Raw genomic sequence first — 54403 nt, 5'->3', positions numbered from 1 at the left:
AAGTTGCACTAGATGCAAACAAGCTTGAAATCAAAAAAGCTGTTGAGCAACTATTTGGTGTTCAAGTTGTTAAAGTTAACACAACGATCACTAAAGGTAAGACTAAACGCTTTGGTAAAACATTAGGACGTCGTTCTGATGTTAAAAAAGCATACGTCACCCTGAAAGCTGGCCAAGATGTTGAAATGGCTGACTTGGGCGATACCGCTGAAAACGCAGCGGAATAAGGACGAAAATTATGCCGATTCAAAAATGTAAGCCAACGTCTCCAGGACGTCGCTTTGTAGAGAAAGTGGTTCATAACCACCTTCACAAAGGCGCGCCATATGCTCCGTTGGTTGAAGCTAAAAAACGTACTGGCGGTCGTAATAACAACGGTCACATTACAACTCGTCACGTTGGTGGTGGTCATAAACAGCACTACCGTATCGTAGACTTCAAACGTAACAAAGACAGCATCCCTGCTGTAGTTGAGCGTATTGAATACGATCCAAACCGTACAGCTCATATTGCTTTATTGAAATATGCTGACGGTGAACGTCGCTATATTATTGCACCTAAAGGCCTTCGCGCTGGTGATCAAGTTCAATCTGGTAACGATGCTCCAATCCGTCCAGGTAACTGCTTGCCACTTCGCAACATGCCTATCGGTTCTACTCTTCACAACATCGAGCTTAAAATCGGTAAAGGCGCACAATTAGTACGTTCTGCTGGTACATCTGCTCAATTGTTGGGTCGTGACGGTTCTTACGCTATCATTCGTCTTCGTTCAGGCGAAATGCGTAAAGTACACGTTGAATGCCGTGCTGTGTTAGGTGAAGTTTCTAACTCAGAAAGCAACCTTCGTTCACTTGGTAAAGCAGGTGCATCACGCTGGCGTGGCGTTCGTCCTACCGTACGTGGTATGGCGATGAACCCAGTAGACCATCCACATGGTGGTGGTGAAGGACGTAACAAAGGTATTCAACCTGTAAGTCCATGGGGTCAAAAAGCTAAAGGGTACAAAACACGTACCAACAAGCGTACGACTAAGATGATCATTCGCGACCGTCGCGTTAAGTAACAAGTAAAGGAATCTGACAATGCCTCGTTCTCTGAAAAAAGGCCCATTCGTCGATGCGCACTTGTTCGCTAAGGTTGAAGCGGCTATCGCGGCTAATAACCGTAAGCCGATCAAAACTTGGTCGCGTCGTTCGATGATCTTACCGGATTTTGTTGGTCTAACAATTTCTGTACACAATGGCCGTAACCATGTTCCAGTGATTGTATCTGAGCATATGGTTGGTCATAAATTAGGTGAATTCGCGCCAACTCGTACCTATCGTGGTCACGGTGTTGACAAGAAGTCTAAACGTTAATAGGTGCTATGATGGAAGTAACTGCTAAATTACGCGGTGCCGCTATCTCGGCACAAAAAGCACGTTTGGTTGCAGACCTAATTCGCGGCAAATCTGTTGCGCATGCTTTAAATATCTTAAACTTCAGCAACAAAAAAGCTGCAGTTTTAGTTAAAAAAGCATTGGAATCTGCGATTGCAAACGCTGAACACAATAACAGTTTAGATGTAGACGACCTTAAAGTTTCTACGATCTACGTTGATGAAGGCATGAGCCTGAAACGTATTTTGCCACGTGCTAAAGGCCGTGCAGATCGTATTACTAAGCGTACTTGTCACATTACCGTTAAGGTAGGGGTTTGATATGGGTCAGAAGGTTCATCCAATCGGTATCCGCCTAGGTGTTGTGAAACGTCATAACGCTAACTGGTATGCGAATCCGAAACAATATGCTGAATATTTGCTAAAAGATCTTCAAGTTCGTGAGTTTTTAACTAAAAAACTTAAGAATGCGATGGTAAGCAATATTCTTATCGAACGCCCTACAGGCGCAGCTAAAGTAACTATTAGCACTGCACGTCCTGGTATCGTGATCGGTAAAAAAGGCGAAGACATTGAGAAACTACAACGCGAATTAACAGCCATTATGGGTGTTCCTGCGCAAGTAAGTATCAATGAAATCGATCGCCCAGATTTAGACGCTCGTTTAGTTGCTGAAGCAATCGCTTCTCAATTAGAAAAACGTGTAATGTTCCGTCGTGCTATGAAGCGTGCGGTTCAAAACTCTATGCGTGCTGGTGCTAAAGGTATCAAAGTAGAAGTTTCAGGCCGTCTAGGTGGTGCTGAGATTGCTCGTACTGAATGGTATCGTGAAGGTCGTGTACCTCTTCATACTCTTCGTGCTGACATCGACTATGCTACTATGCGTGCTGAGACTACTTACGGTACGATCGGCGTTAAAGTATGGATCTTCCGTGGTGAGATCTTGGGCGGCATGAAACAAGTCATGAACCCAGCTCCAGCTGAAGAACGTCCAGCTAAACGTGGTCGTGGTCGTGGTGAAGGTCAAGAGCGTCGTGGTCGTCGCAATGATCGTTCTGCTGAAAAAGGAGAATAATCCATGTTACAACCTAAACGTACTAAATTCCGTAAGGTGCAAAAAGGCCGTAACACTGGTCTAGCACATCGCGGTAGCTCAGTATCTTTTGGTACTATTGCGCTTAAATCAATTGAACGTGGTCAAATGACTGCACGTCAAATTGAAGCAGCGCGTCGTACAATCAGCCGTCGTATTAAACGTGGTGGTAAGATCTTTATCCGTGTTTTCCCGGACAAACCAATTACTGAAAAACCATTAGAAGTTCGTATGGGTAAAGGTAAAGGTTCTGTGGAATACTGGGTTTGCCAAATCAAACCAGGTAAAGTCTTGTACGAAATTGATGGTGTTAACGAAGAACTTGCTCGCGAAGCGTTTACGCTTGCTGCTGCAAAACTTCCGTTTAAAACCACTATCGTGACTCGGACGGTAATGTAATGAAAACTAATGATCTACGTGAAAAGTCGGTAGAAGAGTTGACAGCTTTGCTTGATGAGCAACAGCTTAACCAATTCCGTCTTCGTATGGCGAAAGCAACTGGTCAATTGGGTAAATCGCACGAAGTTGCGCTTACTCGTAAAACTATTGCTCGTATTAAGACACTCCTAACCGAAAAACAGGGGAACGGACAATGAGTGAACAAACAGTTCGCACGTTAACCGGTAAAGTAGTTAGCGACAAGATGGACAAGTCTATCGTTGTTCTTATCGAACGCCGCGTTCAACACCCGTTGTATGGCAAATCAATCCGCCGTTCAACTAAATTACACGCTCATGATGAAAACAATGTTGCTAAAGTTGGTGACGTAGTAAGCATCAAAGAAAGCCGCCCAATTTCTAAAACTAAGTCTTGGACTTTAGTTGAAGTTGTTGAAGCTGCTGCTGAGTAATTAAACGTTCTTGCATCATCGGTCAATTTCGAGTACTCTTTGAGCCTTTCGAAATTGCGACCGGTGATGCTCGGTTTTGGAGTAGGGCAATGATTCAAACCGAAAGTATGCTAGACGTAGCAGACAACAGTGGTGCTCGCCGCGTACAATGTATTAAAGTACTTGGTGGTTCACATCGTCGTTATGCTTCTGTTGGCGACATTATTAAAGTTACTGTAAAAGAAGCTATTCCACGCGCACGTGTTAAAAAAGGTGACGTGATGAATGCTGTAGTTGTACGTACAAAATTCGGCATCCGTCGTGCAGATGGTTCAGTTATTCGTTTCGACGATAACGCAGCTGTTATTTTGAACAACAACAAAGCGCCGATTGCAACTCGTATTTTCGGACCAGTGACTCGTGAACTTCGTACTGAACAGTTCATGAAAATTATTTCATTGGCTCCTGAAGTTCTATAAGAGGCACTCATGGCTAAGATTAAAAAGGGCGATCAAGTAATTGTGATCGCAGGTAAAGAAAAAGGCAAACAAGGTACTGTTTTGTCTGTTTCAAATGACCGTGTTAAGGTTGAAGGCCTTAACTTGGTAACGAAGCATCAAAAGCCTAACCGAGCTACTGGCGCTGAAGGCGGCATCGTAACTCAAGAAGCTGAGCTTCATATCTCTAACGTGGCAATTTTTAATGCTACAACCCAAAAGGCTGACCGTGTTGGTTACCAAGTGATTGAAGGCGTGAAAACTCGCGTATTCAAATCTAATGGTGAATCAGTGGCGGTAGCGAAGTAATAGGTTGACTAGGCAATGGCCAGACTTAAAACGCGTTACAACGACGAACTTAAGGCTCAATTAAAAGAAACATTGGGCGTTAAGAATGTGATGGATATTCCTCGCATTACAAAAATCACCATCAACATGGGTGTTGGTGCTGCATCAGCTGACAAGAAATTGTTAGATGGCGCTCTTTCTGATATGCAAGCAATTGCTGGTCAAAAACCAGTACTTACTTTAGCTCGTAAATCTATCGCTGGTTTCAAAATCCGTGATGGTTGGCCGATCGGCTGTAAAGTTACTTTACGCGGCGAACGTATGTACGAATTCTTAGACCGTTTGATCTCTATCGCGATCCCTCGTATCCGTGACTTCCGTGGTTTCTCTGCGAAATCATTCGATGGTCGTGGTAACTACTCAATGGGTCTTAAGGAACAAATCATGTTCCCTGAAATCGATTTTGATAAGATTGATCGTATTCGTGGTATGGACATTACCATCACTACGACTGCTCGCACCGATGACGAAGGCCGTGCGCTTATGCGTGCATTCGGCTTCCCGTTCAAATAAGAGGTCGATATGGCTAAGAAAGGTATGATTAATCGCGAATTGAAACGCGAAGCTACTGTTGCTAAATACGCTGCGAAACGTGCTGAATTAAAAGCAATTATCGCAAACGTTAATGCATCAGACGAAGAACGTTTCGAAGCGATGATGAAATTTCAAGCATTACCACGTAATGCGTCTCCAGTACGTCTACGTAACCGTTGTGGTTTAACTGGTCGTCCTCATGGTTACTTCCGTAAGTTCGGCTTAAGCCGTAACAAATTACGTGAAACAGTAATGCAAGGTGATGTACCGGGCGTTGTTAAGGCAAGCTGGTAAGGAGCACTATAAATGAGTATGCAAGATACCGTTGCCGACATGCTAACACGTGTTCGTAACGCACAAATGGCAAAGAAACAAACTGTTTCTATGCCAAACTCAAAGTTGAAAGTTGCGATTGCTAACGTACTTCAACAAGAAGGTTATATCGCTGATGTAGCTGTTGCTGACAATGAAGGCAAAGCGACTTTAACGATTACTTTAAAATATTTCGAAGGCAAACCAGTTATCGATACTGTGAAACGCGTAAGCCGTCCTGGTCTACGTCAATATCGCGGTAAAGATGCACTTCCTAGCGTTAAGCAAGGTTTAGGTATTGCAATTGTTTCTACAAGCAAAGGCATCATGACTGATCGCGCTGCACGTGCTGCAGGTATCGGTGGTGAAGTTATTGCTTTTGTTTCTTAATAGGTGATTCCTCATGTCTCGTGTGGCTAAAGCCCCAGTAACTGTACCTAACGGTGTTACAGTTACTCAGAACGGCCGGCAGGTCGAAGTGAAAGGCAGCAAAGGTACATTGTCTTTCAACCTGCATGCGCTGGTCGAGCTAAAACAGGAAGACGGTACTCTAGTTATTGCTCCTAAAGCTGAATCTAAAGATGCTTGGATGCAAGCTGGTACTGCTCGCGCTGTGCTTAACAACCTTGTAAAAGGTGTTAACGAAGGTTTCGAACGTAAGTTACAGCTTATCGGTGTTGGTTATAAAGCTGCGGTTAAAGGTAACATTGTTAACCTTAACCTTGGTTTCTCTCACCCGATCGACTACAACCTTCCTGAAGGTGTAACTGCAGAAACTCCTACTGCAACTGAAATTGTACTTAAATCTGCTGATAAAGCTAAATTAGGTCAAGTTGCTGCAGAAATCCGTGGTTACCGTCCGCCAGAGCCTTATAAAGGTAAAGGTGTTCGTTATTCTGACGAAGTTGTACTTCGTAAAGAAGCTAAGAAGAAATAAGGCGCGAGGTTCTTATGAACGAAAAGAAACAATCCCGTTTGCGTCGTGCGAAAAGCACACGCTTGCACATCCGTGCATTGGGTGCGACTCGTTTGTGTGTAAACCGCACTCCGCGTCACATCTATGCTCAAGTTATCTCTGCAGATGGTGGCAAAGTATTAGCGCAAGCTTCTACTTTAGACGCTACTCTACGTGCTGGTACTACTGGTAACGTTGAATCGGCTCAGAAAGTTGGTGCTTTAATTGCAGAACGTGCTAAAGCGGCTGGTGTAACTAAAGTTGCATTTGACCGTTCTGGTTTCAAATATCATGGTCGTATCAAAGCCTTGGCTGATGCTGCTCGTGAAAACGGCTTGGAGTTCTAATCATGGCTAAAGTTGAACAAAACGAAGGTCTTGTTGAAAAGCTGGTTGCCGTTGATCGTGTAGCCAAAGTTGTTAAGGGTGGTCGTATCTTCTCTTTCACAGCATTAACTGTTGTGGGTGATGGTAATGGTCGCGTAGGTTTTGGTCGTGGTAAAGCACGTGAAGTTCCAGCTGCTATTTCTAAAGCACTTGAAGCTGCTCGTCGCAACATGATTACTGTTGACCTTGTTGACGGTACTGTTCAGCACCCTATCAATGCTCGTCACGGTGCAAGCCGCGTTTACATGCAACCTGCTTCTGAAGGTACTGGTGTAATTGCTGGTGGCGCTATGCGTGCAGTTTTAGAAGCTGTAGGTGTACGTAACGTATTAACTAAGTGTTATGGTTCTACTAACGCTGCTAACGTAGTAAACGCAACTTTTAACGGTTTGCGTGATATGACTTCTCCTGAGAAAGTTGCTGCGAAACGTGGTTTATCAGTAGCACAAATTCAAGGGTAATCAATCATGAAAACGATTAAAGTTACCCAGACTAAATCTTCATCGCACCGCTTGAAAAATCACAAGCTTAGCCTTAAAGGTTTAGGTCTGCGTCGTATTGGTCATACAGTTGAAGTGCAAGATACGCCTTCTAACCGTGGTATGATCAACCAAGTTTACTATATGGTTAGTGTAGAGGAATAAGCCATGACTCTGCGTTTAAATACAATTGCACCTGCAGAAGGTGCTAAGCGTGACAACCTTCGTTTAGGCCGTGGTATCGGTTCTGGCGTTGGTAAGACTGGTGGCCGTGGTGTCAAAGGTCAAAACTCACGTAAGAGCGGTGGTACACGTCCTGGTTTCGAAGGTGGTCAAACTGCGTTATACCGTCGTTTACCTAAATTCGGTTTCACTAGCCAAATGGCTTTGAAAACTGCTGAAGTACGTTTATCAGAACTTGCTAAAGTTGAAGGCGACATCGTGTCTCTTGAAACTTTAAAAGCTGCTAACGTTGTACGTAAAGATATGTTGCGTGCACGCATCGTACTTTCTGGTGAAATTACTCGTGCATTCACTGTTCAAGGTGTTGCATTGACTAAAGGCGCTAAAGCTGCTGTTGAAGCTGCTGGCGGTAAAGTCGAGGAGTAATCCCCAGTGTCTATGACTCCTAGTTCGACAGGTCATGTTAACATGATGAAAGGCCAACCTTTTCATGTGAAATATCGTGAAATTATTCGCCGTATGATGTTCCTCATCGGGGCGTTGTTGGTTTTTCGACTGGGAGCACATATTCCAGTACCGGGCATTAACAATGCCGCACTAGAGAATCTGTTTAATGCAAACCAAGGTACGATCCTTGGTTTGTTTAACATGTTCTCAGGTGGTGCATTAGAGCGTATGTCAATTCTTGCTCTTGGGATTATGCCGTATATCTCTGCATCGATTATCGTGCAGTTAATGTCTACGGTTGTTCCTTCGCTGGAAGCTTTAAAGAAAGAAGGCGAACAAGGTAAGCGTAAGATCAATCAATATACGCGACAAGGCACATTGTTTCTTGCACTTGTGCAAGCCGTTGGGATGTGTGCAGGTCTGATTAGTCAAAATATTACTTTGACTAGTGGACTTGCTTTTTACGTTCCTGCTGTAACTTCTTTGGTTGCAGGTACAATGTTCCTGATGTGGTTAGGTGAGCAAATTACTGAGCGTGGAGTAGGGAATGGTATTTCCATGATCATCTTCGCTGGTATCGTTGCTGGTTTGCCGAACTTGGTTCTGCAATCTTTAACCTCAGTAGATAATGGCCAATCAAGTTTAATTGGTCTTGCAATCTTTGCATTGCTATCTGTTGCAGTGTTAGCAGCAATTGTGTTTATTGAGAAGGCGCAGCGTCGCATTCCAGTAAACTATGCTCAAAAACAGCAAGGTCGTCGTGTATTTACTGCTCAGCAAACACATTTGCCATTAAAAATTAATATGGCGGGTGTGATTCCTGCAATTTTTGCGAGTTCATTGCTATTGTTCCCAGCGAGCTTAGGGCAATGGGTTGGCAGTGCAGACCCAAATGCTGGCGTGATTAAACGTGGCCTACAAGATTTGGCACTCGTATTGTCGCCGGGTCAACCGATGTATTTGGTGCTATTTGGTGCATTAATTATCTTCTTCTGTTACTTCTATACTGCGCTAGTATTTAGTCCGAAAGAAGTGTCAGAGAATTTAAAACGTAGTGGTGCTTATGTGCCGGGTATTCGTCCTGGTGAGCAAACTGCACGCTATTTAGATCATATTTTGAATCGTTTGACTTTTATTGGCGCGGTTTATATCACAATCATCTGTTTAATGCCGATGATTCTACAAAGCTCATTTGGTATTCCATTTAGCTTAGGTGGTACGTCTTTACTGATCGTAGTGGTGGTGGTGATGGACTTTATGGCTCAGCTCCAAGCTCATCTCACATCGCATCAATATGACAATCAATCGTTAATGCGTAAAACGACTGCTCATCCGAAAGGATAAGCGCACTTAGAGGTTTCATTATGAAAGTTCAAGCTTCTGTAAAGAAAATTTGTGGTAGCTGTAAAGTTATCCGTCGTAATGGGGTTATTCGCGTAATTTGCAGCGCAGAACCTCGTCATAAGCAGCGTCAAGGTTAATCTGATCAAGACCTGTTGATTTCAGTAGGCTAATTAGGTTATTATCCGCCCCTCAAAGATTTTGTCGGGCGGTTGATTATCTTAACTGCCTTTTTGGAGAAAATTGAATGGCTCGTATTGCCGGTGTAAACATTCCGGATAACAAGCATGCTGTTATCTCTCTAACGTACATTTTTGGTATTGGTCGCCACACTGCAAAAGCTATCTTAGCTGCTGCTGGTATTGCACCAACAACTAAAATTCGTGAATTAGATGACGCTCAGCTTGATGCGATTCGTGCAGAAGTTACTAAGGTTCCTACCGAAGGTGATTTACGTCGCGAAATTTCCATGAACATTAAACGTTTAATGGATTTAGGCTGCTACCGCGGTCTTCGTCATCGTCGCAGCTTGCCTGTCCGTGGTCAACGCACCAAAACTAACGCACGTACCCGTAAAGGTCCGCGCAAACCTATTAAGAAATAAGATTTCTGGAAGCTAAAAGATGGCTAAAGATACTCGCACACGCAAGAAGGTCACTCGTACCGTCTCTGAAGGTGTTGCACACATTCACGCTTCTTTTAATAACACCATTGTGACTATTACCGATCGTCAAGGTAATGCACTGGCTTGGGCTACCTCTGGTGGACAAGGCTTCCGTGGATCACGTAAATCAACTCCGTTTGCTGCTCAGGTAGCTGCTGAAGTTGCTGGTAAAGCTGCTTTAGATTACGGTTTGAAAAACTTGGACGTCCTTGTAAAAGGTCCTGGTCCAGGTCGTGAATCTGCGGTTCGTGCTTTAGGTGCAGTGGGTTATAAAATTAACAGCATTACCGATGTGACGCCAATCCCGCACAACGGTTGCCGTCCACCTAAAAAACGTCGCGTGTAAGGAGAAACATTCATGGCTCGTTATATTGGTCCAAAATGCAAACTCTCTCGCCGCGAAGGGACAGACCTGCAATTAAAATCTGGCGTTAAACCATTTGACGTCAAAACAAAAAAAGCTGCTAAAGCACCTGGCCAACATGGTGGCGCTCGTGGCGGCAAACAATCTGAGTACTCACTACAATTACGTGAAAAACAAAAAGTACGTCGTATGTACGGTGTTTTAGAGCGTCAATTTAGTAACTACTACAAAGAAGCTGCTCGTGTTAAAGGCGCAACAGGTGAAAACTTGTTGAAACTTCTTGAAAGCCGTCTAGATAACGTTGTTTATCGCATGGGTTTTGGTTCTACACGTGCAGAAGCTCGTCAGCTTGTATCTCACCGTTCAATCACTTTAAATGGTCGTCGTGTTAATATCGCGTCTATCCAAGTTAAAGCTGGTGACGTTGTTGCAGTTCACGAAGGTGCTAAACAACAATTGCGTATCAAAAACGCAGTTGAGTTAGCGACTCAACGTGGCATTCCATCTTGGATTGAAATTGATCATTCTAAATTGGAAGGTACGTTCAAAGCTGCACCAGATCGCTCTGATTTACCTGCTGAAATCAACGAAAGCTTGATTGTAGAATTGTATTCTAAATAATCCTTGAGGTAGCAATAATGACGCGTACTGCAAATGAGTTTCTAACTCCGCAAGCGATCAAGGTCGAAGCGGCAAGCGGGACCTCGGCAAAAGTTATTCTAGAACCATTAGAGCGTGGCTTTGGTCATACTCTTGGTAATGCTTTACGTCGTATCCTTTTGTCTTCTTTACCTGGCGCAGCCGTGGTTGAAGTAGAGATTGAAGGTGTCGAGCACGAGTACAGTACTTTGGAAGGCTTGCAGCAGGACATCGTCGAGCTCTTGCTGAACCTAAAAGGATTGTCTATTAAGCTGTTCGATCAAAATGAAGCTTATCTGACATTGGAAAAACAAGGTCCTGGCGACGTTACAGCCGCTGACCTTCGTTTACCACACAATGTTGAAGTGGTTAACCCTGAACATTTGATCGGTACTTTAAGTGCTTCTGGCTCATTAAAAATGCGCCTGAAAGTTTCTCAAGGTCGTGGTTATGAGACTTCTGATTCACGCTTCCCTGAGGGCGAAACTCGCCCAGTGGGTCGTTTGCAATTAGATGCTTCTTACAGCCCAATCAAACGTGTGTCTTACACAGTGGAAAACGCTCGTGTAGAACAACGTACTGACCTTGATAAATTGATCATTGATCTTGAAACCAACGGTACTGTTGATCCTGAAGAAGCTATCCGCAAAGCGGCAACAATCTTGCAACAACAAATTGCAATTTTTGTTGATCTTCAGAAAGATCAAGCACCAGTTGCTCAAGAGCCTCGTGAAGAAGTTGATCCGATTTTGCTTCGTCCAGTAGATGATCTAGAGCTTACTGTTCGTTCTGCTAACTGTTTGAAAGCAGAAAATATTTACTACATTGGCGATCTTGTTCAACGTACTGAAGTTGAGTTGCTTAAAACTCCTAACTTAGGTAAAAAATCGTTGACTGAGATTAAAGATGTTCTGGCATCGAAAGGCTTGCAATTGGGCATGCGTTTAGAGAACTGGCCACCGGCTAGCCTCCGCATGGACGATCGCTTTGCTTATCGTAGCCGTTAATTAAGTAGGACTATCACCATGCGTCATCGTAATAGTGGTGTGAAATTAGGCCGTACAAGCAGTCATCGTAAAGCGATGTTCCAAAACATGGCTAATTCTTTGTTCGAACACGAGTTAATTAAAACTACTGTTCCTAAAGCAAAAGAATTACGTCGTGTTGCTGAGCCTTTAATCACTTTAGCTAAAGTCGATTCTGTAGCAAACCGTCGTTTAGCGTTTGCTCGTACTCGTTCAGCTGCAACTGTTGGTAAATTATTTACCGTTCTTGGCCCTCGTTACAAAGAACGTAACGGCGGTTATCTACGTGTTCTTAAAGCGGGCTTCCGTGCAGGTGATGCTGCACCGATGGCTTACGTTGAGCTAGTAGATCGCGAAGTTAACTAATTTCGTGAAGAGCAGCGTACGTTGTTCTAAAAAAGGTCGGTTTTTAACCGACCTTTTTTAATGCCTGCAATTTTGTATTGGCTGTATATTGTTAGACAATAATTCAATTTGTCCTTAAAAGATAAAAATAAATCGCCTTTTGCTTAAACTTGACATTGTGCATTGTCAAAAATGTGATTTAATAAATATAAATCTAAGATAGGTTAAAAGAACAACATGGAAAAACAAGTTGATATTCTCATTGTAGGTGCAGGGATCTCTGGTGTAGGTTTGGCTGCTCATCTTTCAAAAAATTGTCCAAATCGTTCATTTGAAATTATTGAACGTCGTGAAAGTTTCGGTGGTACATGGGATCTTTTTAAATATCCGGGTATTCGTTCTGATTCGGACATGTCAACTTTTGGCTTCAATTTTAAGCCGTGGAAAAAATCTAGTGTGCTTGCTGATGGGTCTTCGATTAAAGGCTACCTTTCTGAAGTGATTGACGAATATAAGATCAAAGAAAAAATTCATTTTCAGCACCGTGTTATGAGTGCGAACTACGATTCACAAACTCGTAAATGGTCTGTTGTTATTGAAGATGCGAAGAAGAAACAACAAACCTGGGTTGCAAATTTCGTCTTTGGCTGTACGGGTTATTATAATTATGACCAAGGTTTCCAACCTGAGTTTAAAGGGCAGGAAAACTTTAAAGGTACCTTCATTCATCCACAACATTGGCCTGAAAATTTTAATTATGCAGGCAAAAAAGTTGTGATTATTGGTAGTGGCGCAACAGCAATTACCCTTGTGCCAGCAATGGCAAAAGGCGGTGCAGGGCATGTGACTATGCTACAGCGCTCTCCGACCTATATTGCCTCAGTACCTTCTATTGACATCATTTACGACAAAATGCGTAAAGTATTACCTGAAGATGTTGCTTATAAACTTACCCGTGCACGAAATATCGGTGTCCAACGGGCTGTTTATGCTGTTGCACAAAAGCAACCTAAATTACTCCGTAAATTTTTATTAAAATCAATTGAGTTGCAGTTGAAAGGTAAAGTGGATATGAAGCACTTTACCCCAGATTACAATCCTTGGGATCAGCGCCTTTGTGTGGTGCCAGATGGTGATTTGTTTAAAATTTTACGCGAAGGCCGTGCATCTGTTGAAACCGATCAAATTGAAAGTTTTACTGAAAATGGCATTCAATTAAAATCAGGTAAACATTTAGAAGCGGACGTGGTGATTTCAGCTACAGGACTCAACATTCAAATTCTAGGCGGGATCAGTGCCACAATCGATGGACAGCCACTGAATACCTCTAAGCATATGTTGTACCGTGGTGTTATGGTCAGTGATGTACCCAATATGGCGTTGATTATTGGCTATATTAATGCTTCATGGACATTAAAAGTTGATATCGCTTCTGAATACATCTGTAAATTGATTAACTATATGGATCAAAATGGTTACAACCAAGTGATTCCTCAAGGTGATGCGACCGAGTTGTTAGAAGATACGGTGATGGGCAGTTTGACCTCAGGCTATATTGCACGTGCAGCAGATGTGATGCCAAAACAGGGTAAACATGCACCGTGGAAAGTCAGCAATAACTATTTGGCAGATCGTAAAGAATTAAAGCATGCTTCATTTGAAGATGGAGTGCTGAAATTTGAAAAAAAGTCAGATCAAGTGGCGGCTAAACCCAGATTAGTTTCTTAAGTCAGTTATAGAAAAAGGAGCATCATGCTCCTTTTTTTTGCTTTAGATGAGTGACTTTAGGGTTTTATTTGATGCGCTTTATTTGTTGAAAAATATATCATGTTGAAATAAGGAAAAGCACACAGGGTTAATGTGAATATTCAAGAACATTCAGAATTTATAAAATTAAATGCTTATGAGCTATATACCAAAGCTTGGCAGCCTGAAACTACAGATAAAGATGCAACTTTGGCTCCGATTATATTGATGCATGATTCACTAGGCAGTGTTGATTTGTGGCGTGATTTTCCTGCGCAATTGGCTGCTGAGTCTTGCAGAACGGTGATTGCCTATGATCGGTTGGGCTTCGGGAAATCATCAGCGAACCCTGATCCATTAAGTACTGATTTTGTCTATGCCGAAGCACAGCGGAGCTTTAGGGCGCTTCTTCAACATTATTCCATTCAACAGTTTATTGTTATGGGGCATAGTGTCGGCGGGGGAATGGCAGTCGTCATTGCCACTACATACCCTGAACAATGTCGAGCTCTGATCTCCATAGCTGCGCAGTATGAAGTGGAAGAACTGACATTATCGGGTATACGTGAAGCCAAAACAGGTTTTGCGCAGCCGGGACAGCTTGAACGCTTGGCTAAATACCATGGGGATAAAGCCCAATGGGTTTTGGATGCTTGGACTGAAACTTGGCTCTCACCGAGTTTTCGTCAATGGAACCTCGAGCAATATGTTGGAAAAGTACAGTGTCCAAGCTTGATCATCCATGGAGAACTGGATGAATACGGGACGACAGCACAAGCTCAGAAACTTTTTTCGGGTATACAAGGTGATGCTGAGCTAGAGATTTTGGAAGGGCTTCATCACATGCCGCACAAAGAGCAACCCGCATTGGTCGCTGCACTCATCTGTGATTTTGTGAATGATTTAAGTTGATATCGAAAGAATATAAAAGCCCATCCGATGATGGGCTTTGTTGTTATAAAGAGCGGGAAATCAGCTCTTTCATAATTTCATTGGTACCGGCATAGATACGGTTGGCACGGTTGTCGATATAAGCCCGTGCAATTGGATATTCAAGCATATAGCCATAGCCGCCATGCAACTGCAGACATTCATCCACGACTTTGGAGAACATTTCTGAAATTTTGTATTTAGCAGCTGCGGCTGCGTCAATACCGAGCTGTTCCTCAAGTTGCAGCTCCATACATCGGTCTAGATAAGTTCGACAAAAATCGATTTCAGTGCGTAGCTCTGCCAATTTAAAACGGGTGTTTTGGAAACTAGATACGGTCTTGCCAAATGCCTTACGCTCTTTGGTGTATTGAACAGTGTGCGCAAAGGCTGCTTCTGCACCGGCTTGGCAAATAATCGCGACCAACATACGTTCCCAAGCCAATTCCTTCATCAGCATCATAAAGCCCATACCTTGCATGCCAAGTAAGTTGCTTTTAGGGACGCGGACATTGTCAAAGAACAGTTCACAGGTATCCTGACCTTTCATGCCAATTTTATTTAAAGGTTTGCCTTTGCTAAAACCGACGCGATCTGCCTCGACGATAATTAGCGATAAATTAGCTGAACCTTTTTCACTATTACCTGTCTTGCAGACCACAATTGCCATGTCACATAAATAGCCATTGGTGATAAAGATTTTTGACCCATTAATAATATAGTCATCGCCATCTTCTGTAGCGGTTGTGCGTACCGCTTGTAGGTCTGAACCTGTGCCCGGTTCGGTCATTGCAATGGCAGTCACGGTTTCGCCAGAAGCCATTTTCGGCAGCCAATGCAGCTTTTGTTCTTCATTGCCAAAGTTATGAATATAATTGGCCACAATGTCGGAATGCAGTGAAAAGCCAGTAGAGGAGTCCATAGCATAGGCCTGCTCTTCAATCAGAATCATGCTATAGAGTCGGTCTACACCATAGCCACCGTAAGCTTCGGGCATGGTCGGGCAAAGTAAGCCCATGGCACCGGCTTTATTCCATAAGTCACGGTCAACGTGTTGCTGATTTTCGTATTTTTCGATATTAGGTATGACTTCTTTTTCATAAAATTTTCGTACTGTTTCACGAAATGCATCATGTTCTGCATTAAATAATTGACGTGGCAGCATGTTGTTGAGTGGGCGAATCGCTCCAGATTGCATTTTGAATATCCTATTCATTTTTATGGCTTTGTCTTCAACTTATAAGATGCAGCGTGTGACTGCAATGTGCAGAACATTCAAAAGCAAGAATTGCGATGAAGCATTCGGTCAATCTTTGAAAACACTCCACTTCAATGGGGTGGATGAGTTACACTAGACGGGTTCAACGATTGGGGAAGACAATGACTGATGAAATCAGCTTAGAAGAGCGTAAAGTAATCTACCGCGCACGTCGTGGTTTAAAAGAGATTGATGTTTATTTTGATCCCTACGTCAAAAATTACTATTTACAAGCCGATGCAGCTGAAAAAGACATGTTTGCAGAACTCGTTGCTGCAGAAGATCCAGATTTGTTGGATTGGTTTATGGAAGTTAGTGAACCGCCACGTCCTGAATTAAAAACGTTTATTCAAAAATTAAAACATTACGTTCATGGATAATCGGCAATTCAAACTGAAACGCAGTTTTTTATCGCATGCGTTTCAGTTTTTTATTTTTGCGGTATTGATGACGCTGCTTTATCAGTTACTAACACCTATGCTTTGGGGGGTATTTTTCCTCATTGGACTAGTGGTTTATGTACTGTTTTTCCGTAAGCATTTACACGTCGCCAGTCTAGATTATTTGGATGGAACTGATTGGTCTTTGCAACGGCTCAACCGTCCAGTGCAACGCGTTCAAATTAGCCATATTTTGGATCATCAAATGTATATCGTGGTGTATTTTATGCATGCGCGTGCAAAACCAGTGATTATTTGGCGCGATCAATTGTCATTGAAACAGTGGAAATCACTCAAAGTATTGGCCAAAATGATCTAATTGTTAGACAGCCTTAATTTTTAAAATTCAATAAAATGAAAATATTTCATTATCTTATATTGCAGGTAAAATAATCTTGTCTGACAGGATTGGATTTTATTGGCAAAATATTTAAATTGTCTGACAATTTTAAGCTGTGCGGTGATTCTCTGCCTATATATTAGCCTTACCAACAGCCGTTAAAGGAAATCATCATGATGATGCCAACTTGGATGTTTCTGGTAATAGCGATTGTGTTAGCAATTGTTATAGGACGACTAGGAACAGTGCTGAAGGAACAGTTAACTCAAAAATAAGCAGTCAAACGCTTTCACAGTTAATAAGTAGCATGTGCCGAACCGTCGCTATGCTACTTTTTTTTTGCCTAAAATTTAGTCTTTCTAAAAAATCAGTCAATTGCATTCAGCGTGATTCATGGCACAGTGTGTCGTTCAAATTAGAGCAAATACTCTTTTATTCATTTTTTGCTTCTGATATGTTTGTCGTGATGGACATAAACACAATTATAGAGGACAGGAAAATGTCGAGCGTCCAAAAAATATGCCAGGGTGTGGCAGTTGTAGCAATAACAAGTACATTATTCGCGGGTTGTTCACAGGTTGTAAAAACCGGTGCTAATGTTGCACTCGGATTTACCGAAAAACATATTGTGCCACCAATTTTAGCCATGGAAGATGCTGAAATGGTGTGTAATTCAGGTAATTCATTAACCCCAGCCATTATGGCCACCAAAGATATGGGCGCAGACCCAACACGTGTGGCTGTGTTGATGTATTCAGCAGCAGGGATTTGTGCAGAACAAAAAGCCTTGGATGCAGAGTTACGTTATTTACGTGCATCTAAAGCTAACCAAGTAACCGAAGCACAGGATGCCCGTGTTGAGCAAAAGCGTTGGGCGGCACTTGCGGCACAGCGTCAATATACCGGCTATCAATTATTTCAAGATCGTTTTGAAAAGAAGTATAAGAAAAGTCTAGGTGAAGGCTGTCCAAAAATGAACAGCGACATTGACCAAACAGTGTATATGTTGGGAATGTTAAGTGGCTTACAGGCCATGACCAATGATATTAACTCAGGTGGGGCGGTAAACGTTCCGAAAGACATTGCTGCGATTGTTGAACGCGGTATGGTGTGTCTGAATAATGAAAAATTCTGGGGCGCACCAAATGCAACCCGCGCTGTGATCTGGACTTTACTGCCGGGTGCTGGAGATGGAAAACCTGATCCATACCAAACCTTAAAACAATCCGCGCAAATTGGTGAGCAAAAAGGCGTGAGACTATCTCATGCGTTATATGCCGTTGCTGCACAGGCCAGTGGCGATGATGCGAAAATCCGTGATGCCTTACGTACCTTTGCACAAGCGCGTAGTGATGAAAAACCTGTTAACCCACAATTTAAACTCATCGATAGTATGGCTGAAAGCATGGTGAAAGGGATTTCAGATCGTTATTGGACTGAACATACAGGCGTTCGTACGGCTGATGATGGTATGGAACATTTCTGGGATGAAAGTGCCAATAGTTCTGAACTCGATGATTTGTTTAGTGGTGATATTGAAACCAGTGGCACAGCTGCAAATTAATCTTTGCAATAGCGTTTAAAAGTGAGGTACAGGAGGAGCGAAAATGAAACTACAATTTTTAATACCGAAAATTGTCTTTCTTGCCGTATTCGTTTCGATCTGTGCCTCGCTACAGGTATTTAAAGATTATTTTATCTATTGGCAAGATGACTTATTTCATGATTTTTGGCGCTTATGGACCGCACATTGGGTTCACGTCGGTTGGATTCATTTTGTTTTAAATATATTGGCCTTTATTTGCTTACCGTTTATTTTCCCACGAGTTTCGACATGGCATTTTGTTGCCATTTTATTGATTTTATCTCCTTTAATCAGTCTAAGTTTCTATTTTTTCTTACCCGATATTGAAGCCTATGCCGGATTATCTGGTGTCTTACATGGTGCCTATGTCGCGGTCGCTTGTGTGCATTTGATGTATCGACGGGAGCGAAATTTTGCAGCCTTTGTATTGTTGCTGATTTTGGCAAAATTGGTGTGGGAAAATACCGTGGGCAATACGGGAACGGCTGAATTAATTGGAAGCCCCATTTTAGTCGAAGCACATTTATTGGGGGTGATTTGGGGCATTATCATCGCCTTATTCTATCTTGTTGGCAATTATTTCTGGGATCGTTAGCTCACTTTAGGTGATTGGGTTGACAAAAAAAACCGAAAAGAAAATACATATTGTCATTTTAATGTTTTGAATATTGATGCAAATTTAAACGTAATAATAAAACAGTTAGGTCAGGGAAAGGATCTTCTCGAGCCGCTAAGGAAAAGGATGCTTGGCTCCGCTAGGCTCCAAAATAAAAAATAGGAAGACTCATGCAAAATGATGCACAAAACAGATCCGGCATCGTCGGGCTGTTAAGGTATGTCTGGACAGAATGGATTTCGACTCTAGTCGTGTTGATCTTGCTTCTGCTTACATTGATTATCGGTACAGGGGAGATGATTCATGGTCAGCTTCTGCGTACTGGTGAGCGTTTGTATGGTAATGAAAGCATTGGGATGCAGTATTCATTTTTACGTGCAGAACCGACCAAGCCTGAATGTGACCGTAACCCGAATGTCGATGCGTTGGTGAAAACTCAAATGCAAGCCAATGCAGCAGATGAGTTTGCTGATTTTTTTGGTACGGCATCTGAGAATGACGTTCGTTCGTCTATTTTAGCGAGTGTGCAGCAGTGTGAAGAAAAGTATCAATTTTATGATAAAGCCATGCAACATATGGAGAAGCATCCGAGTATTCGCGCCTATCGTAATTTTGAAACAAGCTTCTTCGGTATCTTTAAATTTGGTACTGAAAATCGCGCCATTTTGTTGATTTTTATGGTGGTTATAGCTGCGATTAGTGCGACATTGAAAATTCATCATATTGGTCTACGCGGTCCTGCAACCAAGAAGGATTATCGTGTTTATAGCCTGATGATGAGCTTCGGTAATGGACTGTTAACCTACTCAAGTATCAGCCAATTCAATTCAGTGAAAAATTCGGGAGTTCCAATGACCACCGAAACTGAACTGATTTATTGGATGTGGATGACGCTGTTCTCAATCCTGACATTGATCAGTGTTTTGCAATTGTTTAGTCCGCCAAAAGATGCCAAAGAGGGCGGTAGTCTTAGTTTCGCGTTCCTAAGCGTGCCTTTATATGCGTATATGGCGTTGATTACAGGTATCGCCTTTATCTTCTTTATGGACTACCCGATGGGGCAAGGCATCTATTTAGGGCAATTGGTCGAGTTTTCAAGTATTTTCCTGAATCTAGCGTTATTCATTTGGGCGGGTATGTTGTTGAAGCAAACCCGTGTCGTAGATTTATTCTTGAATATTTTACGCCCATGGAACTTAGCTCCTGAGACTTTAACATGGCTGATTTTAATCGCAGCAGCATTGCCTACAGCCTATACTGGAGCATCGGGGATCTTTGTCATTGCGGCAGGCGCGATTATTTATAAGGAAGTGTGGAACGCTGGCGGACGCCGTCAATTTGCCTTGGCTGCAACAGCAATGTCCGGTTCGCTTGGGGTGGTTTTACGTCCATGCTTATTGATTGTGGTTGTTGCATCGCTAAATAAAGAAGTGACCACGGATCTGCTTTATCAATATGGTATTTATACGTTCTTGCTGACATCTACGATGTTTTTAATTGTGTCGTTATTTTTTGCAGAACATAAGTTCCGTATTGCTCAAGCCAATGTGGCAGCGCCGCAGTCAGGACGTGCCTTCTTAGCCGTTATTCCTTATATTGTGATTTTCGTGCTGATTTGGATGTTCTATAAATATTTATTGAATACAGATTTAAATGAATTTACTGCACCAGTCATGATGCCTGTTATTCTGCTGATGATCGTTTTAGTGGATAAATTACGTCATCAGCCAGCACCATTGTCAGCAGTTGGGCATTGGGATGAAACACTAACAGCAAATTATAGTGCGAATGCTGAACCTGCTTTAGCCGGCGCACAGGTTGCACATGCAGAATACCGTGAAGGATTACATGGTAATAGCACAGATGATGGGCAGGCTGCGAATCATACAGTGGCTCAATCCAGCTCTATGCAGATTCTACGTCAAGTTGGTTTTTGGAAGTCGATGCATATTTCGACCAGTGAAACCGTTGGACATATCGGTGCTTTGGTTATTTTGATGGCGCTTTCGGTAAGCGTTGGTGGATTGCTAGAGCGTACTGAAGTCATGAGTTTATTCCCAACTGATATCAGCAGTACTTTTTTGGTTATCACATTGATTGTCGGATTGATGGTCTTTGTGGGTATGATTATGGATCCGTTTGGCGCAGTCATTTTAATTTCTGCAACTATTGCTCCTGTAGCCTATCAATACGGTATTCATCCTGTGCATTTTTGGATGATTACACTCATTGGTTTTGAGCTAGGTTATGTTACGCCTCCAGTTGCATTGAACCACCTCTTGGCCCGACAGTCGATAGGGGATGCTGAAGTCAATGAAGCGGATGCTGAAGTTCGTCACTTGTCGTTTTATTACCGTTATGAACGTTGGATTTTGCCGCTGATTGTGCTGTTCCCTGCAATGTTGATTATTGCGTATCTGCCGTATTTCTTTAAGCTGTTTGGTTGGTATCAATAAATTAATTTTGAAGCATTAAAAAAGCACCTTCGGGTGCTTTTTTATTGAATAAGGGGCTGTGCATTTGATGGTAAATGGTTTGAATCTTTATGACTTTTTAAACTTATTTTGTAGGATTGGACTACAGAGCAAAATCGCTAAAAATATAAAAGCAAAGCCGAATAGGCTGTAAATGTCTGGCAGTTCCTGCCAAAGAACAAAGCCCCAAATACCGGCAAAAATAATCGTGATATAGTTCACGGGGCCAATTTGACCTGCGGGTGCGAGCTTATAGGCATTGGACATAAAAATTTGACTGATATTGGCCAAAAGTCCCGCTGTAATCAGAAAAGCTAACTCTTTTAAACTATAGGGACGCCAGAGCCAAAACATTGGGATCATGGAAATAAGTGTGCCAAAAAAGCAGAAATAAAACACAATGCGTTCAGGCGGTTCTGTTGCTGTAAGCGCACGGACAGTGACAAATGCCATGGCTGTCAAGAAGCTTGCGCTCAGTCCGATGAGTGATAACTGATTGAACATTCCTGCATCGGGCTTTGCGACGAAGAGCACGCCGATTAAACCAATGACTGCGGCAATGAGCATACTCAGGGTCATTTTTTCTTTTAAAAATAACCATGCAATTAAGGGGATAAAGATCGGTGAGGAATAGGTGAAGACCATGGCATTGGAGAGTTTTAAGTGTGCGATGGCATAAAAAAAGCCATACATTGCCACCAAGCCTACGATTGAACGCCATGTATGCATCCACAGTTTTTCAGTTCTAAAAAATGTGCTCCCTTTTTGCAGGATCAAAGGGAGAAAGATCAATAAGCCAACCGCATTTCGAAAAAATACGATGGTGGCATTATCTACCGTGTGAGATGCGTAGCGTATACAAACCCCCATGATGGAAAAAAGCAGCGCTGACAGCATGAGAAAGCCAATTGCTTTGGGGATATTCTGTGGTGTAGTAGTGGACATAACAAAAAGGCTAAAAAATCTGATGATATTCTAGCCTATAAGTACGCATGGTGTAGCAGAAGTCGGTTATTTTGCTTGTTGTGCTAACTGTGCTTCGAGTAATTTAATTTGTTCTTCTTTCAGTTTAATCAGCTCATCTGCATCTGAATGTTGCTGTTTTAAGCTTTGCTCCTGATCATTCAATTGTTGTTGAATGTCATCTAATTTGGCAATTTCCTCTTTGGCTAAAGAGGCATTTTCAGGCACAGCTGCATCTAAAATGTCTTCTTCGACCAATTTAATGGTGTCAGTCTCTGCGGTAGGGACTGATGCTTCAGTCTCAGATTGGACAGGGGTTGCAACAGGCGGTTTAGCCGGTGCAGCGACCAGTTCTTCTTGAAGTGCAGATTTATCTGCTGTACTGCTGCTTAACCATTGATATGCAAAAAAGATAGCAAACAATAACGTTAAGCCCCCAATGATTCCAACTAACAATTTTGGATTATGTCTTTGATCTTCTGTCATTGCTTGACCTTAATTTTTATTTAGGCTGACGTGGCTTAAATTGGATCACACCGATATCATCTGGCACGGCTGGTTGTTCAGGTTGATCGACATGAGTCGGTCGATTTTCACTGTAACCACAATCAATGCATTCGATCCATTCGTCTTCGCCAGAGGTCAGCATGACAACCCGGTCCATCGCTTGGCATTTTGGACATTTTGCACCTGCAATGAAGCGTCGTTTAATGGTCATCATACTTACCTTGAATCTAACTAAGGTCACTAGTTTAAGCGTTTTTAGATGCGTTCGTCCAACCTTGATGACGCAGCAAAGCATCTATTTTTGGCTCGCGTCCGCGGAAATTGATAAATGCGTCAAGTGCCGTATCTTTTCCGCCAACTGCTAGAATAAATTGTCTAAACGACTTGCCAGTCGAAGTATTAAAAATTCCTTCATTTTCGAATCGGTCGAAGGCATCACTCGCCAAAACCTCTGCCCATTTGTATGAATAATAACCGGCAGCGTAGCCACCTGCGAAGATATGACTGAAACCATGTTGGAAACGGTTGTACGAAGTGGTAGGTGCAACCGCATATTTTTGACGAATAGCATCTAAGGTTTGTTGGATGCCTGCAGCGTCCAAAGCAGGGTTGGCCTTATGGATATTTAAGTCAAACATGGCAAATTCAATTTGACGTAACGTTTGCATCCCTGATTGGAAGAAACGTGCATCTTGCAGTGCTTTTAGCAGATCGGCTGGTAAGGTTTGTTTTGATTCAACATGTTCACTGAGTAAATCTAAACTTTCTTTATCCCATGCCCAGAATTCCATGAATTGACTTGGTAATTCAACAGCATCCCAAGCCACACCATGGGTACCTGCGACAGAAATGTTATCTACTTCAGTGAGCATGTGATGTAAGCCATGACCAAACTCATGGAATAGGGTGATTACTTCATCATGCGTTAACAGAGCTGGTTGCTCGCCAATCGACGGAGTGAAATTACCAACCATGTAGCAGATTGGTTTTTGCAGACCCGTATTGGTTTGCATACGTGAACGGAAGCCACTCATCCATGCACCACCACGTTTGCCTTGGCGTGCATAAAGGTCAAAGTAGAAACCACCAATGACTTGACCTTGATCTTCAAGTTCATAATAACGTGCGTCTTTATGCCAAACAGGCGCTTCACGCTCGATTACATTGATGCCATAGAGACGATTTACAATGCTGAACAAGCCTTGAATAATTTTTGGCGCAGGGAAGTAAGGTTTTAATGCTTCTTGCGATAAATTAAATTGTTGCACTTTCAGCTTTTCAGAATAATAAGTGCTATCCCATGGCTGTAGTTCAGTGATGCCATCTTCGCTTGCAATCGCTTTTAGCTCTGCAATCTCTTGGGTTGCAGGTGCACGTGCATGTTCAGCCAAATCACGTAAGAACGTATCGACAGCTTCAACACTTGGCGCCATTTTACTTGCCAAAGATAAATCGGCATACGAGTCGAAACCTAGCAAACTTGCCATTTCATGGCGTAGGCTGAGGATTTCTTCGATGACAGGCGTGTTATCAAACTCAGGTTTATCAGATTGATCTGAAGCACGTGTTGTATAAGCTTTATAGAGTTCTTCACGTAGTTCGCGATTTTGCGCATAGGTCATAATCGCTAAATAGGATGGGAAATCTAAAGTTGCAACGGGTTGTTCTAGCTCACGTTGTTGACCATATTGTTTTAACAGTTCAATACTGCTTTCTGGTAACCCTAGGAGTTGTTCTTCAGTAAGTGGCTTGAAGTAGGCTTGTGTAGCATCGAGCACGTGATTTGAGAAGTCAGAAGAAAGCTGTGACAGACGTGAAGAAATTTCTGCATAACGTGTTTTTGCTTCACCTTCTAAAGCGACACCTGAAAGCTTGAAATCACGCAGTGCAAGTTTAATCGCACTTTGCTGTGCTGTAGGTAGGTCACTAAAAATAGGAGCATCGTGTAGATGCTGATAGGTTTGATATAACGGTGTATGTTGACCAAGTTGTGTGTAGTATTCACTTAAACTTGGTAATAAAGCCTGATGAACTTCACGTGTTTCGGCATTATTCATGACAGCATTGAGGTGCGAAAGCACGCCCCATGCTTCACTCATGTTATTTTCAAGGGTATCGACGTGTTCGAGTACTTGTAGTTGTGCTTGTACGGATTCGGGTACATCCGTTAATTCTTTTAAAAATGCCTGACCTTGGGCAATGCTCTGTTCAATCTTTTGTTTTAAGTCTGCAAGGGTAATTTGGTCAAATTGTGGAACAGGCAAAGTTGCCTTTTCTAATGTCATGTCGGTCTGCCGATTTATTTCCTGTGTTATTTGTAGAAGTAAGGCTTCTAGAAGGATAAATCAAGCCTTGGGTGCTATTTATTCGCTCTTGTTTCACCGTGGATAGATTGAATATCTTGGATGTAGGTGCCAAAGCGCCCCTCAATGACCGATAATTTTATGAATAGATTTTGATTTTTGTAGTGTTCATATTCATCTGCATTGATTCGAAACATACCAGTAGAGTCATACGGTGTTTCAATAGAATAGTAGACACTTCCTTTTTTACCATGTTTTTTAACAGCGCTTGCTTCCCATGTCACCACAGTAGGTGTACCTAAAACTAGGGTATGAAGCAGAGGAGGATAGACAACTAGATTTAAGTAAAGAAACAGAATTACAAAAATAGGGAAGAGGAGTAAAAAATAGAATTTTGGCTTTTTTTGTACATTTGTCCATGTACGTGGAATGATCCATTGCCCGTATCTATGCAGAACATAAAAGTAGATCAAAACAGCCAAATAAATCAACGTTGCAACAGTGAAGGCTGTGATTTTGACTTGATCTGTTGGGGTAAAGTCTATAAAAAAGAGGGCAATCAGTGCTGAAATACTAAGTACAAAGACTAAGCATATTACATATTCATGGTAATAGTATTTAGTAATTTTCTGTGATGTCATGATTTTTAAGTGTTTTATTTTTATAGAGATATATTAAATGAAAAAGAGCGCCGTAGCGCTCTTTTTATTTAGCAAAATTTACTCACCCTTTGCTTTGGCATTGGATTTTTTCTTTTTCGCTTTTAACTTTTTCTTCACTTTATCTTTAGCCTTAGCTTCAGACTTTGTTGCTGACTTTTTAGCAGGGTTCTTGCTGTATGCGCTGGGCTTTCCTTTGCCTTTCTTTCGTCTGGGCTGTTCCCCTTTGTCGTCAGTAGATTGCCGGGGACGGTCTTTAAACACTTCTTCTTTCGATTCAGTGCATGGGCTATTTTTCGCAGCAACACGTGGCGCACGCTCACGTATAGCACGACCTGCATGGCTGAGCTGTTGAATCAATTCGAAATCAATTTTGCGGTCTTCAAGGTTAACACCAGCAACTTTAATTTTGACTTCATCGCCCAAACCGAAGCTTTGACCACGGTTTTGACCGACTAAGTTTTGACTTGCTTGATCGTAGACAAAGAAGTCATCGCCCAATTGGCTCACGTGGATCATGCCATCTACATACAGATCTTTAAGGGTGACAAACAGACCAAATTCAGCTGTGGCACTGATTGTACCGACAAACTCTTCACCCAGATGCTGTTGCATGTAGTGACATTTGAGCCAAGTGGTTACAGAGCGTGATGCTTCATCAGCACGGCGTTCAGTGGCAGAGAAATGCTCACCAGCATCATCTAGCGATGCACCTGAAATTGGGTATTTTTTGGTGGTGAGGCTTGCTTTGATTGCACGGTGCAATAACAAGTCGGGGTAACGACGAATTGGCGAAGTGAAATGCGTGTAGGCATCATAAGCCAAGCCGAAGTGACCTGCATTTTTAGCGCCGTAGTAGGCTTGCATCATTGAACGTAATAACACTGCATGAATGCTTGGCGCATCAATACGGTCTTTAGTCGCTTCAATCACAGCTTGGTAATCGGCTTGAGTGGGCTGTTCAGGGAACTTCAGACCCAATAATTTCACGAAGTCACGCACTTTTTGAATGCGTGAGAATTCAGGTGGCTCATGCACACGGTACAACATTGGCACTTCATTTTTCAGTGCATATTCCGCTGCTGCGACGTTTGCCAATAACATACATTCTTCAATGAGTTTATGTGCATCATTACGTGTACGCGGCAGAATTTCATTAATACCGCCTAACTCATCAAATGTCATGTAAGTTTCGACGGTTTCGAATTCCATCGCATGACGTTCAGCACGCAAGCCTTTTAGCACTTGGTACAATTGGAACAACGTATTCAGTGATTTACGTACATCACGATCTTCAGTAATGGCTTTGCTGTCACCTTCAAAATATTGTGCAACTTGATCATAAGTCAGACGTGCTTTTGAATGCATCACGGAAGGGTAGAACTCGTAGCCTGTCACACGACCAGCGCGAGACAACTTCAGATCACACACCATACATAAGCGGTCGACGTTTGGATTCAGAGAACATAATCCATTTGAAAGTGCTTCAGGAAGCATGGGCAACACAAAATGCGGGAAGTACACCGATGTACCACGTTCTTGCGCCTCGTCATCGAGTGGTTTACCTGTGCGGACATAATGGCTTACATCGGCAATTGCCACCACAACACGGTAGCCACCACCTGGACGTTTTTCCGCATACACGGCATCATCGAAGTCGCGGGCATCTTCACCATCAATGGTGACAAGCGCTAAATCACGTAAATCGACACGACCTTCACGGTCTTGTTCTGAGGGTTCTTTAAAGCTGTCAGCTTCTTGTTGTACCGCTTCAGGGAATTCGTAAGGTAAACCAAACTCTAAAATGGTTTGCGGAATAATAATTTCAGTGTCTGCTTTATCAGCCATCGACTGAACAATATGACCTGTCGCAAATTCTTCTTTGGTTGGGTAGCTGTCAATCGCAATACGCACAGAGTCGCCGAGTTTGACTTTGGCATGCTCGATTAATTCTTTTTCTAACGTAATCGGTTGGTGTGCATTGGGATTTGCCGGTTGAATAAAATATTCACCTTCATATTCAGACACTTTACCAATAATTTCTTTGACACGATGCTGTAGAACTTCAGTAATAAAGCCCCATGCCTTGCCTTTACGGTCTACCGATGTTTGGCGGACTTTAACACGGTCACCATTAAACACCTGACGTAACTCACGCTCAGGAAGTAAAAGGTCATCTTCACCGCTAATATTGGCTGTGCCTAAACCTTTTGAGTTGATATAAACCGTTGCTTCATGAGTCGGTTGCTCAGCTGCAAGCTGGAACTTAAATCCATCTTTCATCAACTGACCATCTCGAACCATCGCAATCAGACGATGACTCAGTGCATCAATACTTTTTTGATCGGCAATTTCAAAATGTTCTACAAGATCGGCATGCGACATTGCAGTTTTCAGTTGTTCAATCGTCTCTTGAATCAGAGTACGGCTTGGAATTGGATTGTCATAACGTTCGGCTTCAGCTTTTGCTTCAGGATCGACCCAGTTTTTCATATGTATTTGGCTTCAAATCAGAAGATTAGGATTAGCATAAGTCATGCAAGCAGATACTGCACGCAATTGATTGCAATAAAGTGTTTTATGCCGATATTTTATAAGGTTTAAAGCTGAAAAGTAGAGGACAGCAGTGCGTGCTGAACTAATTTTGCACTAATTTTTTGAAAATCGTTTAAAAAATATCTAATTGAGTAAAAAAATGAAAAAAATATAACGACTGTGCTTGCAGTCGTATCATGATCTTTGTATTATGGCGGCACGTTACGGTGAGATGGGTGAGTGGCTGAAACCACATCCCTGCTAAGGATGCATACGGGCAACTGTATCGAGGGTTCGAATCCCTCTCTCACCGCCACGATTTACTTATGTCGCGCTCATAGCTCAGCTGGATAGAGCACTTGGCTACGAACTAAGGGGTCGGGAGTTCGAATCTCTCTGAGCGCACCAATAAGTAAATCTGAAAACGTAGTCTTTTAAGACGACACAAGTTACGCGCTCATAGCTCAGCTGGATAGAGCACTTGGCTACGAACTAAGGGGTCGGGAGTTCGAATCTCTCTGAGCGCACCAACTTGAACAAATTACCGCACATGTTGCGGTTTTTTTTGTGCCTGTGATTTATCGTTTTGATGCAGCCTGTCTTTTGTCTTTTGTCTTTTGTCTTTTGTCTTTTGTCTTTTGTCTTTTGTCTTTTGTCTTTTGTCTTTTGTCTTTTGCTTTTATAAAGCGTTCTATTCCATTTGCTTTCTTCAACAGATTAACGCTTATTTCAGATGTTCATGGTGATGCATTTTTTTAAAGCTAAGATAAAGAAAAGTTGGGTGAGTTAAAGCCGTGATTCAATGAGGGCAATATATTTGTTATCCATTTTGAGCATTTATACGTGAGTATTGCTAAGTTTAAATTCCAAACTTGTGATGCAAAAGCCATTAAAAAAGTAAATCTAGCTGATTTTTAGCGTGTTTAAAGGGTAATTGTTTATTTGCTGTGCGTTTGGTTAAATTTATATGAAAAAGCTCTTAACAAAAAATAAAAATCACGTATAATGAGCCTCATCAAGACGTCGCGCTCATAGCTCAGCTGGATAGAGCACTTGGCTACGAACTAAGGGGTCGGGAGTTCGAATCTCTCTGAGCGCACCAACTTGATCAAGATTGAAAAACCGCACATGTTGCGGTTTTTTTGTGTCTGAAATATAGCTAAAAACAATAAATTCAGCTCATCAATCAAGATTCTAACTTAACTTCTGTTTAACTTTGAGTGCAAAGACCGTATTTCCGCCTAAAGCCGGCAACATGTCGTGATACGGCATACTGCGCATAGCACGAAGTAAAAACGGTGCTTTGTCATCAATCTTCACCGCACTGGTCAATTGTAATAACGACCCTTGTTGTAAGGGGCGAATATGCATAGCACCTCGGACAAACTTTAAGTCCCCACCTGTCGCGGTGTATTGATTTTGCAATAAATCGGGATAGTTAAAACGCATTTTAAAATCGAAGGGAATATTGATCACGCCTAAACCCACCGAAATTTTATAGTCGGCATCCATGAGGTGCGGATTAATTTTCTGCACTTGCATGTGTTTGACTTGTCTTGGAAATAAGTGCTTGAACGAAGACACATTAATCCAGCGCTGTAAGCTCGAAGGCTCTTGTGCATAATATTGAAAACTGGTGCTAAAGCGCATCAATTCATAATTTTGCCCAAAGGGAACGCGCTGCGCTGTCAAAATAAAGGACACAGGTTCTTTTGAGCTTTGACTTAATTGGGTGACTTTGTCGAGTTGAGAGGCATTTAATTTGAGTTCAGGCAATTGATTTGCAGCGAGAGTTTCACTACTAAAGGCTTTAAATCGGCGCTGTAATGATTCGAGTAAAAAACCATTGGTTCCCGCAGGAATCCCTAATTTGGCATCGGGTAAGGCATTTAATATTTTGCTAAACAAAAAACCTTTGGGCTGATTTAAATCGCCCCATTGGGTCACACTAATCAAGGTGTGTTGTGCATCAATCTCAAACCATTCAATTTTCCCTGCACCAAAGGGCACTGGTGCTTCTAGAACCAAACTATTAATGCTGTTGTGCTGAATTTGGTGCTGCATCACCACAGTTTCTTTAAAGTTTAAAACCGGAATCGGCGTCGGGATGTGGATGCGATATTCAACTTGGCTGGTTGAACCTTGCTGTTGCAAAACCTCAGCAGATTTTAGCGTGGGAAATAAGCCGGCGTAGTTTGGATAATTACTGAGTAATCTGGCGACATTTTTACTGTTGGTTGGGACAACCACCGCGGCACTTTGAAATTTACCAACGACTTTTTGTCCTGCTTTCATCGTGGGTAGACTAATTTGCTGTGAAGGATGTGCAAAAATCACGATGTGATCACCGGCAAGATTTGCCAAGGCTTTGGCATTGCCATTAAATAAGTCCAAACTACTAGGAATCTGGGGTTGCCATTGAACGAATTTGGCCCAACTGGTCGATATACTCAGTCCACTCAGAAACACCAGCACCATGATTATTTTTGTTATCTGCATGTCACATCCTGCGTATGCAATCTTTTATTTGTTGCTGTTTTTAACGTATTTCTAGAGGGAAGGGAAGTAGTGATGTGTTACAACCGACCATTAAAAAGCATGAAGCAAGTTTGAATTGTGGTGTAGTATTTAGCGCAATTCATTTTTAAATATTCATACGCTTATGTCTGAAAATCTACCTGCATTATCGCTGCGCTATTTTTTAAATCTAGAAGAATCACAGGATGGTTTTGCACTAGCTACTTTTGGCAAAAAGCAATTTACGCGTTTTTTAACGCCAGCCATTAGCCTTGGGATTATCATCTGGGGTTTTTACTTAGGTGTAAATGGTGTCGGTGCCTACTATGTTGGGCTGGGTACTTTCTTTTTACTTCTTCAAGGTATCATGCGTTATTGGTTTTTACCGATGATGTTTAAACGCCAGTTTGTAAAATACCAATTAGGAAAAAGTGAACAAGGTATTGATTTATTTCAAGACTATGCAGAAATTCATGCCAATGGTCGTAAGAATATCTTCCATTATGCTGAAGTGGCCAATTTTGCTGAAGGCAAATTGACCTATATGCTTGAGCTGAAAAATAAAACCGTGATTATTGTGCCGAAAAGTGCATTTAAAGATACTGCGGACCAAGCGATTTTTAGCAATACTTTTCAGCACTAAGACAATCTATTCATAACAAAAGAGGGAGTAGTATGCAGTCACGTCCATCTAAAATTGTTTGCGTCGGTCGTAGTTATGCAGATCATGCCAAAGAATTAGGCAATGCAATTCCTGACCGTCCTGTGCTTTTTATGAAGCCGCCAAGTGCATTAACCGCATTAGAGCAAGGCATCTCATGGAATCCTGCATGGGGCAGTTGCCACTATGAATGCGAATTAAGTTTACGTATTGATCGTCCTTTATCGGCTGAAACTGATCCTCTCAAAGCCTTAGAAGCAGTTGGAGCTGTGACTTTGGGCCTAGATCTGACTTTGCGTGATCTACAAGATGACTTAAAGAAAAAAGGTCAGCCGTGGGAACGTGCCAAAGCTTATGATGGTTCTTGCATCCTTGCGGATTGGGTCGATGTCCAAGAGGTGGTTCAAGATTGGAAAGATGTACATTATACCTTGCATGTCAATGATGAACTGCGTCAGAACGGTGATACTGCTTTGCTGATTTTTGATGTGGGTACATTACTGGCCGATATTAGCCAAGTGTTTAGTCTTGAAGCGGGTGATGTGGTCATGACAGGTACGCCTGCAGGTGTCGCGGCACTACAGTCAGGTGAGCAGTTGAAAATGACGCTGAAAGGAAAAAATCAGGATTATATCTGGACAACCTTTGTCAAATAATCTGTGGGCTAAATATAAATAAAAGGCTGCTTAATGCAGCCTTTTTTGATTGATCTATTCAGTACTGCTTGATGGTGGTGGCTCATTGGGTTGTAAAGGACCAGTGTCTTTCCATGTTTCATAGGTATCGGCCATATGCTGTGAGTCGGTGTCTCCCAATGCACCAGCTTTGGCATACCATTGTCGCGCTTTTTCACCATCTCGAATGTCATAATGATAATAATGTGCCATTTTCATCGCGGCGTCAGCGTCTTGTCCTTGTTCTGCAGCATAGCTTAAATATTCGGCAGCTTTGTCGGGTGTAGACGAAGGATGTTCAGAAAAATAGTGTTGATTTCCCAAGACTTTGATTGCTTCGACATTCTTTTGTTTGGCAGCTTTTTCATACCAAATTTGCGCTTGGTGCTTATCTTGAATTAAGCCTTTTCCAGTGTCGTACATCCAACCAACGGTATATTCAGCAGCAGGATCATGAGTTTTTTTTTGCAAGGTCTAGCACCCAGTGTGCAAGGAAAATATTGCCATCTTGCTGCATCTTTCGAATCACTTGATCTGCATGAGAGTTTCCTTGGTAGGCTTGAGTCATTAACCATGCAAATGCGACCGTAGTGCCTTGATCCGCAGCAGCTTTGTACCAATGTACACTTTGTTTGATATTTTGTTCTGTGCCCGTTCCACTGATGTATAAATCACCCACTTTCATTTGTGCGGTCGCATCACCACTTTGAGCTATTTTGAGCGCGGATTTAAATTCACGCTGTTCTTTGGAACTACAAGCCATTAAAAATACGGCAGATAAACACAGCGCTAAAATGGTTTTTTTATTCATTCGAAATGGAGTCTTTATCATTTTTCGTAGATTTTTTGATCTTAACGGATTGTTGAATCACTTTATAGAGACCCTTATAGCTAAATTTAAACACATTTAGGGCTTTAAGGTAGATTTCCTAAACTGATCTGGGGTGCAAAGCATCCATTTTTTAAACATATTTATAAACGCTGAGGCATTGGCATAGCCAAGTTCTAAGGCAATATTTTCGACGGTTTGGCCTGCGTTGAGCATGGACATGGCTTTCATGACTTTGAGACGTTGTCGCCATTCATGCAGTGACATCCCAAGTTCTTTTTGACAATAACGCGCAAGAGTACGTTCCGTCATATTTATCCGCTGTGCCAATTGCTCAAGCGCGCTCTGATCTGCAGGATGTTGATGTAAATAATCAAGCAGCTGTTTGAGGGCAGGGTGATCCGAATGCGGTAAATAACTACTGACCAGTTTGGCTTGATGCAGTTGATCTAAGATCACATGGAGTAAGCGTTGATACTCGGCCGTATTTTCCATGAGATCGGCTTGTTGATGCAACAGACGCAAATGGCTGAATATCGCTGTAACTAAAGGTGAGCTGAGTAAAATCCCCGGTTGTTTCGGTAAGTGAGTACATAGCGATTCATGTACATATAAGGTTCCATGTGAAACCGCTGTACGATTTAAACCACTATGTTCTAAATGTGGGGGAAGCCAGATACCATAAGGTGGAGGGGTAATATAGTCTATTTGATTGATGTTCACTTCCATTACGCCATTAAAGGCATAGACAAACTCGCCCCAAGCATGTCCATGAACGGGATAAACAGACAGTGCAGGATCGTCACGAAAACTGATCCACAGTGCTGCTTGAATTTCATCGTTGGTGGGAAGTTGTTGCAACTGCGTATGATCTGCACGAGCTTTATGACGCATGAGAAATTTTGCCTGAATAAGAAGATCACTTGTCTATTTTGAAGTATATATTTTATTTCTGACAGTTCTATAGTGTTGCGTGTCGTATTGTCGAGTAAATAGTGTGGAACAGCGTAAGGCGCTAGATGCAAAAGCTTCTGGTTTGATGATTATTTTGTGCATGATTTTAGGGATTCAACAGGTCATTTTGAAATTGGCCGCGGTTGATATTGCGCCGATCATGCAAATTGCCATCCGATCGGGTTTGGCTGCGCTGTTGGTCTTTCCACTGATTCGTCTTAAGCCGGGAACACATTTATATACACGCGAATACTTGCTGCCGGGTATCTGGGTGTCGTTTTTATTTTCAGCCGAATTTATTTTAGTGGCAGAATCCCTGCGCTATACCTCTGCATCACATACCGTTGTCTTGCTCTATACCGCACCGATTTTTGTGGCATTAGGTTTACATTGGAAGTTGCCTGAAGAAAAACTCACAGCGATCCAATGGGTCGGTATTTTTATTGCCTTTTCAGGTATTGTTCTATCGTTTATGGGACGTGAAAGTAGCACTACAGTCAACACTCAAGCACTGTTGGGTGATGCGATGGCGCTACTTGCAGGGGTGATGTGGGCCTTGACCACTATTTCATTAAGACTCACCAAACTCTCTAATGCACCTCCGACTCAGACCTTGTTTTATCAGTTGGTTGGTGGTTGTGTATTTTTATTACCCGTGGCGTGGCTGACAGGACAAATGACTGTACATTGGACGGTGTTGTCCATCAGCAGTATGATTTTTCATGTGCTCATTATTTCATTTTTTAGCCTGATGCTTTGGTTTTGGCTGTTAAGTAAATATCTGGCCAATGGTCTGGGCGTTTTTTCATTCCTTACCCCAATCTTTGGACTGGTCTTTGGCGTATTGATCTTAAACGAAACGATTGAACTGAACTTTATTTTGGGAACGGCCTTAGTAATGGTTGGAGTGATGACGGTAACCTTGCATCGGTGGTTGTCTAAATTGATGGGACATCAGTGCACAGCGATCTAATATCATGTATAAATTAAAAGGGAGAGCTACGGCTCTCCTTTTTTATTTACGCTTATTTTTCTTCAAAAATAGTCGCAAGCGGTATCGAGAGTTTGGCCGCAAGATAATCATCCGATTCGACCAATTGCGGCCCAATTTTTTCCATCCAAAAATCATCTGGATCGACGCGACCTAAATCTTGCCGTTTAGGGAGCGGATAGGGCAGCTTACTGTAAAAACTCCAAAAGTCCACTTGGGTTAAATTACGAACTAAAACATAATGATCATCATCTGTACGTTTAATCAGGTGTTGCTCTTCAAAGAATAAAATATAGCTTGGCAGGCGGCCGATTTCATCACGCCCTAAAACCTCAAGTGCTTCTTTTTCTGTCACGCTCTGACCGAGTTTTTGCTTTTTATAAAATAATTCAAGCAAATCCATCAACATAATCACAGGATGGCGTTTTTGATCTTTGCCTGAATTAAAGGCGGTCAGTGCATAACTAATTTCTACCCCAATCAGCACGATATTCCATGAAAGGAATATCCAAAGTAGGAAAATTGGCACCGCAGCAAAAGCACCGTAAACGATTTGATAACTGGTGAAATTTGACATGACAAAACCAAAAAGGTTTTTGAGTAATTCAAATACCACGGCACTAAAGACACCCGCGATCAGCGCCGCCTTGATCGGCACACTACGGTTGGGAATCGTCCAATACAGAATGAAAAAACCTAAAATGGTCAATGAAAAAGACAAGATCCACAGCAGAAAAGCCCCATCCAGTTCATAGCCGGCAAAATTATTGCTGAGGACATTCATTGAGGCCAAGGTAGATGACACAACAAATGCGCTACCCAGTAAGATCGGGCCTAATGAGATAATAGTCCAATAGCGCATGAAGCCAATTATGCCGCCACGTGTCTCACGCACCCGCCAAATTCGGTTAAATACCGTCTCAATACTGGTCAGCATCATGACTGTGGTAATGAATAAAAACAGCACACCTATCACGGTCAAGTTACTGGATTTATCGGTGAAGGCATTCAGTGCTTTATCAAAAGCAATTGTCGTTTTCGGTAGGAAATTACTATAAATCAATTGTTGAAGCTGTTGACGAGCAGGTTCTAAAGCTTTAATTGAGGAGATGATGACCAAGAATACGGTCAACATGGGTACCACTGCAAACAAGGTGGTATAGGTTAATGATCCTGCTTGTTCACGGCAGCGATCGGCTTCAAAACGTCGAATGACAAATAAAACAAACTGAAACCATTTCTTGTCGTAAAAGGGAAGTTTTTTTAAAAATGCTTCGATCATTCGTTCAAGTCTCGAGTTATTTTAGTCATGTTTATGCAATTTTCATCACTTAGCTTAACCAAAAAATAGGAAAAATACCGTATAGTTTTCTTTTTTCATTGAATTTATAAAAATGACGCAAGCTTATGTACTAGTGCTGTATTACAGCAAATATGGTTCAACACGTGAGATGGCACATTTGATTGCCAATGGAATTGAAGCGTCTGGAATAGCGGTAAAAATACGAACCGTTCCAAATTTATCCGCTGTGGTGACTGACGTGCAGCCCAGTATTCCTGCCGAAGGCGATATTTACTGTAGCTTAGATGACTTAGCGCATTGCTCAGGTTTAGCCCTTGGTTCGCCAACACGTTTTGGTAATATGGCGTCGGAAATGAAATATTTCTGGGATCAAACCACAGCGCTTTGGCTCAATGGCGCATTACATGGCAAACCTGCCTGTGTGTTTACCAGTTCAGGTTCAATGCATGGCGGACAGGAAAGTACTTTGCTGACCATGCTGCCACCTTTGTTTCATCACGGAATGATGGTTATGGGTTTAAGTAATGCCCATCCTGCATTATCGAATACCAAAACGGGTGGTACGCCTTATGGTGCAAGTCATGTCAGTGGTCCACGCCATGATCAGTCATTGAGTCAAGATGAGCGAAACTTATGTGAAGAGCAGGGTAAACGCCTGGGCGAAGTGGTCAAAAAGTTGATTTGATACTTACTTGTTCTAGGAAGTTACACAGACTTTGTAGCGAACGAGCAAGAAAAGGCTTAAATATTGCACTTTTCTTGCTTTTTTACGTGTGATTTCTTTTTATTAACGATGTCGTATTTGCGCCCAAAAATATAAAAATAAATCTGTCGAACTATTCTTAAAATACCCAAAATAAGTGATATCAATAACATATTGAAAGTTTTTAAATACAGCCTGCTCAGTGATGGCCTTGAATCGATTTTTGCTGTCTTTTTGGGCGCGTTATTTTTATTTTTTGATTACATGATTTGTATTTAAATTTCTTCTTTGGGGTGTGTGATGTCTATTATTAATTTTCGAATGATTTTCCTGTGTTCCGCATTTGCTGCATCCTCCTTGTGTACGGCAATGCCAGTTTTGCACAGTATGGATTTCCGGCAAGAGAAAAAAGCTGAAGAAAAAGAATTTTTGGCGAAACAAGATCAAGTCAAAGCAGAATCAAAATCTTTAACTGATGCTTCAAAATAATTGATTCGCCATGGTTTCGAATAGCATTTCAATAGGCTAGAAATACATGTTAGAAAAACAATAACCCATTAAAAAGAGCGCTGATGCGCTCTTTTTTTACATCGAATTTAGTCTTGATCCGAAGTCTTTGCAGCGTCTTCAGGCTGTTGCTCAACTTCAAAGCGCTGTTTGCAGTCTAAACATTGGTAGTCGAGAAAAATATTTTGATCGACGATCACGCCGGCTTTTTTACCAAAACGGTGTCCTAGAAAACCACCAGTAATACCGACACTAATCGCACCGACAAATGTCCCGATGGTTCCGCCCATAATCACGCCAAGTGGGCCTGCAGTCACACCACCAATCGCAGCACCAATAGATGCGCCAGATGCCGCACCACCGACAGTCCCTGCAGCAGTTCCTGCACCACTGAGTAAGACCCCACCAATTTTTTGTAAGTTTTGTTCATGGTTACGCTTTTCAATATGGGTTGATCCACATTTTGGACATTTAACGGTCGGTTCCATGTTTTGATCTTCTGTATTCATAACTTTCCGTAGCCTTAAAAAAATAAAGTGGCCGAATTTATGGTGCAGCATAATGTAATTTGACAGATGAGTAGTTGACCCATTCGATCAAATGCAACGATTTTCCTGAATTTTATCGATTTTTGCGCACAGATGTTTTGTCTGCTTGTAACCAAGGCGTTAAAAAGTGCGCTCTATGTCACCTTAATTGCAAATTTTTAGCAAAAAAAAAGAACACCTGATGTGTTCTTTTTTTCTTTTGAACGCAAACTTAGTCGCGAACAAATTCAACCGTACCATTCGCCAGTGATTTCACACGTGCCAATGATTCAACGCGATAGCCTTTTTCAAGCAAAATATCACGACCAGGTTGGAATGATTTTTCAATCACGATACCGATACCCAATACTTCAGCACTTGCTTGATGAATAAGATCTGCAAGACCTAAAGCCGCTTGACCATTGGCCAAGAAGTCATCAATCACTAAAACTTTATCTTCAGCATTGATGTGCTTTTTAGAAATCGCGATAGTGCTTTCAGTTTGTTTCGTGAAAGAAAACACTTTTGAGCGATACAAATCATCTTTTAAGGTCAAAGATTGATATTTACGTGCAAAAATCACAGGAACACCAAGTTCAAGACCAGCCATTACCGCAGGTGCAATACCTGATGCTTCAATCGTAATGATTTTTGTGATGCCAGCATCTTTAAAAAGACGGGCAAATTCTTGACCAATTTGTTGCATCATCACAGGGTCAATTTGGTGGTTCAGGAAAGAATCGACTTTCAGAACTTCTTCAGAGAGAACGATACCTTCAGCTAAGATTTTCTGTTCCAGAGCGTGCACGGGAGAATCCTCGAGGGGGCAGGTGCTTTTTAAAGCAAAAGCGTATTTTAAAAAGCACCGTGAAAAATGCAAGCGAAATTGATCAAATCAATTAATTTGTTGCACCTTTATAGCCCGTTAACAATAAACCGTAAGAGGTTTTATTGTCTTGGTGGGAAACTTTGACAGGTAGATAATCTAGTTTTGGTGCTAACCAGAAAGTCGTTTGACGGCCTGGTTTGTCATGACGCATCACGACTTTAACGGTGTCAAAAGTTCCATAAGTGGTTTTCACTTTTTCAGTGCCCTGTTTCACGAACTTACGAGCTTCAACCTCTTTGGCATCGGCAATGTAGTAATTCGATTTCAAACCACCATTTTTTAAATCTTCACGAATTTGCAATTCGGCATTCAGTTCATCTAACACACCTGATTTCCACGCAAATGAACGAGCTTTATCATCTTTTTTGGTATTAATGGTTTTTGCGCCAGCATTAAAATTAATATTCATGGTGTTGTTGTGCACCAAAATTTTGCTGCTGCGGCTAAAGCTGTTCGAGTGAATTTGGCTGCCATTTAAACTAAAACGACTGGTTTCAGTTGCAGAGGCCATCGCACCAGCTTTTGCTGCGAAAACATACGTCCAGTTATTCCCAGATTGTTTTAGGGTACGTGTTGCAGAACCCAAGTTTTTGCCGTTGTAGTTAAATTGGTAGTTGGCTTGGAATGGACTCATGGCAAATGACTGACTTGAGAAACCAGTCAAAAGCAGTGTAGTCGATACCCCAGCAACAAGACCTAAATTTTTCAAAACTGAATGTGCCATAAGTATGGTTTTCCTATTCAATAGAAGTGCGGTGGGCTAAACCACCTGATATGTTTATTATGCGGCTGGATTGTGGAGAATCTCGTCGCAAATCCGTGCCTAATGTATATGTTGTGTAGCGTTTTATAGGCTCAAGATATCTAAGTACAGGATAAGTCTAGCTTTCCTTTTGCTTAATTGGCGTGACTTCATCGTCTTTTAAATTTGAGTCATCCCAGTCTTCTATCCGTTCTTGCGACATCTTGGTGAACAATGCGGTTAAATTAACATTACCAATCACCACCAATTCGGCCTCACGTAAAACAGCATGGTTGACATGGACTTTGCCCAATGTGTCGATAATCGATCGACTTTTACCGAGCCAGCGATTCAGGTCTAAATACAGTAAATCATCTTTAACTTTGATCACATTGAGCTTTTCCAAAATCATACCCAATGGATCTTGGTTGAGTACTTTTTGATAGAACCATAACGCCATGCGCACGCCCATCTTATACAGAACATTTGGATATTTGGCTTCAATGACTTGAGTATCACTAATTTGTTCAAACACGATCAATTGGGTATTTTTATTCAGCTCCATTTGCACCAATTTAAGGTCCACGGAAAGTGTAATAAGGAGTCCATTATAATCGAGTGTGGCATACAGTCTGAGCCAGTCGTCATGAAGGTCAGCATGCAAGTCTTTGAGCATTTTCACATTATCGGTCACAAAGCGCTGAAACGTCGCATTTAAAAACACTTGAGACATTGGGAATTCACGCTCATCTTCAATAAATCCTTCAGCTTTTTGGTACACTTGGCGTATACGTTTAGCGATATTGGAAACTAGCGTTTGCATAAGAAGTGCATCCTGACAAATTATGTTTTTGACGATGTGTATCTTGTCGATTTCTATAAAAACACAAGGTTTTGATCTTGCAGTTTAGCAAAATAAATTGCACCATTTTCATGATTTTAATTGTGCATTATCGATGTGTTGATGGATTTCTCGTTTTCATCAAAAAATGAATACGAGTTTTATTTTATACTGTTTTAAGCAGTTTGGGGAATGCGGCAAATTGTCGGTTTAATGAGATGCTGAAAAAAATAACGTTCATGCCCTTGATGAAAGAGTGGTGGAAAGATCCCATATTTGCAACTGCGTTGGCGTTTGCTGCTGCGTTGCATTTGGCATTTTTAACCATGCAATTTACCATGCCCCAAGAGGCTGACTATGACACCAAAGAAATTGCAGTTTCTTTACGTCCTACGACGGAAAAAATTGAACATGCAGACTTTTTAGCGCAAGCCGATCAGCAGGGCTCGGGGACATTCCGTGAGTCGCATCGTATGTCGAGTGACATGCCTGCACCGATGATCGAACAAAAAGCCGGTGAGCAAAAAAGTGAAGCTTTAGAACAACTGCAACAAAAGAAAGAGCTCAGCTTTGAAGATAAAGTGTTGATGACAACTTTGAGTTGGCAAAAGCAAGCGGAAGAAAACAGTCGCAAAAAAGCCGTTGAGGAGTTGAATAGTCAGTTTCAGGCTAAGGCTGCGATGGTGGCGAGTATCGAAGCTCAATATTTACAACGTCAGCAAAACTTTAGCCGTCAGCAAAAAATTAAAACCATTGATGGTATTCAAGCCAAGCAAGATGTTTCTGCTGCTTATATGGAAAAATTCCGCGAAAAAGTCGAGTTTTATGGCAACCGTTATTATCCTGAAGCGGCAAAACAGCAACAGCTACGCGGTGAAGTACGTTTAATGGTTATTTTGAACAGTAATGGCGGGATTCGTGCCATTCGTTTGATCGAAAGTTCAGGTTCAAGTTTATTGGATGAAGCAGCAAAAACCTCTGTGCGTAAGGCGGCACCTTTTGGTTTGTTTGATGCCAAAATGAAAGACATCTCAGAACTTCGTATTGTGCGTACTTGGCGCTTTGATCCTGCAGAAGCAGAGTTTGAGGTGCGTTAATCAGTTGTGATAGCGTCGCAAAACTTCGCAGATTTCGACGCTAAAACTCGCATACCATTGGTTTTTCCCCAATTGCTGCGCCACTAGATGTTGTGCATCTTGCTGCCAAGCTCGAATGTCTTCTAACGTATTCCAGTAGGAAAGGGCGATTTCATGCTCACCCTCTGGCAGCGCTTCAAAATGTTGACAGTTAAAGTGTGTCAAAGCTTTGTCTCTAAGCTGCTGTGCAGTCGAAAAATACAGTTCATCAAGTGTATGAATGCGTGCTTTAAAAATCACGACATATTGCATATCTTTCCTTCCTTGGTTTTTATGACGATAAAAAAAGCGAGCCGTAGCTCGCTTTTTTGGTTCTTAATCTCTTTCCAGATAAGGGTTATCAAACCCCAATTTGGCTAAAATCTCAATTTCCAACGCTTCCATTTCTTCAGCATCTTCATCAGAGGTTTCATGGTCATAGCCCATGAGGTGCAACGTACCGTGTACCAGCATATGCGTAAAGTGGGTCAGGGGTGCTTTGCTTTGTTCTTGTGCTTCACGAAGAACCACAGGAATACAAATCACCAAGTCGCCAATCGGAAATGAGTCTAAAACTGCTGCCATTTCATCGGGGAGATCGCTCGGAAAAGACAACACATTAGTCGGTTTGTCTTTACCACGATATTCCAAGTTCAATTTGTGGCTTTCGTCATTGTCCACACATGCAATACCGATCTCACAATCACTTTGTGTATCGATATGACGTAAAGCCGTTTCCACGACTTTTTTGATATGCGTACGTTTCACCACCAATTCAGGTGACTGAAAATTTTGCTGCAAGGAGAGATTAAGTTTCAAAATGAATCCTTAAATGTTTTCGTCTTGATGCTGCCCATCAGCTTTAGCATCATTGTCCGCCACCAAGGCCTCCTGACGTGCTTTACGTTCTGCACGTTGTTCAGCCGTGAGGCGATGTTGTTCGCTGTCCCATCCCTCATAGGCTTCAACAATTTTTTGAACCAATTGATGACGTACCACGTCACGAGAGTGGAAGCGAGTAATATGAATTTCTTTGATTTTTTCAATCACACGTAAGGCATGTGCCAAACCAGATTGTTGACCGCGAGGTAAATCGACCTGTGTAATGTCGCCAGTGATTACCGCACGAGAACCAAAACCTAAACGGGTGAGGAACATTTTCATTTGTTCAGGGGTGGTGTTCTGTGCTTCATCTAAAATCACAAAGGAATGATTTAGGGTACGACCACGCATGTAGGCCAGAGGAGCAACTTCAATCACTTGACGTTCAATTAATTTAGCGACTTTTTCAAAACCGAGCATTTCATACAAAGCGTCGTATAGCGGACGTAAGTAAGGGTCAATTTTTTGGCTCAAATCACCGGGTAAAAACCCCAGTTTTTCACCGGCTTCAACCGCAGGGCGAACCAATAAAATGCGTTGAATTTCGTTGCGTTCTAGCATATCTACTGCAGCGGCGACCGCGAGATAAGTTTTACCTGTACCCGCTGGGCCAATACCGAAAGAAATATCACTTTGTAAAATACGTTGCACGTAGCGTTTTTGATTGGCACCACGTGGGTTGATCCGACCTTTACGAGTTTGTAGATAAACATTATCTAAACCGGTGTGCTCATTTTCAGAAAAATCTTCCTGAATTTCGCGGTCGGTCTGACTGCCTTGAATCATCATGTGTAAGATATCAGCACTAATCTGTGGATTGGTTTCGGACTCTTCATAAAGACGGTGAAGGAGGCTTTCGGCTCTCTCAACCGCATCGATTTCCCCATCGACAAAAAAAGCATCTGCGCGATGAGAAATTTTGACATCTAAACGTTGTTCAATTTGTTTGAGATGACCGTTATAGGCACCGAGCATGCTTTGTAAACGGTCAAGTGGAATACCAGCAAAAGTTACAGTACGTCGAATCGCTGCAGTCAAGAGAATTCCTTTAAATTGGTCTGACGATTAAGCTTACATTACGCCACGTCAGGCTCAAGATTCAAGAGTTCACCATAAACAAACTTCAAAGTTTTAATATCAGTCACTTCAATCTCTGCAAAACGCCCAACCCATGCAGGATCACCAATGAAGCTGACCAAACGTGTATTGTCTGCAGTACCAATCAGCAAGTTCGGATCTTTGTCTGAAACAGACTCAACCAAGACACGTTGAATGGTGCCTAGCATGGCATCAGTTTTATCAATACTGGATTGTTTAATCCATTGTTGAACTTTGGCAAGACGTTCTTTTTTCACATCCTCAGGGGTGGTGTCTTCAAGCTCTGACGCAGGTGTACCCGGACGTTTTGAGTAGATGAAACTGTATGAATGATCGAAGTCCATATCTTGAATAAATTGATAAGTTTCTTCGAAGTTCTCGTCAGTCTCGCCCGGAAAGCCAATAATAAAGTCGCTAGATAAATGCATATCAGGGCGAACTTGACGTAATTTGGCAATTTTATCGATATAAACATCAATCGTGTGGTTACGCTTCATGGCTTGTAGCACGTCGTTTGAACCACTTTGAACCGGTAGATGCAAGTGAGAAACCATTTGCGGTAAGTCACGGTAGCATTGAATCAAGTCATCGTTAAATTCAAGTGGGTGCGATGTGGTGTAACGAATACGACCAATCCCCGGAATTTCAGCGACTAAACGTAATAAGTCTGCAAAGGTACAGATTTCACCTTCAAAAGTTTCACCACGGTAACCATTCACGTTTTGGCCGAGTAATGAAATTTCACGTACGCCTTTTTCAGCTAAAGTGGCAATTTCAGCCAATACGTCATCGAGTGGGCGAGAAACTTCTTCACCACGGGTATAGGGAACCACGCAGAATGAACAGTATTTAGAACAGCCTTCCATGATAGAAACAAAGGCTTTAAAACCTTCTACACGCGGTTCAGGTAAAAAGTCGAATTTTTCAATGTCAGGGAATGAAATATCCACCAATTGAATTTTTTCTTTTTTCGGTTTGACCACTTGCTCAGTATGTTGATCCAACATTTGCGGTAAACGGTGTAAGGTTTGTGGACCAAACACCATGTCAACATAGGGTGCGCGTTTTTGAATGTTGTCACCTTCCTGAGAAGCAACACAACCACCGACACCAATCACCAAGTCTGGATTTTTTTCTTTCAGCTTGCGCCAGCGGCCTAACTCAGAAAATACTTTTTCTTGTGCTTTTTCACGGATAGAGCAGGTATTCATCAGGAGAATATCGGCTTCTTTAGGGTCGTTCGTTAGCACATAACCGTGAGAGTCACCTAAAAGGTCGCCCATACGTTGACTGTCATACTCATTCATCTGACACCCTTGCGTTTCGATGTACAGTTTTTTCACTGCTCCATCTTGAGCTTGGGTGTGCTGTGGCTGGGTAACAGTGTTATCTGGGGCAGCTTGGGCACTATTGGGGATGAAGGTTTGAACCGTCATGTAGGCTCCTAAAGGAATTTTATGAAAATCAATAACCATACGTGGCTGACAGACAATTCAATCAATTGAATTGTGCAGCTGCGGAGGTCAAAAAGGGGATTTTAAGAATGGGCAATATTTTAGCAGTAATTTACTAGAAACTTACAGCCTAAAATGACAACTCTGCCATATTGATTTATGAAGCAAAAATGTTTGAAAATTAATATTGGCTAATCATAAGGTTACATAACAGAACACAATGCAGAGTTTAGAATTATTAAACTAATTCCTAAACAAAGTTCGATGTGCTGTAACTGAGCAGAATGACATGAAAGAAGGCAAGTGGATGTTAAAACATAATTTTAAACAGAAAAATTACGCTAAATTACTTGCTTTGAGTGTCGGGCTCTCCGGAATTTCTGCGTTTGCCCAAGCCGCAGATGAGCAGTTTAACGATGCTTTACGTGCTGCGAATGCAGGCAATATTAGTTTATTACAACAATACCAATCATCTATGCAAAATGATGTTTTGGGCTATTATCCAGAATATTGGTTACTGAATAACAATTTGGTTTCACAACCTGCAAGTGCCATTATTAATTTTGCACAGCGCTATCCAAATTCGGCAATGGCAGAAAAATTAGCCGCAGATTATGTTGAAGAAAAAGTCAAACAAGCTGATTTCGCTACAGCACAGCCTGTCTTGCAATATGTGACTAATGCTGACCGTGCTGAAACATGTGCCATGGCTCAAGTCCGCGCAAAGTCGGGCGACCCTCTGGTTTACGCAGAATTTAAAGATGTATGGTTGACCACAAACTCACAACCTGACTCGTGTACAGGCTTGGGCCGTATGATGCTGTCAAGTCCTTTAATGACTCAAGATGACCGCCATCAACGGATGTGGGGACAGTTAAGAGCGGGTCAGTCAGGACAAGCGATTGCGACTGCGCAAACCATTGGCGTGAATATTAATTTGTCACAACTCAACACCATTCAAGCCAATCCACTGAATTATTTATGGTCTGCACCCAAAGCCACAGCTGAAGATCATGCATACCTGATCTATGCGATGGGTCGCTTGGCCGATAGCGACTTAAATGGCGCGATTTCTTCGGTGAAACGTGCAGCAGAAGGCACACCAGCCGATGTGCAAAAAGCCCTATACCGGAGTGTTGGGTATATCGGTGGTACAACGGTAATGAAAAACAATTTCAACCGTGAAGTTCTAAATTATCTTGATTTGAGTTATGGGCTGCCTTTTAGTGCAGAAGAAGCCGAGATTTATGCGCGACAAGCCATTCGTTTTGGCGCATGGGAAAGTGTCATTCGTGCAATTGATGCGATGAGCGTTTCGCAAAAGCAAGAAGATCGTTGGCAATATTGGTTAGCACGTGCCTCTGAACAACGTGACGATTCCTCATCTAAACGTGCGGCAAAAGAAATTTATCGCAAGCTCGCTGCTGGCGATGATTACCATAATTTGTTAGCACGTGACAAAATTGGTCAGTCTTATAACAATATTCCGTCAAATGTGCAGCCTTCGTCACAAGATGCGCAGCGTCTCAGTCAGGATATTCACTTCCGTCGTGCCTTTGCATTGCGCAATATTAATGCATCTGACAGCTATATTAACCGTGAATGGAACTGGGCAGTGCGTCAAGCCTACTTAAAGCATGATGATGGCATGATTCTTGCCGCAGCTAAACGTGCAACCGATATGGGCTGGTATGATCGGGCGATTTATGCAGCAGATCGAACCACCAAACAGCACAATTATGCTTTACGTTATGCCATGCCGCATCAAAATTATGTGGTGAGTCATAGTCGTAATGCCGGCATTGACCCTGCATGGGCTTATGGTTTGATGCGTCAAGAAAGTCGGTTTGTCACTAGCGCACGTTCACATGTCGGTGCCGGTGGTTTAATGCAAATTATGCCAGACACCGCAAAATTGGTGGCTCGTCAGATGGGGGAGAGTTATAACCCCGCTGCATTAACGGATATGAATACCAATATCCGTTATGGCACTTTCTATTTATCGATGATTCAACGTCAATTGAGTAATAGTCCAGTATTAGCGACCGCAGGCTACAATGCAGGTCCAAATCGTGCTCGACGCTGGCAGCCTGAATATCAAGCGATTGCAGCAGATCAATATACGGAATCGATTCCATTAACGGAAACTCGAGACTATGTAAAACATGTGATGACCAATGCAACCCATTACGGCCTTTTATTAGGTCAAGGGCCGCAATCGATTGAAAAACGAATGCAAATGATTCCATTACGGAATGCGCAATAAATCTTAAAGCAAGACGCGCCTGTTTTTAGGCGCAATATGGGTAAATAATGAATGCCGAACATGGACATTAGACCTGCTTATCGAATACTGACATCACTGCTCATCGGCAGTGGTGCAGGCTTTGGTATGTCTGTGCTTTCGGCAGCACCCGTGGTCAATGGTTATGTAATGGATGTGCAAATGGTGCCTGCTGTTTGCGCTTATGACCCATTAAAAAGTAAAAAACGTAAATGTCTGGAAGGGTATTCACTCAATATCACGGGTCTATATCCAGAAACTTCTACCCGTGATTGCACCACCAATAGTTCCGCTAAACTTTCTCCGCTGCAAGCCAAAGTGGTTGCACGGATTATGCCTGATGAAAATGCTCGCGTGGCGCTTTGGCACAATACCGGCGGCTGTGTCCCAATGAATGCCAGCCAATATTTTAGAACCATTATTAATCATGCAGATAAGCTAAAAATTCCAGATGAATTGACTAGCCAAGAAACCCAATCCATTCAAGCGAATGTCTTGCGTAATAAAATGTTGCGTATGAACAGCGGATTGGTATCTCAAAGTATTGAATTTAACTGTATGCAAACCCGTGGTGGCAGCCTACTGACTGAGATTAAAATTTGCTATAAAAACAATGGTCAGTACAAAAGTTGCCCTACGACTATCGTCGGAAATTGTCCTGCAACTTTCATAATTAAAGGTTCTTTCTAAGCTTTTTTCGGCATTTTATTTATATTTCCTATCATACTTTTGTTGAAAAGCATTCTCTTTTACATGCAAGCGTCAAAAGATTGGAGTACAATCTTTGCCGTTTATGATTATTAAGATTAGATAGAACAGCTATTTAATCATTATGACCTTCCTCAATTGGAGATAATTACATGAAGCAAGCAGTTCGTGTTGCCGTTACTGGCGCAGCTGGTCAAATCGGTTATAGCTTATTATTCCGTATCGCAAGCGGTGAAATGTTGGGTAAAGACCAACCAGTTATCCTTCAATTATTAGAAATTCCAGTTGAGAAAGCTCAACAAGCGCTTAAAGGCGTAATGATGGAACTTGATGACTGCGCATTCCCTCTTTTAGAAGGTATGATCGGTACTGATGATCCTAAAGTTGCATTCAAAGATGCTGACTACGCTCTTCTTGTAGGTTCACGTCCACGTGGTCCTGGTATGGAACGTGCTGACCTTCTTAAAGTAAACGGTGAAATCTTCATCGGTCAAGGCCAAGCGCTTAACGAAGTTGCTAGCCGTGACGTTAAAGTTCTTGTTGTAGGTAACCCTGCAAACACTAACGCTTACATCGCAATGAAATCTGCTCCAGATCTTCCAGCGAAAAACTTCACAGCAATGTTACGTCTTGACCACAACCGTGCGTTAACTCAACTTGCTCAAAAAGCAGGTGTTGCAGTTTCTGACATCGAAAACATGACAGTTTGGGGTAACCACTCTCCAACGATGTATGCTGACTACCGTTTTGCAAATGTAAACGGCGAAAGCTTAAAAGACAAAATCAACGATGCTGCTTGGAACAAAGACGTATTCCTTCCAACTGTTGGTAAACGTGGTGCTGCGATCATCGAAGCGCGTGGTCTTTCTTCTGCTGCTTCTGCTGCAAACGCTGCAATCGACCATATGCGCGATTGGGCTCTTGGCACAAACGGCAAATGGGTAACTATGGGTATTCCTTCTGACGGTTCTTATGGTATTCCTGAAGGCGTAATGTTCGGTTTCCCTGTAACAACTGAAAACGGCGAATACAAAATCGTTCAAGGTCTTGAAATCGACGAATTCAGCCGTGAACGTATCAACGTCACTCTAAACGAGCTTGAAGAAGAACGTGCAGCAGTTGCTGACATGGTTAAATAATTTAATTTTTTAAATTAAATTATAAAAAAAGCACTCCATTTGGGGTGCTTTTTTATGGCCTGCGAAAAATACCACGCTTAAGTTTTGAACAAAAAATAACACGTTGAGATGTAGTTGCAACTGACAAAGTCAATTAAACAGATAACTATGAAGATGGAAGAAATGTTTTTGGCTTGAGGAGAACGGCAATGTTTGATCAACAACCGACGTTGGAACTATTTTTTGAACAATTGGGGTTGGATGCAAGTCCGGAAGGCATCGATCAATTTATCGAAACGCATCAAATCACCATGGATGTTCCATTGCATGAAGCGCCATTTTGGACGAAGTCACAGCGCGACTTTATTATTAGTCATTGGAAAAAAGATGATGACTGGGCCATGGTGGTCGATATTTTAAATGAACAATTGCATACAGAACATAAGCTTTCAGGATCATGCAAAATCTAAATACAATTTGAAACAACAAACCTAGTTTTATCGCTAGGTTTTTTTAGCTTCATCATATAAGTTAATTAAATAATAAATGACAGATTAGTTGATAAGGAGGGCGAGATGCTCAATCAAAATAAACCATCCTTAGCTTTATTGTTTTCTCAATTGGGGTTAGCCAGCAGTCCAGCTGCGATCGAGTTATACGTACGTACGCATCAGCTTGCCGCAAGTGAAAATTTACATGATGCGCCGTTTTGGAATAAAGCGCAGCGTGATTTTCTAATCAGTCATTTAGTACAAGATGATGATTGGGCTATTTGGATTGATGAGCTGAATCAACAGTTACATATGGATGCATATAAGCTGCAGCCGGCATAGATTTCATTTCTCTACAAATAAAAAACACCTCTTCGGAGGTGTTTTTTATTTAGTGCAGTTTACTTTGGCGTAATTCTGCAAACCACTCTTCTTGGCGATAAGGATTAAATGCAGGATGCTCAAGTAATGTGGTCAGTTTGAATTCTTGAGATTTGCAGTATTTATTTAACCAGTGGCGGGTTAACGCAGGTTCCTGTTTTACCGCAGAGGCATAGGCCAAATAGAAGTAGATGTCGCCATGTTCAGCTTTGGACATCGGTTTCATAATCTGCTGGGTAATCAGGGCATAGCGCTGCTCTTGGGTAATTTCAAAAAATATCATATAAGCTTTGGCTAAATGTACAGACAAATTGATGTATAGCTCAATCGGCATTTCTTCAAATTCAATCCGGCTTTGCTCAAGTAGAACAATGGCTTCTTGCAGAAAATACACTTGTTCTTGATGGTTCTTACTTAAATTAACCAATTGCAGGCGTAAGTCTGCACGCTCAAGGGCAAGTTCAGGGCTGTTGCCTTGTAGAAATAATTGATCGGTTTCGCCAATACGCTGAATAATTTTATGACTGTTTTGACGCATCGGGTACATCCTCATCTATGAATGACTCATATATGAGGATAGTTTAAGGGATTTAAAGGAGGAATCTCGAATTACCACATCGAGTTGTCATTACGTAGCCAAGCCGTAATCGATAAACGTTGATGTTTAGCTTCGAGTACCTCGTGTAATAGGTCACTTTGGAATAACGCAATGCGATTCGGTTTAGGTTCTAAAATATGCCAAACATCATTCTTATCTTGTAAGCGCAATTCACCGCCCCAGTCGGCTTGCCAATATTCATGCAAATAATAAACCGCTGAAATGACACGTCCATTTTTGCCTTGAGGATTATCTTTGTGTAGTGCATAAAACTCACCTGCGTTATAACAAGCAAAATGTGCTTCGACTTCGTGAATGTTAGAAAAAAATGCGCGATTAAATTGTTCTGATAAAAGTTCTAAGGCTTGAACGTGTTCTTGTGCGACATCTAATGTGTCGTTAATCCATAAAATATGATCACTTCTAATTTTACTGATGACCCCATTTTGTACGGCTGCATCCCTAAATTTATTTAAATTTGACATACATTCTTCAACAAGTGCATGTATATATTCAGCAGGATAAGCGTCATCAATAATGCTAAACCCGTGTTGATCTAAATCATCGAGGATTTGATCAACCGGCCAAGACTTTGGGAGAAAGGCTGTTTCCATATACGGTCCATAAAGCTGCGGAAAAAAGGTGACGTATTCTAGAGCAAGAATAGCATCGGAATGAAACTATTTTTCATGCTAAAATGTCCGTTGATATCAGGAATTAAAGAAACATGAATTACCGTCACCATTTCCATGCAGGCAACTTTGCCGACGTGATGAAGCACGTTTTGCTGCTTCAGTTATTAAGTCGACTGAATGCAAAAGATAAACCTTATCGCTATGTAGATACACATGGTGGTGCAGGTAAATATGATCTTTCGACCTCTGAAGCACAGAAATCAGGTGAGTTTTTAAATGGTATTCATCGTTTAGTTAAGCTCGATGATTCAATTAAACGCAATGCGCCTGAAGGTGTTCAACAATATTTAAAAGTTGTTGAAAAAATGCGTGAAAACTTTGGTAAAGGCGCTTACCCAGGCTCTCCATGGTTTGCGCTCGAAGGCATGCGTGAAACTGATAAAGCCACGATTTTTGAAATGCAGCGTGATGTGTTCCAACAATTGCGCCACAATATTTTTGATAAACGTGCAGGCTTGCATGAGCGTGATGCTTACGAAGGTTTATTGGGCGTAATTCCACCAAAAGAAAAGCGTGGTTTGGTCATGATTGACCCGCCTTACGAATTAGAACGTAAAGATTTTCCACAGCTTGTAGAATTATTGGTGGCTGCTTATAAAAAATGGCCGACAGGCGTTTTTGCGGTATGGTATCCAATTAAAGACCGCGCGATGATTGAACGTTTTGAAAAGAAAATGTACAAAACCGGCATTCGTCGTCAGTTGGTTTGCGAAATTTGTGTATGGCCAGATGACACTCCAGTGGGTCTAAATGGTTGTGGTTTATTGGTGATTAACCCACCTTGGAAATTCTCTGAAGATGCGGATGAAGCATTACAATGGTTGTTCCCACATCTTCGTATGAATGAAAATGGTGGTCATGCAGCCGTACGTTGGTTGGTTGGCGAATAATTTTAAACTTGAAAAAGAAAGGTCACAGTTAGGATCGAACAATGACAAATACAAATAAACCTGAGCGGGAAATTTCTTCAAAGGATGAAAATGCATTTGATGGCATTACATTTGAAGTTGAAGAAGAGGAGCACACCCATGAAGGGCATAAAGTGAAACGTCGTGGGATCTATCTGTGGCCAAACTTGATTACAACTGCTGCGTTGTTATCTGGCTTTTATTCAATTATTGCCAGTATGAATGGTGAGTTTCAACAAGCCATTTATGCCATTTTCCTTGCAGCATTATTTGATGGTTTGGATGGCCGTGTCGCACGTGCTATCGGCGCGCAAAGTCCATTTGGTGAACAGTTTGACTCCTTATCAGACTTATTAGCATTTGGTGTTGCACCTGCCATTTTAATGTATAGCTGGAGTCTAAATGACTTAGGCCGTATTGGTCTGGCAGCATGTTTTGTTTACACCGCATGTGCAGCCTTCCGTTTAGCGCGTTTTAACGTACAAATCGGAGTCGTCGATAAACGTTACTTTATTGGTGTTGCAAGTCCACTCGCAGCCGTTATGATTATTTCATTGGTATGGGTAGGCATGGACATCCCTGCAGTCTTCGACTTACGCGAAACAGGTATTCAGATTTTTAATGCGGTAGTGATTATTGCAGTGGGTCTATTGATGATCTCAAATGTGAAATACTATTCATTTAAAACGGTGGATCGTCGCCGTGTTCCATTTGCCGTGTTACCAATCATAGTCTTTGTTTTAGCAGCTGTAACGTATAATATTCCAATGGGTATTTTAATTATTTCAGTGATTTATGCATTGTCTGGTTTTGTCACAACCTTAATGGCAAAAAAGGCAGAAGCATGAGTTAAAGCATGAGATAAAAAAATGAAAAGGAGCTTGATATGCAGATATTTCAAGATTTCTTGGATCAATCAAGGCGACTGAATCAAGCTCCAGATTTACAACATAAAAAAATAAATTTACATGCGCCGAATACGCCATATCCTTCAGTCCATTATGGACTTTGTCTACCGAATCTTCCTGCGCCATTACATTATCTTAACTTTATGAGTTGGCTCGGGCAGCCTCAGATTCCTGCTTTTCAAAATCCTGCGTCCATTCAACAAGATGAACTCAATACAGCCACAGTAATGACCAGTGTGAGCGGTCATATGGTTGGTCAATTACAATCATATTCCATTAAAGATGACTGTAGTCTGAGTGATACCGTCTTTAAATTTAGAGATAAAGAACTGATTGGTTGGGATGGAGCGGTATTTCAAATCCATCGAGAAGATACTGAACTCAGTTTAGATTTGTCTGTGCAAACAACCGATATTTCTTCTTGTTTAATAAAATTAAGATTAGGTCTTGCTGAATATTGGTCGGTGATGTGCCAATGTGAAGGGCAAATCAAATTTCAGGGCCAGATGTATGATGTAAATCAGTTGGCGGTTTTGTCTTATGCACAAATACGCAAGTTTCCATATTTACCTTTGGCGTTTTATACCCATCAGGTGATCAACCTGAGCCGAAAGCGTCAAATCATCTTTATGCAAACGCGAGACCGCTATAACAATATTTTGAGTTCACGTTTATATCTAAGAGATTTAAATCAGCAGCAAGTGTTCATGGCAGACCAAGGCGTGTTCTTTAAAGTCATGCGCGTTTATCCTGTAGTTAAAACCCCAAATTTGCAAAAAATGTATTTGCCACGTGAATTTGAATGGATTTACCAAAATGACAAACTGAAAATACATGTACAAGCACAGAGTCGTGGGGATTTTAAATTTGGACTCGGCGCAGGCTATGCAGGAAGCTTTAACTATCAAATCAAAATCAACGACGAAATCGAGTGTGGGGAAGGTGGCTACTGTGAATATGTCGATTGTCGAGCTTTAAAATGGCAAGAAAAGAATGAAAAAGATAAATTAACGGATAAATATGGAAATATTGTCCCTTTTATGCTCAAAAAATAGTAAAAAAAATTGATTTAGTAGAATAAATAAACAAACGTAATGAAAAATTAAAAATAAATGGAAAAGGGTGTTGCAACGGATGTGAAATGCTGTAGAATGCACATCCATCGGTGGTGATGAAGATTAAAACTTCTGATAAAACAATGACTTGGTTGAATTGATTAAGTTGGGTTTTATTTGATAAGTTTAAAAATAATTTGAATTACTGGTTGACTCTTTAGAAATAAAGAGTAATATAGCCGACCTAGCTTGCTGGTGACGAACCAACAAGAAGATCATTAAGAGATTATGAAGAACAACTTGTGTGGATTTTTACTGATTGATCGATCGAAATTATTTTCATTGATTAATGGTAGAAATTACTCGAAGTTTATTTGAGCAAATTTTTGTCAGTA

At 41.7% G+C, this 54403-nt stretch carries 68 protein-coding genes and 4 tRNA genes (1 of these 72 cut by a window edge); 50 read left to right on the top strand and 22 right to left on the bottom strand.

The features are described 5' to 3' along the window. The 27 genes from rplW to FTU36_RS11175 form a co-directional block, all read left to right on the top strand. Positions 1–227, top strand: the 3' portion of a protein-coding gene (gene rplW, locus FTU36_RS11305; RefSeq protein WP_005012992.1) for a 50S ribosomal protein L23. 94 nt of this gene lie to the left of the window's left edge; the window shows 227 of its 321 coding nt (coding positions 95–321); its start codon lies beyond the left edge, outside the window; its stop codon occupies positions 225–227. Between the two features lie 11 nt (positions 228–238). Beyond that, positions 239–1063, top strand: a complete 825-nt coding sequence (rplB, locus tag FTU36_RS11300) for a 50S ribosomal protein L2 (RefSeq protein WP_078189278.1) — start codon at positions 239–241, stop codon at positions 1061–1063. A gap of 19 nt (positions 1064–1082) precedes the next feature. Further along, positions 1083–1358: a 30S ribosomal protein S19 gene (rpsS, locus tag FTU36_RS11295; RefSeq protein ID WP_004281508.1), complete on the top strand. Its 276-nt coding sequence runs from the start codon at positions 1083–1085 to the stop codon at positions 1356–1358. Between the two features lie 11 nt (positions 1359–1369). Continuing rightward, the gene (gene rplV, locus FTU36_RS11290; RefSeq protein ID WP_035265103.1) at positions 1370–1699 is read left to right on the top strand and encodes a 50S ribosomal protein L22; all 330 of its coding nucleotides are present in this window, start codon (positions 1370–1372) and stop codon (positions 1697–1699) included. A gap of 1 nt (position 1700) precedes the next feature. Further along, positions 1701–2453 carry a 30S ribosomal protein S3 gene (gene rpsC / locus FTU36_RS11285; RefSeq protein WP_078189277.1) on the top strand — a complete coding sequence of 251 codons (753 nt, stop codon included), beginning with the start codon at positions 1701–1703 and terminating at the stop codon, positions 2451–2453. 3 nt (positions 2454–2456) lie between these two features. Beyond that, positions 2457–2870: a 50S ribosomal protein L16 gene (rplP, locus tag FTU36_RS11280; protein ID WP_078189276.1), complete on the top strand. Its 414-nt coding sequence runs from the start codon at positions 2457–2459 to the stop codon at positions 2868–2870. After that, positions 2870–3067, top strand: a complete 198-nt coding sequence (gene rpmC, locus FTU36_RS11275; RefSeq protein WP_005012982.1) for a 50S ribosomal protein L29 — start codon at positions 2870–2872, stop codon at positions 3065–3067. The genes rplP and rpmC overlap by 1 nt, the downstream gene beginning before the upstream one ends. Next, a complete protein-coding gene (rpsQ, locus tag FTU36_RS11270; RefSeq protein WP_078189275.1) occupies positions 3064–3321 on the top strand; it encodes a 30S ribosomal protein S17 in 258 nt (85 codons plus the stop codon). The genes rpmC and rpsQ overlap by 4 nt, the downstream gene beginning before the upstream one ends. 89 nt (positions 3322–3410) lie before the next feature. Next, positions 3411–3779 (top strand): 50S ribosomal protein L14, encoded by a 369-nt coding sequence (gene rplN / locus FTU36_RS11265; protein WP_005012978.1) that lies wholly within the window; start codon positions 3411–3413, stop codon positions 3777–3779. A gap of 9 nt (positions 3780–3788) precedes the next feature. Further along, positions 3789–4106 carry a 50S ribosomal protein L24 gene (gene rplX, locus FTU36_RS11260; protein WP_078189274.1) on the top strand — a complete coding sequence of 106 codons (318 nt, stop codon included), beginning with the start codon at positions 3789–3791 and terminating at the stop codon, positions 4104–4106. Between the two features lie 15 nt (positions 4107–4121). Next, the gene (gene rplE, locus FTU36_RS11255; protein WP_067762907.1) at positions 4122–4658 is read left to right on the top strand and encodes a 50S ribosomal protein L5; all 537 of its coding nucleotides are present in this window, start codon (positions 4122–4124) and stop codon (positions 4656–4658) included. A 9-nt stretch (positions 4659–4667) separates the two neighbouring features. Continuing rightward, positions 4668–4973 (top strand): 30S ribosomal protein S14, encoded by a 306-nt coding sequence (gene rpsN / locus FTU36_RS11250; RefSeq protein ID WP_067762906.1) that lies wholly within the window; start codon positions 4668–4670, stop codon positions 4971–4973. A 12-nt stretch (positions 4974–4985) separates the two neighbouring features. Beyond that, the gene (gene rpsH / locus FTU36_RS11245) at positions 4986–5381 is read left to right on the top strand and encodes a 30S ribosomal protein S8 (protein ID WP_078189273.1); all 396 of its coding nucleotides are present in this window, start codon (positions 4986–4988) and stop codon (positions 5379–5381) included. A gap of 13 nt (positions 5382–5394) precedes the next feature. Next, positions 5395–5928, top strand: a complete 534-nt coding sequence (gene rplF / locus FTU36_RS11240; RefSeq protein ID WP_078189272.1) for a 50S ribosomal protein L6 — start codon at positions 5395–5397, stop codon at positions 5926–5928. 14 nt (positions 5929–5942) lie between these two features. Continuing rightward, a complete protein-coding gene (gene rplR, locus FTU36_RS11235; protein WP_067762903.1) occupies positions 5943–6293 on the top strand; it encodes a 50S ribosomal protein L18 in 351 nt (116 codons plus the stop codon). Between the two features lie 2 nt (positions 6294–6295). Then, complete coding sequence (gene rpsE, locus FTU36_RS11230; RefSeq protein ID WP_067762902.1) at positions 6296–6793, top strand: 30S ribosomal protein S5; 498 nt, start codon at positions 6296–6298, stop codon at positions 6791–6793. Between the two features lie 6 nt (positions 6794–6799). Then, complete coding sequence (gene rpmD, locus FTU36_RS11225; RefSeq protein WP_005012961.1) at positions 6800–6976, top strand: 50S ribosomal protein L30; 177 nt, start codon at positions 6800–6802, stop codon at positions 6974–6976. A 3-nt stretch (positions 6977–6979) separates the two neighbouring features. Then, positions 6980–7420 (top strand): 50S ribosomal protein L15, encoded by a 441-nt coding sequence (gene rplO, locus FTU36_RS11220; protein ID WP_078189271.1) that lies wholly within the window; start codon positions 6980–6982, stop codon positions 7418–7420. Between the two features lie 45 nt (positions 7421–7465). After that, positions 7466–8785: a preprotein translocase subunit SecY gene (secY, locus tag FTU36_RS11215; protein ID WP_171263746.1), complete on the top strand. Its 1320-nt coding sequence runs from the start codon at positions 7466–7468 to the stop codon at positions 8783–8785. A gap of 20 nt (positions 8786–8805) precedes the next feature. Further along, positions 8806–8922, top strand: coding sequence for a 50S ribosomal protein L36 (rpmJ, locus tag FTU36_RS11210; RefSeq protein ID WP_000867907.1), 117 nt, complete (start codon positions 8806–8808; stop codon positions 8920–8922). Between the two features lie 107 nt (positions 8923–9029). Then, positions 9030–9386, top strand: coding sequence for a 30S ribosomal protein S13 (gene rpsM, locus FTU36_RS11205; RefSeq protein ID WP_078189269.1), 357 nt, complete (start codon positions 9030–9032; stop codon positions 9384–9386). 19 nt (positions 9387–9405) lie between these two features. Further along, positions 9406–9792, top strand: a complete 387-nt coding sequence (gene rpsK / locus FTU36_RS11200; protein ID WP_001040166.1) for a 30S ribosomal protein S11 — start codon at positions 9406–9408, stop codon at positions 9790–9792. Between the two features lie 12 nt (positions 9793–9804). Further along, the gene (gene rpsD, locus FTU36_RS11195; protein WP_078192454.1) at positions 9805–10431 is read left to right on the top strand and encodes a 30S ribosomal protein S4; all 627 of its coding nucleotides are present in this window, start codon (positions 9805–9807) and stop codon (positions 10429–10431) included. 17 nt (positions 10432–10448) lie between these two features. Further along, the gene (locus FTU36_RS11190) at positions 10449–11456 is read left to right on the top strand and encodes a DNA-directed RNA polymerase subunit alpha (RefSeq protein WP_004650465.1); all 1008 of its coding nucleotides are present in this window, start codon (positions 10449–10451) and stop codon (positions 11454–11456) included. A gap of 18 nt (positions 11457–11474) precedes the next feature. Then, positions 11475–11840, top strand: coding sequence for a 50S ribosomal protein L17 (gene rplQ, locus FTU36_RS11185; protein WP_005012953.1), 366 nt, complete (start codon positions 11475–11477; stop codon positions 11838–11840). 216 nt (positions 11841–12056) lie between these two features. Beyond that, complete coding sequence (locus FTU36_RS11180) at positions 12057–13547, top strand: NAD(P)/FAD-dependent oxidoreductase (RefSeq protein WP_180117936.1); 1491 nt, start codon at positions 12057–12059, stop codon at positions 13545–13547. Between the two features lie 132 nt (positions 13548–13679). Beyond that, positions 13680–14477, top strand: coding sequence for an alpha/beta fold hydrolase (locus FTU36_RS11175; RefSeq protein ID WP_373683914.1), 798 nt, complete (start codon positions 13680–13682; stop codon positions 14475–14477). A 43-nt stretch (positions 14478–14520) separates the two neighbouring features. On the opposite strand, the gene FTU36_RS11170 is transcribed toward FTU36_RS11175, so the two are convergent. Then, entirely contained in the window at positions 14521–15693 is a 1173-nt protein-coding gene (locus tag FTU36_RS11170; RefSeq protein ID WP_180089578.1) for an acyl-CoA dehydrogenase family protein, read from the bottom strand. A gap of 182 nt (positions 15694–15875) precedes the next feature. On the opposite strand from FTU36_RS11170, the gene FTU36_RS11165 reads away from it, so the two are divergent. The 5 genes from FTU36_RS11165 to FTU36_RS11145 all read left to right on the top strand — a co-directional run bounded on the left by FTU36_RS11165 (position 15876) and on the right by FTU36_RS11145 (position 21190). Continuing rightward, the gene (locus FTU36_RS11165) at positions 15876–16133 is read left to right on the top strand and encodes a succinate dehydrogenase assembly factor 2 (RefSeq protein WP_078189264.1); all 258 of its coding nucleotides are present in this window, start codon (positions 15876–15878) and stop codon (positions 16131–16133) included. Further along, positions 16126–16512, top strand: a complete 387-nt coding sequence (locus tag FTU36_RS11160; RefSeq protein WP_180003461.1) for a hypothetical protein — start codon at positions 16126–16128, stop codon at positions 16510–16512. The genes FTU36_RS11165 and FTU36_RS11160 overlap by 8 nt, the downstream gene beginning before the upstream one ends. Positions 16513–17032: 520 nt before the next feature. After that, positions 17033–18097, top strand: coding sequence for a hypothetical protein (locus tag FTU36_RS11155; protein ID WP_168379121.1), 1065 nt, complete (start codon positions 17033–17035; stop codon positions 18095–18097). Positions 18098–18140: 43 nt separating this feature from the next. Continuing rightward, a complete protein-coding gene (rrtA, locus tag FTU36_RS11150; protein WP_168379122.1) occupies positions 18141–18713 on the top strand; it encodes a rhombosortase in 573 nt (190 codons plus the stop codon). Positions 18714–18904: 191 nt separating this feature from the next. Further along, positions 18905–21190: a TRAP transporter large permease subunit gene (locus FTU36_RS11145; RefSeq protein ID WP_180003463.1), complete on the top strand. Its 2286-nt coding sequence runs from the start codon at positions 18905–18907 to the stop codon at positions 21188–21190. A gap of 87 nt (positions 21191–21277) precedes the next feature. On the opposite strand, the gene FTU36_RS11140 is transcribed toward FTU36_RS11145, so the two are convergent. The 6 genes from FTU36_RS11140 to rnr form a co-directional block, all read right to left on the bottom strand. Beyond that, positions 21278–22153, bottom strand: coding sequence for a DMT family transporter (locus tag FTU36_RS11140; protein ID WP_180117934.1), 876 nt, complete (start codon positions 22151–22153; stop codon positions 21278–21280). 66 nt (positions 22154–22219) lie between these two features. Continuing rightward, positions 22220–22657, bottom strand: a complete 438-nt coding sequence (locus FTU36_RS11135) for a hypothetical protein (protein ID WP_180117932.1) — start codon at positions 22655–22657, stop codon at positions 22220–22222. Between the two features lie 16 nt (positions 22658–22673). Beyond that, positions 22674–22883, bottom strand: coding sequence for a YheV family putative zinc ribbon protein (locus FTU36_RS11130; RefSeq protein WP_171256675.1), 210 nt, complete (start codon positions 22881–22883; stop codon positions 22674–22676). 40 nt (positions 22884–22923) lie between these two features. Then, positions 22924–24963, bottom strand: a complete 2040-nt coding sequence (locus FTU36_RS11125) for a M3 family metallopeptidase (protein WP_180117930.1) — start codon at positions 24961–24963, stop codon at positions 22924–22926. Between the two features lie 74 nt (positions 24964–25037). Then, on the bottom strand, positions 25038–25622 hold the full coding sequence (locus tag FTU36_RS11120; protein ID WP_180117928.1) for a hypothetical protein: 585 nt from the start codon (positions 25620–25622) through the stop codon (positions 25038–25040). Positions 25623–25700: 78 nt separating this feature from the next. Beyond that, on the bottom strand, positions 25701–28133 hold the full coding sequence (rnr, locus tag FTU36_RS11115) for a ribonuclease R (RefSeq protein ID WP_180117926.1): 2433 nt from the start codon (positions 28131–28133) through the stop codon (positions 25701–25703). 268 nt (positions 28134–28401) lie between these two features. Here rnr and FTU36_RS11110 point away from each other — a divergent pair. The 4 genes from FTU36_RS11110 to FTU36_RS11095 all read left to right on the top strand — a co-directional run bounded on the left by FTU36_RS11110 (position 28402) and on the right by FTU36_RS11095 (position 29277). After that, positions 28402–28491, top strand: a tRNA-Ser gene (locus FTU36_RS11110). 15 nt (positions 28492–28506) lie between these two features. Beyond that, positions 28507–28583, top strand: a tRNA-Arg gene (locus tag FTU36_RS11105). Between the two features lie 45 nt (positions 28584–28628). Further along, positions 28629–28705: transfer RNA gene (locus FTU36_RS11100), tRNA-Arg, on the top strand. A 495-nt stretch (positions 28706–29200) separates the two neighbouring features. Continuing rightward, positions 29201–29277, top strand: a tRNA-Arg gene (locus FTU36_RS11095). A 92-nt stretch (positions 29278–29369) separates the two neighbouring features. Here the strand turns inward: FTU36_RS11095 and FTU36_RS11090 are convergent. After that, positions 29370–30674 carry an SRPBCC family protein gene (locus tag FTU36_RS11090; RefSeq protein WP_180117924.1) on the bottom strand — a complete coding sequence of 435 codons (1305 nt, stop codon included), beginning with the start codon at positions 30672–30674 and terminating at the stop codon, positions 29370–29372. Positions 30675–30837: 163 nt separating this feature from the next. On the opposite strand from FTU36_RS11090, the gene FTU36_RS11085 reads away from it, so the two are divergent. Together FTU36_RS11085 and FTU36_RS11080 are read left to right on the top strand one after the other, a co-directional pair. Beyond that, positions 30838–31335: a YcxB family protein gene (locus FTU36_RS11085; RefSeq protein WP_180117922.1), complete on the top strand. Its 498-nt coding sequence runs from the start codon at positions 30838–30840 to the stop codon at positions 31333–31335. Between the two features lie 32 nt (positions 31336–31367). Further along, positions 31368–32009, top strand: a complete 642-nt coding sequence (locus FTU36_RS11080; RefSeq protein WP_180117920.1) for a fumarylacetoacetate hydrolase family protein — start codon at positions 31368–31370, stop codon at positions 32007–32009. Positions 32010–32063: 54 nt separating this feature from the next. On the opposite strand, the gene FTU36_RS11075 is transcribed toward FTU36_RS11080, so the two are convergent. From FTU36_RS11075 to FTU36_RS11065, 3 genes are all read right to left on the bottom strand, one after another. Then, the gene (locus FTU36_RS11075; protein WP_180117918.1) at positions 32064–32498 is read right to left on the bottom strand and encodes a tetratricopeptide repeat protein; all 435 of its coding nucleotides are present in this window, start codon (positions 32496–32498) and stop codon (positions 32064–32066) included. Further along, entirely contained in the window at positions 32479–32838 is a 360-nt protein-coding gene (locus FTU36_RS11070; protein ID WP_180117916.1) for a sel1 repeat family protein, read from the bottom strand. The genes FTU36_RS11075 and FTU36_RS11070 overlap by 20 nt, the downstream gene beginning before the upstream one ends. Positions 32839–32934: 96 nt before the next feature. Beyond that, positions 32935–33750 carry a helix-turn-helix domain-containing protein gene (locus tag FTU36_RS11065; RefSeq protein ID WP_180010537.1) on the bottom strand — a complete coding sequence of 272 codons (816 nt, stop codon included), beginning with the start codon at positions 33748–33750 and terminating at the stop codon, positions 32935–32937. A 103-nt stretch (positions 33751–33853) separates the two neighbouring features. Here FTU36_RS11065 and FTU36_RS11060 point away from each other — a divergent pair, with 103 nt between their 5' ends. Further along, the gene (locus FTU36_RS11060) at positions 33854–34783 is read left to right on the top strand and encodes a DMT family transporter (protein WP_180035678.1); all 930 of its coding nucleotides are present in this window, start codon (positions 33854–33856) and stop codon (positions 34781–34783) included. 52 nt (positions 34784–34835) lie between these two features. Here FTU36_RS11060 and FTU36_RS11055 read toward each other — a convergent pair whose 3' ends face one another. After that, positions 34836–36083 (bottom strand): YihY family inner membrane protein, encoded by a 1248-nt coding sequence (locus tag FTU36_RS11055; RefSeq protein WP_180117914.1) that lies wholly within the window; start codon positions 36081–36083, stop codon positions 34836–34838. A 112-nt stretch (positions 36084–36195) separates the two neighbouring features. Between FTU36_RS11055 and wrbA the strand changes: the two genes are divergently transcribed. Further along, positions 36196–36789, top strand: coding sequence for an NAD(P)H:quinone oxidoreductase (gene wrbA / locus FTU36_RS11050; RefSeq protein WP_180117912.1), 594 nt, complete (start codon positions 36196–36198; stop codon positions 36787–36789). Between the two features lie 318 nt (positions 36790–37107). Beyond that, the gene (locus tag FTU36_RS11045; protein ID WP_180117910.1) at positions 37108–37296 is read left to right on the top strand and encodes a hypothetical protein; all 189 of its coding nucleotides are present in this window, start codon (positions 37108–37110) and stop codon (positions 37294–37296) included. A 107-nt stretch (positions 37297–37403) separates the two neighbouring features. On the opposite strand, the gene FTU36_RS11040 is transcribed toward FTU36_RS11045, so the two are convergent. The 4 genes from FTU36_RS11040 to FTU36_RS11025 form a co-directional block, all read right to left on the bottom strand. Beyond that, the gene (locus tag FTU36_RS11040) at positions 37404–37802 is read right to left on the bottom strand and encodes a hypothetical protein (protein WP_143221573.1); all 399 of its coding nucleotides are present in this window, start codon (positions 37800–37802) and stop codon (positions 37404–37406) included. Between the two features lie 271 nt (positions 37803–38073). Beyond that, positions 38074–38649, bottom strand: coding sequence for a xanthine phosphoribosyltransferase (locus FTU36_RS11035; protein WP_078189246.1), 576 nt, complete (start codon positions 38647–38649; stop codon positions 38074–38076). Between the two features lie 91 nt (positions 38650–38740). After that, a complete protein-coding gene (locus FTU36_RS11030; protein ID WP_078192434.1) occupies positions 38741–39454 on the bottom strand; it encodes a DUF3108 domain-containing protein in 714 nt (237 codons plus the stop codon). Between the two features lie 157 nt (positions 39455–39611). After that, positions 39612–40295 (bottom strand): hypothetical protein, encoded by a 684-nt coding sequence (locus tag FTU36_RS11025; RefSeq protein ID WP_180117908.1) that lies wholly within the window; start codon positions 40293–40295, stop codon positions 39612–39614. A gap of 257 nt (positions 40296–40552) precedes the next feature. Between FTU36_RS11025 and FTU36_RS11020 the strand changes: the two genes are divergently transcribed. Further along, the gene (locus FTU36_RS11020) at positions 40553–41410 is read left to right on the top strand and encodes an energy transducer TonB (RefSeq protein WP_218954404.1); all 858 of its coding nucleotides are present in this window, start codon (positions 40553–40555) and stop codon (positions 41408–41410) included. Here the strand turns inward: FTU36_RS11020 and FTU36_RS11015 are convergent, their stop codons facing one another. The 4 genes from FTU36_RS11015 to miaB all read right to left on the bottom strand — a co-directional run bounded on the left by FTU36_RS11015 (position 41411) and on the right by miaB (position 44844). Further along, positions 41411–41701 (bottom strand): antibiotic biosynthesis monooxygenase, encoded by a 291-nt coding sequence (locus FTU36_RS11015; RefSeq protein ID WP_180117904.1) that lies wholly within the window; start codon positions 41699–41701, stop codon positions 41411–41413. A 63-nt stretch (positions 41702–41764) separates the two neighbouring features. Then, on the bottom strand, positions 41765–42247 hold the full coding sequence (ybeY, locus tag FTU36_RS11010; protein WP_180117902.1) for an rRNA maturation RNase YbeY: 483 nt from the start codon (positions 42245–42247) through the stop codon (positions 41765–41767). Positions 42248–42256: 9 nt separating this feature from the next. Continuing rightward, positions 42257–43348 carry a PhoH family protein gene (locus FTU36_RS11005; protein WP_111885944.1) on the bottom strand — a complete coding sequence of 364 codons (1092 nt, stop codon included), beginning with the start codon at positions 43346–43348 and terminating at the stop codon, positions 42257–42259. 38 nt (positions 43349–43386) lie between these two features. Beyond that, positions 43387–44844 carry a tRNA (N6-isopentenyl adenosine(37)-C2)-methylthiotransferase MiaB gene (gene miaB / locus FTU36_RS11000; RefSeq protein ID WP_180117900.1) on the bottom strand — a complete coding sequence of 486 codons (1458 nt, stop codon included), beginning with the start codon at positions 44842–44844 and terminating at the stop codon, positions 43387–43389. A 307-nt stretch (positions 44845–45151) separates the two neighbouring features. Between miaB and FTU36_RS10995 the strand changes: the two genes are divergently transcribed. From FTU36_RS10995 to FTU36_RS10975, 5 genes are all read left to right on the top strand, one after another. Continuing rightward, positions 45152–47128 (top strand): lytic transglycosylase domain-containing protein, encoded by a 1977-nt coding sequence (locus FTU36_RS10995; protein ID WP_180117898.1) that lies wholly within the window; start codon positions 45152–45154, stop codon positions 47126–47128. Positions 47129–47254: 126 nt separating this feature from the next. Next, entirely contained in the window at positions 47255–47836 is a 582-nt protein-coding gene (locus tag FTU36_RS10990) for a ribonuclease I (RefSeq protein WP_171262588.1), read from the top strand. Positions 47837–48006: 170 nt separating this feature from the next. After that, positions 48007–48993 carry a malate dehydrogenase gene (locus FTU36_RS10985; RefSeq protein WP_180008396.1) on the top strand — a complete coding sequence of 329 codons (987 nt, stop codon included), beginning with the start codon at positions 48007–48009 and terminating at the stop codon, positions 48991–48993. A 188-nt stretch (positions 48994–49181) separates the two neighbouring features. Then, positions 49182–49442 carry a DUF2789 family protein gene (locus FTU36_RS10980; RefSeq protein ID WP_078189235.1) on the top strand — a complete coding sequence of 87 codons (261 nt, stop codon included), beginning with the start codon at positions 49182–49184 and terminating at the stop codon, positions 49440–49442. Between the two features lie 105 nt (positions 49443–49547). Then, positions 49548–49805 (top strand): DUF2789 family protein, encoded by a 258-nt coding sequence (locus FTU36_RS10975; RefSeq protein WP_078189234.1) that lies wholly within the window; start codon positions 49548–49550, stop codon positions 49803–49805. 49 nt (positions 49806–49854) lie between these two features. Here FTU36_RS10975 and FTU36_RS10970 read toward each other — a convergent pair whose 3' ends face one another. Together FTU36_RS10970 and FTU36_RS10965 are read right to left on the bottom strand one after the other, a co-directional pair. After that, on the bottom strand, positions 49855–50382 hold the full coding sequence (locus FTU36_RS10970; RefSeq protein WP_180117894.1) for a hypothetical protein: 528 nt from the start codon (positions 50380–50382) through the stop codon (positions 49855–49857). Between the two features lie 71 nt (positions 50383–50453). Beyond that, positions 50454–51056, bottom strand: coding sequence for a 2OG-Fe(II) oxygenase (locus tag FTU36_RS10965; RefSeq protein ID WP_180062876.1), 603 nt, complete (start codon positions 51054–51056; stop codon positions 50454–50456). Between the two features lie 113 nt (positions 51057–51169). On the opposite strand from FTU36_RS10965, the gene FTU36_RS10960 reads away from it, so the two are divergent. Genes FTU36_RS10960 through FTU36_RS10950 form a run of 3 tightly spaced genes read left to right on the top strand, consistent with a single transcriptional unit; the run spans position 51170 to position 54008 of the window. Next, positions 51170–52027 (top strand): 23S rRNA (adenine(2030)-N(6))-methyltransferase RlmJ, encoded by an 858-nt coding sequence (locus FTU36_RS10960; protein ID WP_078189232.1) that lies wholly within the window; start codon positions 51170–51172, stop codon positions 52025–52027. Between the two features lie 41 nt (positions 52028–52068). Then, entirely contained in the window at positions 52069–52893 is an 825-nt protein-coding gene (gene pssA, locus FTU36_RS10955) for a CDP-diacylglycerol--serine O-phosphatidyltransferase (protein WP_078189231.1), read from the top strand. Between the two features lie 38 nt (positions 52894–52931). Next, positions 52932–54008, top strand: a complete 1077-nt coding sequence (locus FTU36_RS10950) for a DUF6670 family protein (protein ID WP_180117892.1) — start codon at positions 52932–52934, stop codon at positions 54006–54008. Positions 54009–54403 lie beyond the last annotated feature (395 nt).

The sequence above is a fragment of the Acinetobacter sp. YH12096 genome (assembly GCF_013419215.1).
GTDB classification, from domain to species: Bacteria; Pseudomonadota; Gammaproteobacteria; order Pseudomonadales; family Moraxellaceae; genus Acinetobacter; species Acinetobacter amyesii.
Note: the sequence above shows the minus strand (reverse complement) of the source record. Positions and strands in the feature narration are given on the sequence as shown.

What these genes read in the sequence shown, in the direction of transcription:
- secY (WP_171263746.1), top strand. Translation starts at nt 7,466, where the DNA reads ATGAAAGGCCAACCTTTTCATGTGAAATATCGTGAAATTATTCGCCGT.
- FTU36_RS10995 (WP_180117898.1), top strand. Translation starts at nt 45,152, where the DNA reads ATGAAAGAAGGCAAGTGGATGTTAAAACATAATTTTAAACAGAAAAAT.
- FTU36_RS11025 (WP_180117908.1), bottom strand. Translation starts at nt 40,295, where the DNA reads ATGCAAACGCTAGTTTCCAATATCGCTAAACGTATACGCCAAGTGTAC.
- rnr (WP_180117926.1), bottom strand. Translation starts at nt 28,133, where the DNA reads ATGAAAAACTGGGTCGATCCTGAAGCAAAAGCTGAAGCCGAACGTTAT.
- FTU36_RS11040 (WP_143221573.1), bottom strand. Translation starts at nt 37,802, where the DNA reads ATGGAACCGACCGTTAAATGTCCAAAATGTGGATCAACCCATATTGAA.
- rplE (WP_067762907.1), top strand. Translation starts at nt 4,122, where the DNA reads ATGGCCAGACTTAAAACGCGTTACAACGACGAACTTAAGGCTCAATTA.
- rpsC (WP_078189277.1), top strand. Translation starts at nt 1,701, where the DNA reads ATGGGTCAGAAGGTTCATCCAATCGGTATCCGCCTAGGTGTTGTGAAA.
- FTU36_RS11085 (WP_180117922.1), top strand. Translation starts at nt 30,838, where the DNA reads ATGTCTGAAAATCTACCTGCATTATCGCTGCGCTATTTTTTAAATCTA.
- rplF (WP_078189272.1), top strand. Translation starts at nt 5,395, where the DNA reads ATGTCTCGTGTGGCTAAAGCCCCAGTAACTGTACCTAACGGTGTTACA.
- FTU36_RS11165 (WP_078189264.1), top strand. Translation starts at nt 15,876, where the DNA reads ATGACTGATGAAATCAGCTTAGAAGAGCGTAAAGTAATCTACCGCGCA.
- rpsS (WP_004281508.1), top strand. Translation starts at nt 1,083, where the DNA reads ATGCCTCGTTCTCTGAAAAAAGGCCCATTCGTCGATGCGCACTTGTTC.
- FTU36_RS11125 (WP_180117930.1), bottom strand. Translation starts at nt 24,963, where the DNA reads ATGACATTAGAAAAGGCAACTTTGCCTGTTCCACAATTTGACCAAATT.
- FTU36_RS11135 (WP_180117932.1), bottom strand. Translation starts at nt 22,657, where the DNA reads ATGACAGAAGATCAAAGACATAATCCAAAATTGTTAGTTGGAATCATT.
- FTU36_RS10970 (WP_180117894.1), bottom strand. Translation starts at nt 50,382, where the DNA reads ATGCGTCAAAACAGTCATAAAATTATTCAGCGTATTGGCGAAACCGAT.
- rplR (WP_067762903.1), top strand. Translation starts at nt 5,943, where the DNA reads ATGAACGAAAAGAAACAATCCCGTTTGCGTCGTGCGAAAAGCACACGC.
- FTU36_RS11090 (WP_180117924.1), bottom strand. Translation starts at nt 30,674, where the DNA reads ATGCAGATAACAAAAATAATCATGGTGCTGGTGTTTCTGAGTGGACTG.
- FTU36_RS11065 (WP_180010537.1), bottom strand. Translation starts at nt 33,750, where the DNA reads ATGCGTCATAAAGCTCGTGCAGATCATACGCAGTTGCAACAACTTCCC.
- FTU36_RS10965 (WP_180062876.1), bottom strand. Translation starts at nt 51,056, where the DNA reads ATGGAAACAGCCTTTCTCCCAAAGTCTTGGCCGGTTGATCAAATCCTC.
- FTU36_RS10990 (WP_171262588.1), top strand. Translation starts at nt 47,255, where the DNA reads ATGTCTGTGCTTTCGGCAGCACCCGTGGTCAATGGTTATGTAATGGAT.
- FTU36_RS11170 (WP_180089578.1), bottom strand. Translation starts at nt 15,693, where the DNA reads ATGCAATCTGGAGCGATTCGCCCACTCAACAACATGCTGCCACGTCAA.
- FTU36_RS11120 (WP_180117928.1), bottom strand. Translation starts at nt 25,622, where the DNA reads ATGACATCACAGAAAATTACTAAATACTATTACCATGAATATGTAATA.
- rpsE (WP_067762902.1), top strand. Translation starts at nt 6,296, where the DNA reads ATGGCTAAAGTTGAACAAAACGAAGGTCTTGTTGAAAAGCTGGTTGCC.
- rplB (WP_078189278.1), top strand. Translation starts at nt 239, where the DNA reads ATGCCGATTCAAAAATGTAAGCCAACGTCTCCAGGACGTCGCTTTGTA.
- FTU36_RS11145 (WP_180003463.1), top strand. Translation starts at nt 18,905, where the DNA reads ATGCAAAATGATGCACAAAACAGATCCGGCATCGTCGGGCTGTTAAGG.
- FTU36_RS11030 (WP_078192434.1), bottom strand. Translation starts at nt 39,454, where the DNA reads ATGGCACATTCAGTTTTGAAAAATTTAGGTCTTGTTGCTGGGGTATCG.
- rpsM (WP_078189269.1), top strand. Translation starts at nt 9,030, where the DNA reads ATGGCTCGTATTGCCGGTGTAAACATTCCGGATAACAAGCATGCTGTT.
- FTU36_RS11080 (WP_180117920.1), top strand. Translation starts at nt 31,368, where the DNA reads ATGCAGTCACGTCCATCTAAAATTGTTTGCGTCGGTCGTAGTTATGCA.
- FTU36_RS11015 (WP_180117904.1), bottom strand. Translation starts at nt 41,701, where the DNA reads ATGCAATATGTCGTGATTTTTAAAGCACGCATTCATACACTTGATGAA.
- rplX (WP_078189274.1), top strand. Translation starts at nt 3,789, where the DNA reads ATGGCTAAGATTAAAAAGGGCGATCAAGTAATTGTGATCGCAGGTAAA.
- rpmD (WP_005012961.1), top strand. Translation starts at nt 6,800, where the DNA reads ATGAAAACGATTAAAGTTACCCAGACTAAATCTTCATCGCACCGCTTG.
- rplV (WP_035265103.1), top strand. Translation starts at nt 1,370, where the DNA reads ATGGAAGTAACTGCTAAATTACGCGGTGCCGCTATCTCGGCACAAAAA.
- FTU36_RS10975 (WP_078189234.1), top strand. Translation starts at nt 49,548, where the DNA reads ATGCTCAATCAAAATAAACCATCCTTAGCTTTATTGTTTTCTCAATTG.
- rplP (WP_078189276.1), top strand. Translation starts at nt 2,457, where the DNA reads ATGTTACAACCTAAACGTACTAAATTCCGTAAGGTGCAAAAAGGCCGT.
- FTU36_RS11055 (WP_180117914.1), bottom strand. Translation starts at nt 36,083, where the DNA reads ATGATCGAAGCATTTTTAAAAAAACTTCCCTTTTACGACAAGAAATGG.
- FTU36_RS11020 (WP_218954404.1), top strand. Translation starts at nt 40,553, where the DNA reads ATGCCCTTGATGAAAGAGTGGTGGAAAGATCCCATATTTGCAACTGCG.
- FTU36_RS11190 (WP_004650465.1), top strand. Translation starts at nt 10,449, where the DNA reads ATGACGCGTACTGCAAATGAGTTTCTAACTCCGCAAGCGATCAAGGTC.
- rplO (WP_078189271.1), top strand. Translation starts at nt 6,980, where the DNA reads ATGACTCTGCGTTTAAATACAATTGCACCTGCAGAAGGTGCTAAGCGT.
- pssA (WP_078189231.1), top strand. Translation starts at nt 52,069, where the DNA reads ATGACAAATACAAATAAACCTGAGCGGGAAATTTCTTCAAAGGATGAA.
- wrbA (WP_180117912.1), top strand. Translation starts at nt 36,196, where the DNA reads ATGACGCAAGCTTATGTACTAGTGCTGTATTACAGCAAATATGGTTCA.
- FTU36_RS11070 (WP_180117916.1), bottom strand. Translation starts at nt 32,838, where the DNA reads ATGAATAAAAAAACCATTTTAGCGCTGTGTTTATCTGCCGTATTTTTA.
- rpmC (WP_005012982.1), top strand. Translation starts at nt 2,870, where the DNA reads ATGAAAACTAATGATCTACGTGAAAAGTCGGTAGAAGAGTTGACAGCT.
- FTU36_RS10950 (WP_180117892.1), top strand. Translation starts at nt 52,932, where the DNA reads ATGCAGATATTTCAAGATTTCTTGGATCAATCAAGGCGACTGAATCAA.
- rpsK (WP_001040166.1), top strand. Translation starts at nt 9,406, where the DNA reads ATGGCTAAAGATACTCGCACACGCAAGAAGGTCACTCGTACCGTCTCT.
- rpsD (WP_078192454.1), top strand. Translation starts at nt 9,805, where the DNA reads ATGGCTCGTTATATTGGTCCAAAATGCAAACTCTCTCGCCGCGAAGGG.
- rplQ (WP_005012953.1), top strand. Translation starts at nt 11,475, where the DNA reads ATGCGTCATCGTAATAGTGGTGTGAAATTAGGCCGTACAAGCAGTCAT.
- rpsQ (WP_078189275.1), top strand. Translation starts at nt 3,064, where the DNA reads ATGAGTGAACAAACAGTTCGCACGTTAACCGGTAAAGTAGTTAGCGAC.
- FTU36_RS10960 (WP_078189232.1), top strand. Translation starts at nt 51,170, where the DNA reads ATGAATTACCGTCACCATTTCCATGCAGGCAACTTTGCCGACGTGATG.
- FTU36_RS11180 (WP_180117936.1), top strand. Translation starts at nt 12,057, where the DNA reads ATGGAAAAACAAGTTGATATTCTCATTGTAGGTGCAGGGATCTCTGGT.
- FTU36_RS11045 (WP_180117910.1), top strand. Translation starts at nt 37,108, where the DNA reads ATGTCTATTATTAATTTTCGAATGATTTTCCTGTGTTCCGCATTTGCT.
- FTU36_RS10980 (WP_078189235.1), top strand. Translation starts at nt 49,182, where the DNA reads ATGTTTGATCAACAACCGACGTTGGAACTATTTTTTGAACAATTGGGG.
- rpsH (WP_078189273.1), top strand. Translation starts at nt 4,986, where the DNA reads ATGAGTATGCAAGATACCGTTGCCGACATGCTAACACGTGTTCGTAAC.
- rrtA (WP_168379122.1), top strand. Translation starts at nt 18,141, where the DNA reads ATGAAACTACAATTTTTAATACCGAAAATTGTCTTTCTTGCCGTATTC.
- FTU36_RS11160 (WP_180003461.1), top strand. Translation starts at nt 16,126, where the DNA reads ATGGATAATCGGCAATTCAAACTGAAACGCAGTTTTTTATCGCATGCG.
- FTU36_RS11155 (WP_168379121.1), top strand. Translation starts at nt 17,033, where the DNA reads ATGTCGAGCGTCCAAAAAATATGCCAGGGTGTGGCAGTTGTAGCAATA.
- rplN (WP_005012978.1), top strand. Translation starts at nt 3,411, where the DNA reads ATGATTCAAACCGAAAGTATGCTAGACGTAGCAGACAACAGTGGTGCT.
- miaB (WP_180117900.1), bottom strand. Translation starts at nt 44,844, where the DNA reads ATGACGGTTCAAACCTTCATCCCCAATAGTGCCCAAGCTGCCCCAGAT.
- rpmJ (WP_000867907.1), top strand. Translation starts at nt 8,806, where the DNA reads ATGAAAGTTCAAGCTTCTGTAAAGAAAATTTGTGGTAGCTGTAAAGTT.
- rpsN (WP_067762906.1), top strand. Translation starts at nt 4,668, where the DNA reads ATGGCTAAGAAAGGTATGATTAATCGCGAATTGAAACGCGAAGCTACT.
- FTU36_RS11140 (WP_180117934.1), bottom strand. Translation starts at nt 22,153, where the DNA reads ATGTCCACTACTACACCACAGAATATCCCCAAAGCAATTGGCTTTCTC.
- FTU36_RS10985 (WP_180008396.1), top strand. Translation starts at nt 48,007, where the DNA reads ATGAAGCAAGCAGTTCGTGTTGCCGTTACTGGCGCAGCTGGTCAAATC.